The 56208-nt window shown below is 63.2% G+C and carries 54 protein-coding genes, 5 tRNA genes and 1 other RNA gene (1 of these 60 only partly in view); 36 read left to right on the plus strand and 24 right to left on the minus strand.

The features are described 5' to 3' along the window. Positions 1–468: 468 nt before the first annotated feature. The 7 genes from QRN51_RS17785 to QRN51_RS17815 all read left to right on the plus strand — a co-directional run bounded on the left by QRN51_RS17785 (position 469) and on the right by QRN51_RS17815 (position 5722). Positions 469–891, plus strand: coding sequence for a DUF3052 domain-containing protein (locus tag QRN51_RS17785; RefSeq protein ID WP_059387755.1), 423 nt, complete (start codon positions 469–471; stop codon positions 889–891). Continuing rightward, positions 888–1391 carry a peroxiredoxin gene (locus QRN51_RS17790; protein WP_370872095.1) on the plus strand — a complete coding sequence of 168 codons (504 nt, stop codon included), beginning with the start codon at positions 888–890 and terminating at the stop codon, positions 1389–1391. Before QRN51_RS17785 ends, QRN51_RS17790 begins: the two co-directional genes overlap by 4 nt. Positions 1392–1396: 5 nt before the next feature. Continuing rightward, complete coding sequence (locus QRN51_RS17795; RefSeq protein WP_284991162.1) at positions 1397–2329, plus strand: Sir2 family NAD-dependent protein deacetylase; 933 nt, start codon at positions 1397–1399, stop codon at positions 2327–2329. Positions 2330–2410: 81 nt separating this feature from the next. Continuing rightward, positions 2411–2486, plus strand: a tRNA-Val gene (locus QRN51_RS17800). 114 nt (positions 2487–2600) lie between these two features. Beyond that, the gene (locus QRN51_RS17805; protein ID WP_284991163.1) at positions 2601–3128 is read left to right on the plus strand and encodes a methyltransferase family protein; all 528 of its coding nucleotides are present in this window, start codon (positions 2601–2603) and stop codon (positions 3126–3128) included. A 289-nt stretch (positions 3129–3417) separates the two neighbouring features. Next, complete coding sequence (locus QRN51_RS17810; RefSeq protein WP_284991164.1) at positions 3418–4215, plus strand: IclR family transcriptional regulator; 798 nt, start codon at positions 3418–3420, stop codon at positions 4213–4215. A 190-nt stretch (positions 4216–4405) separates the two neighbouring features. Next, complete coding sequence (locus QRN51_RS17815) at positions 4406–5722, plus strand: MFS transporter (RefSeq protein WP_172465496.1); 1317 nt, start codon at positions 4406–4408, stop codon at positions 5720–5722. A 175-nt stretch (positions 5723–5897) separates the two neighbouring features. Here QRN51_RS17815 and QRN51_RS17820 read toward each other — a convergent pair whose 3' ends face one another. Next, positions 5898–6965 (minus strand): D-2-hydroxyacid dehydrogenase, encoded by a 1068-nt coding sequence (locus QRN51_RS17820; protein ID WP_059387759.1) that lies wholly within the window; start codon positions 6963–6965, stop codon positions 5898–5900. 71 nt (positions 6966–7036) lie between these two features. Between QRN51_RS17820 and QRN51_RS17825 the strand changes: the two genes are divergently transcribed. Genes QRN51_RS17825 through QRN51_RS17835 form a run of 3 tightly spaced genes read left to right on the plus strand, consistent with a single transcriptional unit; the run spans position 7037 to position 9791 of the window. Further along, on the plus strand, positions 7037–7966 hold the full coding sequence (locus tag QRN51_RS17825; RefSeq protein WP_284991223.1) for an NAD(P)-dependent oxidoreductase: 930 nt from the start codon (positions 7037–7039) through the stop codon (positions 7964–7966). Then, positions 7963–8733, plus strand: coding sequence for an SDR family oxidoreductase (locus tag QRN51_RS17830; RefSeq protein WP_284751975.1), 771 nt, complete (start codon positions 7963–7965; stop codon positions 8731–8733). The genes QRN51_RS17825 and QRN51_RS17830 overlap by 4 nt, the downstream gene beginning before the upstream one ends. After that, positions 8733–9791, plus strand: a complete 1059-nt coding sequence (locus tag QRN51_RS17835; protein WP_284991165.1) for an L-idonate 5-dehydrogenase — start codon at positions 8733–8735, stop codon at positions 9789–9791. Before QRN51_RS17830 ends, QRN51_RS17835 begins: the two co-directional genes overlap by 1 nt. Before the next feature lie 40 nt (positions 9792–9831). On the opposite strand, the gene QRN51_RS17840 is transcribed toward QRN51_RS17835, so the two are convergent. After that, the gene (locus tag QRN51_RS17840) at positions 9832–10560 is read right to left on the minus strand and encodes a FadR/GntR family transcriptional regulator (RefSeq protein WP_284991166.1); all 729 of its coding nucleotides are present in this window, start codon (positions 10558–10560) and stop codon (positions 9832–9834) included. A 233-nt stretch (positions 10561–10793) separates the two neighbouring features. On the opposite strand from QRN51_RS17840, the gene gnd reads away from it, so the two are divergent. Continuing rightward, positions 10794–12230 carry an NADP-dependent phosphogluconate dehydrogenase gene (gnd, locus tag QRN51_RS17845; protein ID WP_284991168.1) on the plus strand — a complete coding sequence of 479 codons (1437 nt, stop codon included), beginning with the start codon at positions 10794–10796 and terminating at the stop codon, positions 12228–12230. Positions 12231–12400: 170 nt separating this feature from the next. Then, positions 12401–13234, plus strand: coding sequence for an oxidoreductase (locus QRN51_RS17850; RefSeq protein ID WP_284991170.1), 834 nt, complete (start codon positions 12401–12403; stop codon positions 13232–13234). Here QRN51_RS17850 and epsC read toward each other — a convergent pair. The 3 genes from epsC to msrA form a co-directional block, all read right to left on the minus strand. Next, positions 13231–13815 (minus strand): serine O-acetyltransferase EpsC, encoded by a 585-nt coding sequence (gene epsC / locus QRN51_RS17855; RefSeq protein ID WP_059387763.1) that lies wholly within the window; start codon positions 13813–13815, stop codon positions 13231–13233. The genes QRN51_RS17850 and epsC overlap by 4 nt on opposite strands. 50 nt (positions 13816–13865) lie before the next feature. Beyond that, positions 13866–14801, minus strand: coding sequence for a cysteine synthase A (gene cysK, locus QRN51_RS17860; RefSeq protein ID WP_059387764.1), 936 nt, complete (start codon positions 14799–14801; stop codon positions 13866–13868). A gap of 75 nt (positions 14802–14876) precedes the next feature. Then, on the minus strand, positions 14877–15401 hold the full coding sequence (msrA, locus tag QRN51_RS17865) for a peptide-methionine (S)-S-oxide reductase MsrA (protein ID WP_059387765.1): 525 nt from the start codon (positions 15399–15401) through the stop codon (positions 14877–14879). Between the two features lie 146 nt (positions 15402–15547). Between msrA and QRN51_RS17870 the strand changes: the two genes are divergently transcribed. Then, a complete protein-coding gene (locus tag QRN51_RS17870; protein WP_284991172.1) occupies positions 15548–16459 on the plus strand; it encodes a Nif3-like dinuclear metal center hexameric protein in 912 nt (303 codons plus the stop codon). Positions 16460–16569: 110 nt separating this feature from the next. Next, positions 16570–17307, plus strand: a complete 738-nt coding sequence (locus QRN51_RS17875; RefSeq protein ID WP_284991174.1) for a zinc ribbon domain-containing protein — start codon at positions 16570–16572, stop codon at positions 17305–17307. Positions 17308–17378: 71 nt separating this feature from the next. Here the strand turns inward: QRN51_RS17875 and QRN51_RS17880 are convergent, their stop codons facing one another. Then, entirely contained in the window at positions 17379–18143 is a 765-nt protein-coding gene (locus tag QRN51_RS17880) for a YaaA family protein (RefSeq protein WP_284991175.1), read from the minus strand. Positions 18144–18256: 113 nt separating this feature from the next. Here QRN51_RS17880 and rnpB point away from each other — a divergent pair. The 4 genes from rnpB (at position 18257) to QRN51_RS17900 (ending at position 21613) form a co-directional block, all read left to right on the plus strand. Then, positions 18257–18647, plus strand: an RNA gene (gene rnpB, locus QRN51_RS17885) — RNase P RNA component class A. Positions 18648–18891: 244 nt separating this feature from the next. Continuing rightward, the gene (locus tag QRN51_RS17890; protein WP_284991177.1) at positions 18892–20388 is read left to right on the plus strand and encodes a glyceraldehyde-3-phosphate dehydrogenase; all 1497 of its coding nucleotides are present in this window, start codon (positions 18892–18894) and stop codon (positions 20386–20388) included. 85 nt (positions 20389–20473) lie between these two features. Further along, positions 20474–20683: a hypothetical protein gene (locus QRN51_RS17895; RefSeq protein WP_284991178.1), complete on the plus strand. Its 210-nt coding sequence runs from the start codon at positions 20474–20476 to the stop codon at positions 20681–20683. Positions 20684–20815: 132 nt separating this feature from the next. Beyond that, entirely contained in the window at positions 20816–21613 is a 798-nt protein-coding gene (locus QRN51_RS17900; RefSeq protein ID WP_284991179.1) for an HNH endonuclease family protein, read from the plus strand. 26 nt (positions 21614–21639) lie between these two features. Here the strand turns inward: QRN51_RS17900 and QRN51_RS17905 are convergent, their stop codons facing one another. The 4 genes from QRN51_RS17905 to orn all read right to left on the minus strand — a co-directional run bounded on the left by QRN51_RS17905 (position 21640) and on the right by orn (position 24021). Beyond that, positions 21640–22491: an acyltransferase domain-containing protein gene (locus QRN51_RS17905; RefSeq protein WP_284991181.1), complete on the minus strand. Its 852-nt coding sequence runs from the start codon at positions 22489–22491 to the stop codon at positions 21640–21642. A 3-nt stretch (positions 22492–22494) separates the two neighbouring features. Then, the gene (def, locus tag QRN51_RS17910) at positions 22495–23067 is read right to left on the minus strand and encodes a peptide deformylase (protein ID WP_284991183.1); all 573 of its coding nucleotides are present in this window, start codon (positions 23065–23067) and stop codon (positions 22495–22497) included. A gap of 124 nt (positions 23068–23191) precedes the next feature. Further along, positions 23192–23264: transfer RNA gene (locus QRN51_RS17915), tRNA-His, on the minus strand. A 130-nt stretch (positions 23265–23394) separates the two neighbouring features. Beyond that, entirely contained in the window at positions 23395–24021 is a 627-nt protein-coding gene (orn, locus tag QRN51_RS17920) for an oligoribonuclease (protein WP_284991184.1), read from the minus strand. Between the two features lie 151 nt (positions 24022–24172). On the opposite strand from orn, the gene mptB (QRN51_RS17925) reads away from it, so the two are divergent. Next, a complete protein-coding gene (gene mptB / locus QRN51_RS17925; RefSeq protein ID WP_284991224.1) occupies positions 24173–25798 on the plus strand; it encodes a polyprenol phosphomannose-dependent alpha 1,6 mannosyltransferase MptB in 1626 nt (541 codons plus the stop codon). On the opposite strand, the gene QRN51_RS17930 is transcribed toward mptB (QRN51_RS17925), so the two are convergent. Together QRN51_RS17930 and QRN51_RS17935 are read right to left on the minus strand one after the other, a co-directional pair. After that, a complete protein-coding gene (locus tag QRN51_RS17930) occupies positions 25782–27035 on the minus strand; it encodes a glycosyltransferase 87 family protein (protein ID WP_284991185.1) in 1254 nt (417 codons plus the stop codon). The two genes, mptB (QRN51_RS17925) and QRN51_RS17930, sit on opposite strands and share 17 nt — an antisense overlap. Positions 27036–27069: 34 nt before the next feature. Next, entirely contained in the window at positions 27070–28383 is a 1314-nt protein-coding gene (locus QRN51_RS17935; RefSeq protein WP_284991225.1) for a glycosyltransferase family 87 protein, read from the minus strand. A 270-nt stretch (positions 28384–28653) separates the two neighbouring features. Here QRN51_RS17935 and mptB (QRN51_RS17940) point away from each other — a divergent pair, with 270 nt between their 5' ends. Continuing rightward, positions 28654–30225, plus strand: a complete 1572-nt coding sequence (gene mptB, locus QRN51_RS17940) for a polyprenol phosphomannose-dependent alpha 1,6 mannosyltransferase MptB (RefSeq protein WP_284991186.1) — start codon at positions 28654–28656, stop codon at positions 30223–30225. 7 nt (positions 30226–30232) lie between these two features. On the opposite strand, the gene QRN51_RS17945 is transcribed toward mptB (QRN51_RS17940), so the two are convergent. Then, entirely contained in the window at positions 30233–30910 is a 678-nt protein-coding gene (locus tag QRN51_RS17945) for a DNA alkylation repair protein (RefSeq protein WP_284991187.1), read from the minus strand. A 137-nt stretch (positions 30911–31047) separates the two neighbouring features. Between QRN51_RS17945 and map the strand changes: the two genes are divergently transcribed. After that, positions 31048–31815 (plus strand): type I methionyl aminopeptidase, encoded by a 768-nt coding sequence (map, locus tag QRN51_RS17950; protein ID WP_284991188.1) that lies wholly within the window; start codon positions 31048–31050, stop codon positions 31813–31815. Between the two features lie 31 nt (positions 31816–31846). On the opposite strand, the gene QRN51_RS17955 is transcribed toward map, so the two are convergent. The 3 genes from QRN51_RS17955 to QRN51_RS17965 all read right to left on the minus strand — a co-directional run bounded on the left by QRN51_RS17955 (position 31847) and on the right by QRN51_RS17965 (position 33952). Then, positions 31847–32431 carry a GNAT family N-acetyltransferase gene (locus QRN51_RS17955; protein WP_284991189.1) on the minus strand — a complete coding sequence of 195 codons (585 nt, stop codon included), beginning with the start codon at positions 32429–32431 and terminating at the stop codon, positions 31847–31849. Positions 32432–32565: 134 nt separating this feature from the next. Then, a tRNA-Arg gene (locus QRN51_RS17960) sits at positions 32566–32638 on the minus strand. 45 nt (positions 32639–32683) lie between these two features. Next, positions 32684–33952 carry a hypothetical protein gene (locus tag QRN51_RS17965; protein WP_284991190.1) on the minus strand — a complete coding sequence of 423 codons (1269 nt, stop codon included), beginning with the start codon at positions 33950–33952 and terminating at the stop codon, positions 32684–32686. A 278-nt stretch (positions 33953–34230) separates the two neighbouring features. On the opposite strand from QRN51_RS17965, the gene QRN51_RS17970 reads away from it, so the two are divergent. The 3 genes from QRN51_RS17970 to ettA all read left to right on the plus strand — a co-directional run bounded on the left by QRN51_RS17970 (position 34231) and on the right by ettA (position 37159). Next, positions 34231–34797 carry a single-stranded DNA-binding protein gene (locus tag QRN51_RS17970; RefSeq protein ID WP_284991191.1) on the plus strand — a complete coding sequence of 189 codons (567 nt, stop codon included), beginning with the start codon at positions 34231–34233 and terminating at the stop codon, positions 34795–34797. A 362-nt stretch (positions 34798–35159) separates the two neighbouring features. After that, positions 35160–35429, plus strand: a complete 270-nt coding sequence (locus QRN51_RS17975) for a DUF6993 domain-containing protein (protein ID WP_059387777.1) — start codon at positions 35160–35162, stop codon at positions 35427–35429. 47 nt (positions 35430–35476) lie between these two features. Then, the gene (gene ettA, locus QRN51_RS17980; protein WP_284991192.1) at positions 35477–37159 is read left to right on the plus strand and encodes an energy-dependent translational throttle protein EttA; all 1683 of its coding nucleotides are present in this window, start codon (positions 35477–35479) and stop codon (positions 37157–37159) included. A gap of 108 nt (positions 37160–37267) precedes the next feature. Here the strand turns inward: ettA and tesB are convergent, their stop codons facing one another. Continuing rightward, positions 37268–38173: an acyl-CoA thioesterase II gene (gene tesB, locus QRN51_RS17985; protein ID WP_059387778.1), complete on the minus strand. Its 906-nt coding sequence runs from the start codon at positions 38171–38173 to the stop codon at positions 37268–37270. A gap of 63 nt (positions 38174–38236) precedes the next feature. Between tesB and QRN51_RS17990 the strand changes: the two genes are divergently transcribed. Beyond that, positions 38237–38911: a DUF8185 domain-containing protein gene (locus tag QRN51_RS17990; RefSeq protein ID WP_284991193.1), complete on the plus strand. Its 675-nt coding sequence runs from the start codon at positions 38237–38239 to the stop codon at positions 38909–38911. A 45-nt stretch (positions 38912–38956) separates the two neighbouring features. On the opposite strand, the gene QRN51_RS17995 is transcribed toward QRN51_RS17990, so the two are convergent. From QRN51_RS17995 to pepN, 4 genes are all read right to left on the minus strand, one after another. After that, positions 38957–39430, minus strand: a complete 474-nt coding sequence (locus QRN51_RS17995) for a globin (RefSeq protein ID WP_284991194.1) — start codon at positions 39428–39430, stop codon at positions 38957–38959. 1 nt (position 39431) lies between these two features. Further along, a complete protein-coding gene (locus QRN51_RS18000) occupies positions 39432–40160 on the minus strand; it encodes a mechanosensitive ion channel family protein (RefSeq protein ID WP_059387781.1) in 729 nt (242 codons plus the stop codon). A gap of 147 nt (positions 40161–40307) precedes the next feature. After that, on the minus strand, positions 40308–40787 hold the full coding sequence (locus QRN51_RS18005) for an OsmC family protein (RefSeq protein ID WP_059387782.1): 480 nt from the start codon (positions 40785–40787) through the stop codon (positions 40308–40310). Between the two features lie 99 nt (positions 40788–40886). Continuing rightward, complete coding sequence (pepN, locus tag QRN51_RS18010; RefSeq protein ID WP_284991195.1) at positions 40887–43448, minus strand: aminopeptidase N; 2562 nt, start codon at positions 43446–43448, stop codon at positions 40887–40889. A gap of 137 nt (positions 43449–43585) precedes the next feature. On the opposite strand from pepN, the gene QRN51_RS18015 reads away from it, so the two are divergent. The 3 genes from QRN51_RS18015 to QRN51_RS18025 all read left to right on the plus strand — a co-directional run bounded on the left by QRN51_RS18015 (position 43586) and on the right by QRN51_RS18025 (position 46118). Beyond that, positions 43586–44587: a hypothetical protein gene (locus QRN51_RS18015; RefSeq protein WP_284991196.1), complete on the plus strand. Its 1002-nt coding sequence runs from the start codon at positions 43586–43588 to the stop codon at positions 44585–44587. Between the two features lie 137 nt (positions 44588–44724). Continuing rightward, positions 44725–45207 carry a ribose-5-phosphate isomerase gene (locus tag QRN51_RS18020; RefSeq protein ID WP_284991197.1) on the plus strand — a complete coding sequence of 161 codons (483 nt, stop codon included), beginning with the start codon at positions 44725–44727 and terminating at the stop codon, positions 45205–45207. Then, on the plus strand, positions 45207–46118 hold the full coding sequence (locus QRN51_RS18025) for an Fpg/Nei family DNA glycosylase (protein WP_284991198.1): 912 nt from the start codon (positions 45207–45209) through the stop codon (positions 46116–46118). Before QRN51_RS18020 ends, QRN51_RS18025 begins: the two co-directional genes overlap by 1 nt. Positions 46119–46203: 85 nt before the next feature. On the opposite strand, the gene QRN51_RS18030 is transcribed toward QRN51_RS18025, so the two are convergent. Continuing rightward, positions 46204–46277, minus strand: a tRNA-Gly gene (locus QRN51_RS18030). A 154-nt stretch (positions 46278–46431) separates the two neighbouring features. On the opposite strand from QRN51_RS18030, the gene QRN51_RS18035 reads away from it, so the two are divergent. The 6 genes from QRN51_RS18035 to QRN51_RS18060 all read left to right on the plus strand — a co-directional run bounded on the left by QRN51_RS18035 (position 46432) and on the right by QRN51_RS18060 (position 51659). Then, positions 46432–46506 (plus strand) — tRNA-Pro (locus QRN51_RS18035). A 68-nt stretch (positions 46507–46574) separates the two neighbouring features. Next, positions 46575–47942, plus strand: a complete 1368-nt coding sequence (gene tig, locus QRN51_RS18040; protein ID WP_284991200.1) for a trigger factor — start codon at positions 46575–46577, stop codon at positions 47940–47942. Between the two features lie 242 nt (positions 47943–48184). Continuing rightward, positions 48185–48796 carry an ATP-dependent Clp protease proteolytic subunit gene (locus QRN51_RS18045; RefSeq protein WP_284991226.1) on the plus strand — a complete coding sequence of 204 codons (612 nt, stop codon included), beginning with the start codon at positions 48185–48187 and terminating at the stop codon, positions 48794–48796. A gap of 37 nt (positions 48797–48833) precedes the next feature. Then, positions 48834–49493 carry an ATP-dependent Clp protease proteolytic subunit gene (locus QRN51_RS18050; RefSeq protein ID WP_234749864.1) on the plus strand — a complete coding sequence of 220 codons (660 nt, stop codon included), beginning with the start codon at positions 48834–48836 and terminating at the stop codon, positions 49491–49493. A gap of 184 nt (positions 49494–49677) precedes the next feature. Continuing rightward, positions 49678–50964, plus strand: a complete 1287-nt coding sequence (gene clpX / locus QRN51_RS18055; protein WP_284991201.1) for an ATP-dependent Clp protease ATP-binding subunit ClpX — start codon at positions 49678–49680, stop codon at positions 50962–50964. A gap of 80 nt (positions 50965–51044) precedes the next feature. Beyond that, positions 51045–51659 (plus strand): mycothiol-dependent nitroreductase Rv2466c family protein, encoded by a 615-nt coding sequence (locus tag QRN51_RS18060; protein WP_059389364.1) that lies wholly within the window; start codon positions 51045–51047, stop codon positions 51657–51659. 34 nt (positions 51660–51693) lie between these two features. Here QRN51_RS18060 and QRN51_RS18065 read toward each other — a convergent pair whose 3' ends face one another. Together QRN51_RS18065 and valS are read right to left on the minus strand one after the other, a co-directional pair. Next, positions 51694–52569 carry an Fpg/Nei family DNA glycosylase gene (locus tag QRN51_RS18065; protein ID WP_284991202.1) on the minus strand — a complete coding sequence of 292 codons (876 nt, stop codon included), beginning with the start codon at positions 52567–52569 and terminating at the stop codon, positions 51694–51696. 400 nt (positions 52570–52969) lie between these two features. Next, entirely contained in the window at positions 52970–55591 is a 2622-nt protein-coding gene (valS, locus tag QRN51_RS18070) for a valine--tRNA ligase (RefSeq protein WP_284991203.1), read from the minus strand. A gap of 63 nt (positions 55592–55654) precedes the next feature. Here valS and QRN51_RS18075 point away from each other — a divergent pair, with 63 nt between their 5' ends. Beyond that, positions 55655–56032 carry a DUF488 domain-containing protein gene (locus QRN51_RS18075; RefSeq protein ID WP_284991204.1) on the plus strand — a complete coding sequence of 126 codons (378 nt, stop codon included), beginning with the start codon at positions 55655–55657 and terminating at the stop codon, positions 56030–56032. Continuing rightward, positions 56029–56208, plus strand: the start of a protein-coding gene (locus tag QRN51_RS18080; protein ID WP_284991205.1) for a class I SAM-dependent methyltransferase. 294 nt of this gene lie beyond the right edge of the window; only the first 180 of its 474 coding nucleotides appear in the window; it begins with the start codon at positions 56029–56031; its stop codon lies beyond the right edge, outside the window. The genes QRN51_RS18075 and QRN51_RS18080 overlap by 4 nt, the downstream gene beginning before the upstream one ends.

A 56208-nucleotide genomic window follows, 5' to 3' on the forward strand; every position in this document is an offset into this window, starting at 1 on the left:
AACCCGCTAAGGATGTGTGAGGTCTCTTCTCCTGCAGCCACGTCCAACCTCTCTTTTGGCGCATTCATCGTCGCCTCAGGTCCGGCAGGGTAACTGCCCGTCATGAACGCGGCGTGTGCGACATATCGGTTACAACAGCCCGGTCATGTGCGCCGGGCAGGTTCTCTTGAGCTCAAGCTGCGCTATTCGCGGCGGGCGGTTGCCCTGCAGCCAAAGTCTTCAATGGCCACTGTAGCTTTGTACGAGCCGCGATGCGTAGCCGCGCGGTCGTGAAGGCGTTGTATGTCACACTCAAGCTGTTACATCGCAGGCAGTTGCAGCCGCAGTCATGGCTGTAGCCCCGATCCTGGCCATGGCTTAAGCCGCGGCTGGGGCGCGGATAATGGTGGAACGCGGGACAATGGCTTGAAGCACACGCCCAAAGGGTGTTGGCTTGTAGTAATCGAAATCACTTCAAGAGGAGGAAACGTGAGCGAGGCCGACGCCGCCACATCGGTAAATGTGGCGGAAAGATTGGGTTTCAAAGATGGGGATCTAATTCAGGAACTCGGTTACGACGATGATGTCGATTTCGATTTGCGTGATGACATTGAGGAACTCACGGGTTCCGAGCTGCTTGACGAAGACGATCACGAGGTAGTGGATGCGGTCATTTTCTGGTGGCGCGATGGTGATGGAGACCTTGTCGACGCACTAGTTGATTCATTGACCACCTTGGGTGAAGGCGGTGTTGTCTGGGTGCTGACCCCCAAGTCGGGTCGCGACAACTACGTCTCGCCCTCGGATATTCAGGACGCTGCTCCTACGGCCGGCTTGCACTGCACTACCTCCGCAGGCGTCTCCAAGGACTGGAGCGCAACACGGCTTGTAGCGCGCAAGAAGAACAAGTGACACACACGAAGTTGAACCCTTCCGGGCTGCGTCCGGGAGTTCCCGTTGTGGGCCAGGAAGCCCCGGACTTTGAGCTCGTGAACCAGTTCGGGGAGCCGGTCCGCTTGTCCGGGCTTCGCGGCCGGAACGTGGTGGTGGTGTTTTATCCCTTCGCCTTCTCTGGAATCTGCACCGGGGAGCTGTGCGAGATCCGCGACAATCTGGGTATTTTCCAACATGCGAACGCCACGGTCCTCGGGGTGTCGGTGGACAGCAAGTTCGCTTTGCGGGCTTATGCGGAAAAGGAAGGCTACGAGTTCGATCTCTTGGCAGACTTCTGGCCGCACGGGGAAGTAGCCGAGAAGTATGGCGTGTTTGATCCAGCTACCGGCATGTCGTTGAGGGGCACTTTCATCATCGATGCCGCGGGGATCATCCGTTACGTCGTCGTCAATCCGCGCGGGCAGGCACGCGACCTGGCGGAATACCGCGAGGCATTGTCCGCACTTGGCCAGGCCTAACGGCGATGAGCGCCCAACGGCCCGGCGTCGGAATGACTGGCTTCGCCATACTTCCGCCGGCCTCAACGGTTGAGTTGGATGCGGACGAGGTGGACGTTCTCCGCCGAGCCGCCGGGGTTCTCGGTGGCAAGCGGCTTGCTGTCTTGACCGGAGCCGGACTGAGCACGGACTCCGGAATCCCTGACTACCGCGGCCCTGGAGCCGCGCCGCGGAATCCCATGACCTACCAGGAATTCATCGGAAGCCCGGCCAACCGGCGCCGGTACTGGGCGAGGAACCACCTCGGATGGTCGCACCTCCGGCATGCGGACCCCAATGCCGGGCACGCCGCCGTCGCCCTCCTTGAGCGGCGCGGGCTGATGACGGGGCTCATCACGCAGAACGTGGACCGCCTGCACGAGGACGCCGGCAGCATCAACGTGGTGGACCTGCACGGCCGCTACGATCGCGTGATCTGCCTTGATGAGGGGCACGTGTTCACCCGGCGGCTCGTGGCATCGATTCTGGAGGAAATCAATCCCGGTTTCCTCGAAGCCGCCCAGGCTTCCGGCGTCGTGGAAATGGCACCGGACGCCGATGCCTCGGTGGAGGATCCCGAACTCATCCGTTCCTTCGTCGTTGCTGTTTGTCCCGTGTGCGGGGGGACGCTCAAGCCCGACTTCGTGTACTTCGGTGAAAATGTGCCCAAGGGCCGGGTCCAGCGTGCCTATTCCATGGTTGACGAAGCCGGGGCGTTGCTCGTGGCGGGTTCTTCGTTGACTGTCATGAGCGGGCTGAGGTTCGTGCGGCATGCAGCCAAACTCGGCAAGCCGGTAGTGATCATCAACCGTGGACCGACCCGCGGTGACGGTTTCGCGGACCTCAAAGTGGAAGTAGGAGTCAGTGGCGCGTTGGCCTGGCTTGCCGCTGAGCTTCCCGATCTGCTGCCATCCAAGTAGTCGATTAGTGTTCCGGGCGATTGATCCGGTAGAGTACATGTTCGTTGGTTGAAGCGCCGAGGGTGCCGAAATCAGTGTTTTGGGTCTTTAGCTCAGCTGGTAGAGCGCCACGTTTACACCGTGGATGTCATCGGTTCGATCCCGGTAGGACCCACCAAGAAGAAGAGCCCCTGAACTGCGGAAACGCAGCTCAGGGGCTCTTTTCTTTTTATTCCAGGGCCCTAGGTCCCCGATGGTTGTGGCCAGTCGTTTGCCGGTTCAGAATGGCAGCATGACAGCGTCCGGAGATGCAGCGCGCGACAAGAGGCTGGCGAAAATCGGTACGGCGGTGTTCGCCGTCGCTCCGGCTACCGCGGCCGGTCTGTTGCCATGGTTTGTGACCCGCTGGAGGGTGCAACAGCCTGTGCCGGGCGGACTGGCGGCCCAGTGCACAGGTGTTCTGCTGATCGGCGCCGGTGCGGCGGTGATCACGAATTCTTTCGCGCGGTTCGCCCTTGAAGGATTGGGAACGCCTGCGCCCTTTGCACCACCGAAGAACCTTGTGGTCAGTGGTTTCTACAGGTTCGTGCGGAATCCCATCTACGTGGGCATTGGCGCCGCGATCGTCGGGCAGGGCCTCGTGCTGGGACAGCCAAAGCTGTTCGGCCTCGCGGCCTTGGGCGCAGTTCCCGTGGTGGCTTTCGTCAGGTTGTATGAGGAGCCCACCCTGGCCCGCAAGTTCGGCGCCGAGTATGAGGACTACCGTGCCAACGTCCCCCGCTGGCTGCCACGGCTCACTCCTTGGCAGCAGCCAGGCTAGCGTCGGCTCGGATTCGGTGCCGGGAATTGGAAAAGCTCTCCACCGCGACTATTGGGGGATGCCGCGGTGGAGAGCTCATAGATGAATATACAGAGAATTTCTGGATATGGAAAGGAAGCCATCCCCCCGTCCGGCGCGTCTCATCCCAGCACCAAGCCACTATGATGGTGGTTGTTCAGTGGATTGAACAAGCGTTGTGCCTCGGACCGGAGTTCCGCTGCCCCAGGGTGGCGTTTCTACCTGGCACGCGCCCACTCTGCGCCAGACGCACGAACCGCGAAGGAGAATCATGGCCGATTCCCGCACCCCCCGTTCCGCCGAAGGCTTGGGGAGCTCCTCGCCGGCGCCTGCCGTGACCCGCGCTGCTGCGGTCCTTGATGCCTTGGCGGAGGCCCCTTCAGGCAGGCTGACACTCAGTGACCTTGCAAGGGAACTCGGGATTCCGAAGTCTTCCACGTCAAACCTGCTGCTCGCTCTTGAGGAAGCCCGGCTGATTACCCGCGAAGGTGCCGATTTTTCACTTGGCCGGAAACTGGTTGAACTTGGCGCCGCCTACCTTAGCCGGCTCGACGAAGTCCAGGAGTTCTACAAGTTCTGTGAACAGGCGCCGACGCTCTCCGGCGAAACCGTGCGGATCGCGATGATCGACGGCGATCACATCATCTACCTGGCCCGCTACGAAGGGCACCCCGCCGTCCGGCTCACGTCGAACATCGGCGACAAAATGCCGCTTTCCCTCAGCGCCGTCGGGAAGGTCCTCCTGGCCCAGCTTCACGACCATGACATCGAGGCGATGTTCCCGGACGACGTGGAACTGCCTGTCATGACCCCGAAGTCCCTCCGGAGTGCCGCCGAGCTCAAGGCCCAGGTTGTCGCGATCCGCAAGCAGGGCTACGCCCTGGAGGATGAGGAATCCACACTAGGCGTGGTTTGCCTCGCCGTGCCCGTCCCCACCCACGGGGCGCATGGCCCCAGCCTCGGTCTCTCGGTGACAGCCCTGAAGGCCACTTTTTCCGAGGAACAGGCTGCCCTCATGGTGAAGGAACTCAAGGAGCTCGCCCACTCGCTGGGCAACCCGATGGGATAGATCTGGCCGCCCCGACGGGGTCATAAATAAATCTGATTACACCACTTGAAACTTGTACAACGTGCTGTACTCTGTTCAATATAGTGATTCACGCCATGGCGGCTGACGCTATCTCGCCAGGCCAACGGGGGTCTGGAGTGTTCTTGAGGGAGTGCTTGTGACAACTCGTACTAAGACAAAGCTTGCTGATATGGACGGCGCAGTAGTTGAGCCGGAACAGCTGCGAAGGGCAACGCTTGCCAGCTCGGTAGGATCCGCCCTGGAGTACTACGACTTCTACATTTATGGTCTGGCTTCGGCCCTGATCTTCGGACCTCTGTTCTTCAAGCCCTTGGGTGAAAGCGGCGCATTGATCGCGTCTTTCGCTACCTATGGCGTTGGATTCGCTGCGCGGCCCTTCGGTGGCATTTTCTTCGGATTCATCGGAGACCGCTTTGGCCGCAAGGTGGTCCTCCTGATGACCATCGGCATGATGGGCCTTGCCAGCTTCGCGATCGGCTTGCTGCCGACGTTCGACCAGGCGGGCATGCTCGGAGCTGTCCTGCTGGTGACACTCCGTATTGTCCAGGGCCTGGGAGCAGGAGCCGAACAGGCTGGCGCAACCACGCTGATCTCCGAGGTTGCACCCCCTAAGCGCCGCGGCTACTTCGCTTCGCTGCCGTTCGTGGGCATCCAACTTGGAACCCTCCTCGGCGCCGGCACCTTTGCGCTCATTGGCATGGCCAATAAGGGCGTGCTCGAAGGTTGGTTGTGGCGCGTGCCCTTCCTCGCGAGCATCATCCTGATCGTCGTGGCAATCTTCATCCGTCTGAAGCTGAAGGAAACCCCGGTGTTCCAGGAGCTTGAGAAGCACAAGAACGTGGTGAAGAACCCCGTTGGTGAGCTCTGGAAGCACTCCAAAAAGAATGTGCTCGTAGGCATCGGCCTCCGCATGGGTGAGAACGGCAACTCCTCGATCTACTCTGCATTGCTCATCTCCTTCATGTCCGTCAAGGAAGGTGTCTTCCCTGGCGACAAGTTCATCGGCCCGGTCGGCTTGCTGATCGCCGCCGGATTCGCCGCCGTCATGGTGGTCACCTTCGGCGCCTTGTCTGACCGTATTGGTCGAGTCAAGGTCTACCGCTATGGGGCACTGTTCCAGGCGATCTTCGCTATTCCCGCGTTCTACTTGGTGACCCTCGGAAACGTGACCCTCGTGTGGGCCGTCATGGTTGTCGGGATCGCCCTTGGCGTGCAGTCAATGCTTGGCCCGCAGTGCCCGCTGCTGCCTGAGCTCTTCGGCTCGCAGTACCGTTTCACCGGTGTGGCATTGAGCCGCGAACTGTCTGCTGTCCTGGCCGGCGGACTCGTGCCCCTGGTTGGCGTCGCGCTCCTTGCTGCGACGGGCAACTCCTGGGTGGTCCTGGCGGTTTACTCGCTGGTCCTCGCGCTGATTTCATACATCACCACGTTCTTCACACCGGAAACAGCCGGCCGTGACCTTCTCTCCCTGGAGGATGCGAAGTAAGGAGTCCCGTACCACGAGGTACGCAAGCAGCGACGGTCCCCTCCTAAGTGCGGAGGGGACCGTCGCTTTTTCGTGCCCCACCCCCGGCAAACCCCCGGCAAACCCGCCCCATACAGCAAAGCGGCCCCTCCGGAAACCGGAGGGGCCGCCACGATGGCGCTGGGAAGCCGGCGGTTTAGTAGAAGTGCACCGTGTCCACAAGGTGGGGGAGTTCCCCGCCGTCGAGGAACGTACGCAGGTTGCTGGCGAAGCGTTCGGCGATGAGGCGGTTCTCCGCGGCACTGAGTGCCGAGGTGTGCGGCGAGACCATGACCTTCGGGTGGTTCCACAGCGGGCTGTCCTGGGGGAGGGGCTCGACCGCGAAAACGTCCAGGCAGGCGTAGGACACTTGGCCGGTGTCCAAGGCTTCGAGGAGCGCGTCTTCGTCAACCACGGTTCCGCGGCCAACGTTGACGAAGACCGCGCCAGGCTTCATCGCCGAGAAGACCTCGTGGTTGAAGAGTTTCTCAGTGTAGGGAGTGCCCGGGAGGGTGTTGACAACGGCGTCGGCCGTGGCAAGGAGTCCGGCCAGGCCATCGTTGTCCGCGACCTCGTCGATTCCGTCGATCGCTTCGACGTTCCGCTTGGTTCCGCTCACCTTCATTCCAAGGGCGCGGGCGATGCGGGCGGTCTCGAGGCCGATTTCGCCGAGACCCGTGATGACCAGCTTGGAGCCGTTCACAAGTTTGGTGGGGGTGCGCAACTCGGGCCAGACCTTGGCAGCCTGGTCCTGTGCAAGTTCCCCGCTGCGCTTGAAGCCGTTGAGGATGCCCAGGGCTGCGAACTCGGCCAGCGGAAGGGCATGGACGCCTGCCGACGTGGTGACCTTGAACTTCTGCAGGGTCTCGCTGTCAAGCCCCGAGGCCTTCACGGCGCCACCGGCACCTGCGGCCATGGCGTGGATCCACTGCAGGTGCGGGTTGCTCTGTGCGATGCGGGCCAGGCCGGCCGGATTCTCGTTGGGGAAGCCGTACAGGATCTGGGCCTTGTTCAACATGGACCAGTAGCGTTCCTCTTGTTCGGGAGTCCGCTTGAAGTCCGGATCGCCCGAGTGGTCGGCCGGGAAGCGTTCCGGAGGAAGAAGCTCGGGTTCGTAGAGCACCGTGATGCTCGGATCTACTGCGCGGATACGCTCCACATGCTCGGCTTCGAGCGGGACTGCGATCGCGATGGTGAGTTCATCAGTCGTCATGGTGTTCATCATACTGAATTGAGGCTAGGATATTGAACAGTTTTTGAAAGATGAACCACAAAGAAGTGAGGTGTATGCGAAAGATGACCGCCAAGACCGCAGGTTTTGTGGGACTCGGGCTGATGGGCTTCCCCATGGCAGCCAATCTGCTCGGCAACGGCTGGGAAGTGACTGCGTGGAACCGTTCCGCCGAAGCGCTCGCCGAGTTGGAGAAGCTCGGCGGAAATCGTTCGGAGTCGGTTGCCGGACTCCGGGACCAGCCCGTCATCATTTTCATGCTTCCGGATCTCTCCTACATCCTGGATGCCGCCGCGCCGTTGCTCGAGTCCTGGCGCTCGGACGCGCCGCTTCCGGGGACCACGATCATCATCATGAGCAGCGTGTCTCCGGCCGCCGTGCAGGAATTCGGCCGGACGGTCCATAGCGCAAGCGGCGGGAACGCCGTCGTCGTCGATGCACCGGTCAGCGGGGGCACCAAAGGTGCGCAGGACGGCACGCTGGCCATCATGGTGGGAGCCGGCGAAGAAGACTTCCAGCGATCGCTTCCCGTGCTCCAATCCATGGGCGCCACGGTCCGCCGCATGGGCAACTTGGGTGCCGGATCGCTGGCAAAGGCATGCAACCAACTGATTGTCGGGACTACGACGGCGGCCCTCGCGGAAGCCGCTGAACTCGCCGAGCGCTCGGGCATGGACGTCGAAACCCTGTTCGAGGTGCTTTCCGGAGGACTCGCCGGAAGCCGGGTCCTGGAGATTGTCGGACCCCGGCTGGCGGCCAAGGATTACGCGCCCACCGGTCCCGCGAAGTTCATGCACAAGGACCTCAAGTTCGTGCTCGAAAGCGCCGAAGCGGCCGGTGCCGCTGTCCCCATGGCGGCTGCCGGCGTCGAACTCTACCGCGAACTGATTGATCAGGGCCTTGGCGACCAGGACCTCGCCGTCGTCCGCCAGGCCATCGCGAACCTTAGTGACTCTTCCGTTAGCCCTTTGAACTACGTAAGGAAACAACCATGAGTGGACTCTTTGATCTCACCGGGCGCGTTGCGCTCGTGACCGGATCCAGCCGCGGCATCGGCAACGCGCTGGCCCGCGGATTGGCCGACGCCGGTGCCACCGTTGTCCTCAACGGCATCAACACGGAACGGCTCAAGGACGCGGAAGCCGCCATGGCGGCGGATTTCGGGCCCGGCCGGATCCACAGTTGTGCGTTCGACGTCACCAGCGATACTGAAGCGGCCCGGGGCATCGCCTGGGTCGAGGAGAACGTCGGCCCCCTCGATATCCTCGTCAACAACGCCGGTATCCAGCACCGGGTTCCGATGCTGGACCTGGATGTGAAGGACTGGGAGCGGGTCATCACCACCGACCTCACGAGCGCCTTCCTCGTAGGGCGCGAAGCCGCCCGTCACATGATCCCTAGGGGCCACGGCAAGATCATCAACATCTGCTCCGTGCAGACTGACCTGGCACGCCCCACGATCGCCCCCTATGTCGCCGCGAAGGGCGGGCTGCGCAATCTGACGCGCGCCATGACCGCGGAATGGGCGGCCTCCGGCCTTCAGATCAACGGCATCGCCCCCGGTTACATCCACACCGAGATGACCCAGAACCTCGTGGACGATCCCGACTTCAACTCCTGGATCCTCGGCCGGACGCCGGCCCACCGGTGGGGCACCGTGGCGGATCTCGCCGGTCCGGCAGTCTGGCTTGCCTCCGAGGCGTCGAACTTCGTCAACGGCCAGACGATCTTCGTTGACGGCGGAATGACGGTGGTCGTCTAATGAGCGCTTTCCAGCTTCCGCAGTCTTCACCCGCGGTCGTGGCCCACGCGGCCGGCGACCTTCGCATCGAGGACATAGCCCTCGTTGTTCCCGCCCCGGACCAGGCCGTTGTCGAGATCGCCTATGGGGGCATCTGTGGCTCGGACCTGCACTACTGGCTCCATGGCGCGGCGGGGGAATCGATCCTCAAGGCTCCGATGGTGCTCGGTCACGAAATCGTCGGGACCGTTGTCCAGCAGGCCGCGGACGGCAGCGGCCCGGCAGCCGGAACGCCCGTCGCCGTCCACCCCGCGACGCCGGCCCCGGGTGCCGCCAAGTATCCGGAAGACCGGCCCAACCTCTCCCCGGGCTGCACCTACCTTGGGAGCGCGGCGCGGTACCCGCACACGGACGGCGCCTTCAGCCGTTACGCCACGCTGCCGTCCCGCATGCTCCGGGCCCTCCCGGCCACGCTGGACTTGCGCACGGCGGCGCTGGTGGAACCGGCCAGTGTCGCCTGGCACGCCGTCGCCCGCGCAGGGGACGTTGCCGGGAAGACGGCGCTGGTGATCGGAAGCGGTCCGATCGGCGCGCTGGCAGTTGCCGTCCTCAAGCGCGCGGGGGCAGCCCGGATCGTGGCCGTCGACATGCACGACAAGCCTCTTGAGATCGCGCGCGCAGTGGGCGCCGACGAGGTCCTCAAGGGTGACGACGCCGAGGCGATCGCCGCGGTGGAAGCCGACGTCGTCATCGAGTCTTCCGGCAGCCACTTCGGACTGGCATCGGCCATCAAGGGCGCAGTACGCGGCGGGAAAGTGGTTATGGTCGGGCTGCTGCCCTCGGGGCCGCAGCCGGTCTTCATTTCGCTGGCCATCACCCGCGAGCTCGAACTGCTGGGCTCCTTCCGTTTCAACAACGAGATCGACGAGGTCATTGCCGCCCTCGCGGACGGTTCGCTCTACGTGGACCCGGTGGTGACGCACGAATTCACGCTGGACCGTGGATTGGAGGCCTTCGAGGTGGCCAAGAACTCGGCCGAATCGGGGAAGGTCCTGCTGAACTTCCAGCCTATGGCATAGGCTCTCAGCCGATGAGTCGGGCGGCGCGGGCGTTCAGCCGTCAGCGCCGCTCGACTGGAACAAATACCCGTGGCTGGCGTTCCCAGTCTGGTGACAGGTCCGCGATGGTCTCCCGCATGATGTTGGAGGCGGCCTCGCGGGCCTTGTCGCCGTCTCGGTCCCGGATGCCTTGGGCTACATCCAGATGCCATTGCAGGGCCGCTTCCTTCGGATGTTCCGGCATGAGGCCGTGAACGGTCCGGCCGGTGAGTGTCTCTGTGACCTGCCCGATCAGGTTCGCGAACATTTCATTGCCGGAGCCGGAGAGCACCAGGGCATGAAAGCGGATGTCGAGGTCCAGGAACGTGGGCATGTCGCCCGCGCGGCCTGCTTCGCGCATCGCCAGGGAAATGTCCACCAGTTCGCTGCGCAGGGACTCCGGTGCGTTTTCCGCGGCCAGTTCCGCCGCTACGGGCTCGACGGCGGAGCGGAGTTCGGCGAGGGAGCGCAACTGGGCGCCGCGGCCTTCTCCGGCCAGCCGCCAACGGATGACCAGCGGATCGAAGGGATTCCAGCGGTGCGCGGGGAGGACACGGATGCCAACACGCTTGATGGTTTCCACCAGTCCCAAAGACTGCAGCACCCTGACAGCCTCACGCACCACCGACCGCGACACTTTGAGCTCGTCCTCAAGGTGTTCAGCCAACATGACGTGACCGGTAGGGAGCTTACCGCCGACGATCCGGGTACCCAGATGCTCGACAGCGCGGTAGTGGAGACTGGTTGACATAGTCGTAAGCATAGTGGCGTTGATGGTTCCGCCACTGGAAGCCCGAGCGACGGTGAACTCCCCACAGCACGAGCTCGCAACATAGACTCTTTTGTGACGCGGACGTTTCCAAAACGTGGGCGCAACTTTCCCAGACGTGGTCCGAATACGTATGGTTTATTCCAGCTACTGCTCTAGAAAGCGTTTCCTCGCTCCTAGCAGGACTCGATGCACAAGAATGAATTGGAGTTTTGATGTCAGCACACATCGGTGTCACCGGCCTCGCGGTGATGGGCGCCAATCTGGCCCGCAACCTGGCCCGCAACGGCTTCACCGTTGCCCTCCACAACCGCTCCGTCGAAAAGACCGACGCCCTGCTGGCCAAGCATGGCACGGACGGCGACTTCATCCGCACGGAAACCCTCCAGGAACTCGTGGACTCCCTCGAGAAGCCCCGCCGCGTCCTGATCATGGTGAAGGCCGGCAAGCCGGTTGACGCCGTCATCGACCAGCTCGTTCCCTTGCTCGAGCCCGGCGATATCGTGATCGACGCCGGCAACTCGCACTACGAGGACACCCGCCGCCGCGAATCCGCGCTGGCCGAGAAGGACCTGCACTTCGTGGGCGTCGGTGTTTCCGGCGGCGAAGAGGGCGCCCTGAACGGCCCCTCCATCATGCCCGGTGGTTCGAAGGAGTCCTACGACGCTTTGGGCCCGCTGCTCGAAAAGATCTCCGCCAAGGTTGACGGCCAGCCCTGCTGCGCCTGGATCGGCACCGACGGCGCCGGCCACTTCGTCAAGATGGTCCACAACGGCATCGAATACGCCGACATGCAGGTTATCGGCGAAGCCTTCGATCTCCTGCGCTCCGGCGCCGGCATCGAGCCGGCCGAGCAGTCCAAGATCTTCGCCGAATGGAACAAGGGCGAACTTGCTTCCTTCCTGATCGAGATCTCCGCAGAGGTCCTCGGGCACGTCGACGCCAAGACGGGCAAGCCGTTCGTCGACGTCGTCGTGGACGCTGCCGGCCAGAAGGGCACCGGCCGCTGGACGGTCATCTCCGCCCTCGAGCTCGGCTCCCCGGTTTCGGGCATCGCCGAGTCCGTCTTCGCGCGTGCCCTCTCTTCCCAGGCAGAACAGCGCAAGCTTGGCCAGGAGCTGCTCGCCGGCGAGGAAATCGCCGTCGAGGTCCCCGAGAACTTCGTCGAGGACGTGCGCCAGGCGCTGTACGCCTCCAAGCTGGTTTCCTACGCCCAGGGCCTGGACATGCTGACCTCCGCCGCAAAGGAATACGGCTGGGACCTCAAGCTCGATGAAATCGCCTCCCTGTGGCGCGGCGGCTGCATCATCCGGGCCGAGCTGCTCAAGGAGATCACCAACGCCTACGCTGCCGTGGAGAAGCCGGCCAACCTGCTGTTCGCTCCGGCCTTCACCAAGGCGATCGCCGGCGCGCTGCCGGCATGGCGCCGCGTGGTGGCAACGGCTGTCCAGCTGGGCATCCCGGTTCCGGTGTTCTCCTCCTCGCTGGCCTACTACGACGGACTTCGCCGCAAGCGCCTCGCTGCAGCAGTCATTCAGGGACAGCGCGACCTCTTCGGAGCGCACACCTACGGCCGCGTTGACGCCGAGGGTACCTTCCACACCCTGTGGGGCGAAGACAAGTCCGAGATCTCGGCAGTCGACACCCACTAGCGATTGGGGCAGGCCCTTTCGTGTCGACTCCAAGCCACGTAGGTAAAGACTGACCCTGCTGCCCCACTCGGTTCATGACAAAGGCCGGCACTTCCGCGTTACTGTGGAGGCGCCGGCCTTTGCCGTAGGCGGGTCGTGCGCATTCAACCCCGTCACACGAGGAGCAGTCCATGCCGCAACGCGTCGCATTTGTCACAGGTGCGTCAACCGGAATCGGTTTTGAAGCCGCCGTCGAGCTCAGCAAGGCGGGAATGGTCGTGTACGCGGGCGCTCGGCGGGTCGAAAAGATGGAACCGCTCAAAGCCCACGGAATCAAGGTGTTGTCCCTGGATGTCACCGAGGATGACTCGATGAAGGCCGCCGTGGATCTTGTCCTGGCAGAGCAGGGACGGATCGACGTACTGGTCAACAACGCCGGATACGGGTCCTATGGTTCCTTGGAAGAGGTGCCGCTGGATGAGGGCCGGCGCCAGTTCGAGGTCAACGTCTTCGGCCTCGCCCGGATGTCCCAGCTGGTGATTCCCGTGATGCGTGCTGCGGCTTCCGGCAGGATCATCAATGTGTCCTCGATCGGCGGCAAAATGTATGAACCCCTTGGCGCCTGGTACCACGCAACAAAATTCGCCGTCGAGGGCCTCAGCGACTCCCTGCGCCTTGAACTAAAGCCCCATGGCATCGACGTGGCAATCATTGAGCCCGCGGGCACGGACACGGAATGGGGAACCATCGCGGGGGAGAGCCTGCTGACTGTCTCGGGACACGGACCGTATCGCGGGCAGGCCGGGATCGTTGCGGCTGCTTTGGCGTCGACGTCGGGAACTGCGCTTTCGACGCGCCCGCGTATCGTGGCCCGCGCTATCGTGCACGCGGCAACGTCGGGAAGGCCCAGGACCCGATACCCGGTGGGCAGGGGAGCCTGGACCATTCTGGCCTTGCGGAGGGTGCTTCCCGACCGGGCCTTCGACACCGTTTTCTGGAACGCCTACAAACGTTTTTCCGGCTAGATCCGGTATTCGATGTAGTACTCGGCGGGGTCGACGGCGGGTTTCGTTTCGCTCTTGGCATCACGGTGCCGCCACGTTGCGGGCACACCGGTGATGATCGACTCAGGCGGTGCGTCCTTGACCACGACGGCGTTGGCGCCGATGGCACTGTCCGCGCCGATGGTGATGGGACCAAGGACCTTGGCCCCGGCTCCGATGGTGACGCGGTCTCCGATGGTGGGGTGGCGCTTGACCTTGGCCAAGGAACGGCCACCCAGCGTCACGCCGTGGTAGATCATGACGTCTTCGCCGATCTCGGCCGTCTCACCGATCACCACACCCATGCCATGGTCAATGAAGAACCTGCGGCCGATGGTAGCGCCGGGGTGGATCTCGATCCCGGTCAGGAACCGGGCAAGCTGGGAAATGAGCCGCGCCGGGAAGCGTAGCTCGGGGTTTTGCCACAATTTGTGCGTCAGGCGATGCGCCCAGATGGCATGCAGGCCGGAGTAGGCAAAAAAGTTCTCAAAGGAGCCTCGGGCCGCCGGGTCATGTGACCGGGCGGCCTCGAGGTCCTCCATAAGTCTTGCGAAGAAGCTCACAAAGACCTTTCTACAGGAAATGAAAGAAAGCGGTTGCGCGGGGTCCGCAATCAGCCGCGAATATCGTCAAAAAGCACGGTGGAGATGTAACGTTCGCCGAAGTCGGGAACGATTGCCACGATGAGCTTGTCCTTGTTCTCCGGACGCTTCGCGAGCTCCAGCGCACCCCAGACAGCCGCGCCGGCCGAGATGCCGCCCAGGATGCCTTCCTTGGTGCCGAGGGCGCGTGCGGTGGCCACGGAGTCCTCAAGGGTTGCGTCGAGGACCTCGTCGTAGACGTTGGTGTCAAGGATTTCCGGAATGAAGTTCGCGCCGAGACCCTGGATCTTGTGCGGGCCCGGGGCGCCGCCGTTCAGGATGGGGGAGTCTTTGGGCTCAACGGCCACGATCTGGATTTCGGGCTTGCGCTCCTTCAGGACCTGTCCGACGCCGGTGATGGTGCCGCCGGTGCCGACGCCGCCGACGAAGATGTCCACTCCGCCTTCGGTGTCCGCCCAGATTTCCTCGGCCGTGGTGGCGCGGTGGATTGCCGGGTTTGCCTCGTTGGCGAACTGCTGGGCCCAGATGGAGTTCTCCGTGTTAGCGACGATCTCCTGTGCCTTCTCGACGGCGCCGCGCATGCCTTCAGAGCCGGGGGTCAGCACAATCTCCGCACCGTAGGCGCGCAGCATGACGCGGCGCTCGGTGGACATGGTTTCCGGCATCGTCAGGATGACCTTGTAACCGCGTGCCGCACCGACCAGGGCCAGCGCGATGCCGGTGTTGCCCGACGTTCCTTCGACGATGGTGCCGCCCGGCTTCAGCGCACCGGACTTCTCGGCGGCGTCGACAATCGCCACGCCGATACGGTCTTTGACGCTGTTGGCGGGGTTGTAGAACTCCAGCTTCACGGCAACCGTGGCGTCCAAGCCTTCGGTGAGCCTGTTCAAGCGGACCAGGGGGGTTCCGCCGATCAGCTGGGTGACGTCGTCGTAGATCCGTGCCATGTAATCATGCCTATTCTCTGAATTCGCTGAAATAGCTACTGCTGAGGTCAGCCTAACGAGCGGTGCTACACGCTGCTACGCGCGGAGCCACGAAGAGTAATATTTCCGGGCCTTGGCGAGCTTCGGGTTGATGATGACCTGGCAATAACCTTGCTCGGGGAACTTGGCGTAGTAGTCCTGGTGGATGGACTCGGCTTCGTAGAATTCCGGCAGCCTGCTCACCTCGGTCACAATCGGCTTGGACCACAGTTCCTGGTTCCGGAGGATGGCTTCCTCGAAGAGGATCTTTTCTTCAGTGGTGGTGTAGAACATCGAGGAACGGTACTGGGTTCCGACGTCGTAGCCCTGGCGGTTGAGCGTGGTGGGATCGTGCAAGGCGAAGAACATGTCGAGGATGATGTCCGCCGGAATGATGTCCTCGTCGAAAGTCACTGCGACGACCTCTGCGTGACCCGTCATGCCGGAGCAGACGTCGTAATAGTCAGGGTTGCGGATGTGCCCGCCCGTGTAGCCGGAAACCACGGAACTGACGCCCTTGGTCTTCTGATAGACAGCGTCGAGGCACCAGAAGCAGCCTCCGCCAAGTACAAAAGTTTTCATGATCTCTTCAATGGCCGGGAGTCCTGGATGATTCCCGCACAACCTTACGGGAGTGTGACGGAGCAGATCCCGCCGGTGACAACAATCTCAAACAGTCCGATGGCCGCAAGCGCGACTTGGCCGCCGGATGCGCAAGAATGTAATGCATGGAAGCTGTGAACACCGCGGTTGCAGATACGGGATCCGGGGAAGAATCGGAGAACGGTGCAGCCGGGACGCCAGGTACCCCCACGCTCGGTCAGGTCCTCTTGGCAGTGGAGGAGCTCTGGCCGGAATCGCTTGCCGAGGAATGGGACGAGGTAGGACTGGTTGTCGGACGGCCAACCGCTACCGTCACGAAGGTCATGTTCGCCGTGGATCCGACCCTCGCCGCCATTGAAGAGGCCATTGAATGGGGCGCCGAGCTCCTCGTTACGCACCATCCGTTGCTGCTCAAGGGCGTCACCTCCGTTGCTGCCACGAGCGCCAAGGGCCTCGCCGTCCATCGGCTCATTGAGTCCGGTACCGGGCTGCTGACCGTGCACACCAACGGGGACTCCGCCGTCGGTGGCGTTTCCGATGTCCTCGCCGACGCGTTCGGGCTGGACAACGTTGTCCCGCTGGCGCCTGCGGCCCACGGCCTGCCGGAAGAGGGGATCGGCCGGGTCGGCGACTTGCCCGAACTCATGACCCTGGGAGACTTTGCCGCGCGGGTGTTCGAGATCCTGCCTTCGGTGGCCGGCGGCGTGCGGGTCGCCGGGGACAAGGACGGGCTGGTGCGCCGTGTGGCCGTTTGCGGCGGCGCCGGAGACAGCCTCTTCGACGCCGTCCGGGCCAGCCAGGCGGACATCTACGTCACCGCGGATATGCGGCACCACCCGGCGTCCGAGGCGCGCGAAGCTGCCGTTGACGGGAGGCCGTACCTTGTTGACGTATCGCATTTCGCGAGCGAGTGGCTCTGGTTGCCCGCCGCGGCCGAAGCGCTCGGCAACGTGCTCGCGGACCAGGGCCACGACGTCGAGATCCGTGTGGCAACCACCAACAGCGATCCGTGGGACTTCATTCTGACTCCCGGCTAGGCCTGGCGGGCGAGGCAGGGGAGCGCCCTAGGCGATAGAGTCGAGACAAACAGGCCCAAGGCCTGGCTGGGGCTGAATACCAACCCCGGCACGATCAAGCGGAGGTAAGCGTGGCCAAGGCAGCACCGGCGGAACAGTTGAAATTGCTCGAACTGCAGGGGTTGGATGCGAAGCTCAAATCCTTGGCGAACCGCCGCCGCACGTTGGAGACAGACCCCCGCATCACTGATCTTCAGGACGCCCTCAGTGTGGCCAACGGCGCGCTTGGAACCGCGAAACTTGCCGTCCACGACGCCGAAACAGAGCTGCGCAGGTCAGAGGCCGACGTCGAGCAAGTGGCGAGCCGCATTGCACGGGACGAAGCCAGGTTGAACAGCGGCACCGGACTTTCCAAGGACCTCGTCGCGCTGCAAAGCGACATCGCATCACTGAACAAGCGCCGTTCGGACCTTGAGGATGTCGAGCTGGAAATCCTCGAACGCCTGGACGGACTCAGGGAGCGCCAAGCGGCGCAACAGCAGATCGTCGATGATATCCAGGGGTCCTTCTCCGGGATCCGTGCCGAGCTGGACGCCGCGATCGCCGAGATTGTTTCCGAAGAGACGGATGTACGCGCCCAGAGGACCGGCTTCGCCGAAGGGCTCGACGCCGGGATGCTGGCCATCTACGAAAAGACCCTTGCCAAGCGCGGTGTGGGGGCCGCCCGGCTTTTCCACGGCAAGTCCGAAGGCTCGGGAATGACGCTCAGCCCCGGCGACCTCGCCGAGGTCAAGGCCGCGGCCGAGGACGAGATCGTGTTCTGCCCCGACTCCGGCTGCATCCTGGTGCGCTCCGCCGAGTGGAACTAACCGCCTGTTCCCCACCCAACTAGCTCGCAGTTAATGTCGTTATGAGGCGTCAAAACGACATCTAGTGCTAGTTAGTTGGGGAGGATGATGCTGAGGGTGTGCGGCTTGCGGGCGGTGCCTTCCGTCAACTCCGCCGTCCAGATTTCCGAGGCTGCCTTGAGGAGTTGTTCGGGCGTCCCCGGCGCCTTTCCTCGGCGGCTCAGCAAGTGCCGGGCCAGTTCGCCGCGTGTGTGCTTGGCGAAGTGGCTGACGACGGTGCGTTTGCCATTGGACTCGGAAAAGACGTTGACGGAGACCGTCTGCGCCGCGGGCGGAGCCCAAGCCGCCGCGTAGGTGCTGGAGCGGCAGTCCACCAGCAGCTCGCCCTCCACCAGCGAGGCGAGGGCCTCGGTGAGCTGCGGCTTCCAGAACGACGCGAGGCGCCCGACGTCGGGCAGTGCCGTTCCCATGGACAAGCGGTAGGCGGGCACGCGGTCGCCGAAACCGATGGCGCCCCACAGGGCGGACACCACAAGGATCGACTCCACCGCCTTGCGGCGCTGTGCCGGCGTCAGGGTCTTGTAGCCAAGCGCGTCGTAGAGGACACCGGAATACACCTGATGGGCAGGGGCGGCGGGTTCGGCGTGGAGCCGGGTATTGCGTTCGACGTCGTCCCTCAAGGACGCGCCCACCCCCAGCAAGGCGAGGGCGTCCTCGTGCGCGCTGACCAGGCCCAGCGCGTCGAGCACTTTGGCCCGGTAGCTGTTGAGTTCCGGAAAGCTCAGGGACTCCCATTCGACGGCGGAGCCCTTCTCAGCGGGGGTCTTGCCTTCGGAGGGCGGCAGCAGAATCAGCACCAGTCGATATTAGCTGTATTGCCAGTAATACGGGCGCCAGCTGCCTAGCGGTACCTTCCGGCAGTGCCGTCCGGAAATGCGCAGGGCCCGACGCCGGTAGACTGTAGGGCGGATGGGTTGACTAGGCGGCCGCGCGCCACGTGAGTGGCTCGAGGAACGTCCGGGCTCCACAGGGCAGGGTGGTGGGTAACGCCCACTCGGGGTAACCCGCAGGCCAGTGCCACAGAGAACAGACCGCCCGCGTCTGCTTGTGCCAGCACAGGCAGGCAGCAGGTAAGGGTGAAACGGTGGTGTAAGAGACCACCAGCTCCCTGGGTGACCAGGGAGGCTAGGTAAACCCCACCCGGAGCAAGGCCAGACAGGGCACGATCGAGGGCTGCTCGCCCGAGTGTCCGGGTAGGCCGCTGGAGGGCGTCGGCAACGGCGTTCGTAGATGGATGGTCGCCACTCCTTCGCCGGCAACGGCAGGGAGGACAGAACCCGGCGTATCGGTCAACCCATCCCTTCGCCTATGTGAGTGATTTCACGCGTTCCGGCGGCCAAGTCGTCCCGTGCCAGACCTTAGAATGGACAGTGAACGTAGAAGTTCCACCGCCGGTTCTGCGTTCGCAGCCGGCGGTTTTTCTTTGCAGCGTTCAAGGTGTCCGGGCAGACCGAAGTCCCGCCGATGCCAGTGCCGCAGGATTACTCCGGGCGGCCGCCATCTACGTACGAGGACGTATGTAGCTGACCCTAGGAAGGTAGTTCTGTGAGCCAGTCATCAGATTCTTGTCTTGATACGTGGATGGGCCGCGAAGCGCTGGCCGAGGCCATGATTCCGGTGATCGGCCGGCTGTACCGTGAGAACAACGTGGTGACGAGCATCCACGGGCGCAGCTTGATCAACAAGTCGTCGATGAACATCCTGAAAGCCCACCGTTTCGCGCGCCGGATGAGCAAGGACGAACTCCGTCTCGAAGAGACCGCGCCGCTGCTGAACATCCTGGCCGAACTTGACCTCGGGGCCGCTGCGATCGATATCGCCCGCCTGAACGAGAAGTACAAGGCCGAGGCCGCGGGCACGCCCCTGGAAGACTTCCTCCGCGCCGAGCTTGCCGAGGTTGTCGGGCGCCGCGGCGCGGACGACCGGACCAGCACCGACGTCGTGCTTTACGGTTTCGGCCGCATCGGCCGCCTGCTGGCCCGCCTCCTGATCGAAAAGGCCGGCGGCGGCCACGGCCTGCGCCTGCGTGCGATTGTGGTCCGCAAGGGCGCCGAGAACGACCTCGTCAAGCGCGCCAGCCTGCTGCGTCGCGACTCGGTGCACGGTTCCTTTGAGGGCACTATCCGCGTGGACGAGGCCGCCAACACGATCACGGCCAACGGCGTCCAGATCCAGGTCATCTACTCGGACAACCCCTCCACCGTCGACTACACGGCCTACGGCATCAAGGATGCCCTGGTGGTGGACAACACGGGCCGCTGGCGCGACGCCGAAGGCCTCTCCCAGCACCTGCAGAGCAAGGGTGTCGCACGCGTGCTGCTCACGGCTCCGGGCAAGGGCGAGCTGAAGAACATCGTCCACGGCATCAACCACTCCTCCATCGAGGACTCGGACACGATCGTCACCGCGGCTTCCTGCACCACGAACGCCATCACCCCGGTGCTCAAGGCCCTCAACGACAAGTTCGGCGTCATCCACGGCCACGTGGAAACCGTGCACTCGTTCACGAACGACCAGAACCTGATCGACAACTTCCACAAGGGTGACCGCCGCGGCCGCTCGGCCGCCCTGAACATGGTCATCACCGAAACGGGTGCGGCCAAGGCTGTGGCGAAGGCCCTTCCGGAACTGCAGGGCAAGCTGACCGGCAACGCGATCCGCGTTCCCACCCCGGACGTGTCCATGGCCATCCTGAACCTGAACCTTGAAAAGGGAACCACGAAGGACGAGGTCAACAACTACCTTCGTGAAATGTCCCTGCACTCGGAGCTGCGCAAGCAGATCGACTTCATCGACTCACCCGAGGTCGTCTCCACGGACTTCGTGGGCTCCCGCCGTGCAGGCATCGTGGACGGCCTCGCCACGATCGCCACCGACAAGCACCTCGTGGTCTATGTCTGGTACGACAACGAATTCGGCTACTCCTGCCAGGTCGTCCGCGTCATGGAAGAAATGGCCGGCGTGAACCCGCCGTCGTTCCCGGCACGCGGCGTCGCGGTGAACCTTGAACCCAAGGCAACGTTGGAGCCCGCCGGCGTCTAGCGGCCTAGGCCGAGGCCAGGAAAGACACAGGGTATTCCCGGCTGATGCGCTGGTATCAGCCGGGAAACCTGACCAGAATGGACGCATGGAAAGCGAAAAGATTCTGGAACACGAAACAACCCTTGAACACGCACTGGACGTAGCGCGCGCCAATCTCAAGGAAGCCCAGCGGCTTCTCGACGAAGCCAAGGCCGCACATGCAGCGGGTGACATCTCCGAGGAGCGGGTCATCCAATTGGGGTCGCTTCTCGAGCTGGCCGCCGAAGACCTGAAGCGTGTCACCAGGGAGCAGTAAGCCGCCCCTGCAGCTTGCGCTGTGATTGTTCCGACACTGTGACTTGTCCTCCACACTGTGGATATCAGCGTCGGCGAACAGCGCCTGAACTAGTCTCAAGGGACGTATTCCTGCCCGAAAGGACGCAATCCCTTGAGCACCACTTGGGCCGCCTATCGACGTGCCCGCCGCCACTCCCGGCAGGCCTGGGTACTGGTGATTCTCATCATCGCGGGTGGGCTTGCCGGCGTCGGGTGGTTCTTCACCGACGGCCAGTTCTCAGTGGGACAGGGCCCGGTCAACGGGCCAACGGAAGCTCCGGTCTTCGACCCGGAGTGGATGAAGCCGGTGGAAGCTGTTCAGTCGGTGCCCCTCGGTTCGGCGGTTGATGCCCTGGAGGGACTTCCCGTGAAGGGGCGCGCCGCCAAGGACAACTACGACCGCAATGAATTCGGCCAGGCGTGGCTCGACGTCGACCGGAACGGCTGCGATACCAGGAACGACATCCTGAGGCGGGATCTTACGGCAGCGGAGTTCACGGCAGGCTCGAAATGCAGGATCGCGTCCGGGGAACTGCGTGAGCCGTACATCGGCGAAGACATCCATTTCCGCAGGGGCTCCGAAAGCAGCTCAGCCGTACAGATCGACCATGTGGTGGCTCTCGGGGACGCCTGGCAGAAGGGGGCCCAGCAGCTCACCGCCAAACAGCGCCAAAGCCTCGCCAATGACCCCCTCAACCTGATTGCCGTCGACGGGCCCGCCAACGTGAAGAAAGGCGCGAGCGACGTCGCGAGCTGGCTCCCTGCCAACAAGGGCTTTCGCTGCCATTACGTCGCGCGGCAGGTTTCCGTCAAAGCCGCGTACCGGCTCTGGGTCACCCAGGCGGAGAAGGACGCCATGAAGCGCGTCCTGGACTCGTGCCCCGGCCAGCGGACCATCAGGGCGACGTAGCCAACTGAGGCCGCGAGGTGGCCGCTTCAGGCCGGGGTGCTCCGTGCTGCGGGAAGCACCAGGTGGCCGTGTCCAAGTTGCCAGACCCCGCCGTCGTCGATCCTCTCCAGCACCACCCGCTGAAGCGAGGTCTCGCGGGGGAGCCGATCGAGGTTTTCCATGCCGCGCTGCCGGAAAGTGAAATAGACAGCGTCGCCCGGAGCGTCTGAGCAGCGGTCCAGGGTGAATCGGCGGGCAAAAGCGGCGATGTTGCTGTGCGGGAGTTTCCGGGCCAGGTAGGGGTCCAGCATCCAGGAGTCGCAGCTCGCCACGGAGACCGCTTTGTGCGGGAAGTGACGGTCGAAGAACTCCCTGGCCTGGCTGAAGCTCGTGTCCACGAGGGCAGGGGACAGGCCGCCATCCTCGGGGATGTGCACACCCAGCACCCAGGAGTCACTTGCGGCGGCGGAGCCTTCCTCGTCGCTGCGGACAAGGTGGAATTGCAGGCGGCCGATACGGAAGATGTTTCCGGCCATGTGGAGGGTCAGCCATGCCCACGTGTCCAAGCCGAAGCGACCATGGACCCTTCGGTTGATTCGAAGGTTCAGTCCCACATCGGCCAGGATCGCGGCGGACGATTCCGGCGGAATGCCAAGGGAAAGATGATGGCCGTGGACTACGGGCGCAAAGCGCAGGAGCGCCTCGATCCAGTCCGTTTCCGTGCAGCCATCGGCGGAGGCGGACGTGCTCGGAAAGACGCCCAGACGGGCGTCAAGGCTGGCAAGGGCCCGTCGAGTGCCGTCTCCAGGAGGTGACGCCAGCAGCGAGGCACACTCAAGAGCGTCCTCGCCCTGGATGTCGAGAAGCGTGAACAATTCGTCCTGCGCGACGCCCGTCATCGCTCAGTGACCGAAGGGGTCCGGGTCGACACCTGGCATCCAGCTCAGCCCGGGCACTCCCCAGCCGTTCTTCTTGACCTGCTTCATCGCCTTCTTGGCGTATCGGTCAACCAGGCGGTTCACATAGAGCTTGCCGTCGAGGTGGTCGAATTCGTGCTGCATGACCCTCGCGAACCAACCGGTCGCGACGAAATCCACCGGTTGGCCGTGGCCGTCGAAGCCCTGGACGCGGGCCCAATCGGCCCTCTGCAGGGGGTAGTGCTCCCCTGGGAAGGACAAACAGCCTTCGACGTCTTCCTCGGGATCGGGAAGGGCGCCAGGGATCTTGGAGAGGGTGAGGACCGGGTTCACCAGGACGCCTTCGTCCGGAGCGTCGTCGTCGTTTGCGTATTTGAAGATGAAGATCCGCTTGCCTACCCCCACCTGGGGTGCCGCCAGACCGACGCCGTTGGCCGCCTCGTTCGTTTCGAACATGTCGGCAATCAAGGTGCGCAGCTCGTCGTCGAACACTTCCACCTCGCTCGCCCGGCGGTGAAGCACGGGTTCGCCCCAGATGGTGACTGGCAGGACGGTCATGTCAGGTGTTCCTCTGGTTCTCGGGTCTGGAATGGCCGGAATCGGCCGGAACAAAGCAAAGGCCGCACTGGATAACCAGTACGGCCTTTGGCTGCGATCGATAAACTGCTACCGACCTCATGAGGGTGAGCGACGGGGGTTGAACCCGCGACCTCCTGGACCACAACCAGGCGCTCTGCCAACTGAGCTACGCCCACCATGAGCCTTTTGCGCTTTCGGAATGACCCGTTAGCTGCGAAGGCAACGACAAAAACTATACCCCGTCTTGAGGGGTGGTTTTGCCACTTTTGACCGTTTGGCTGAAATTTCCCGAAAAGGTGCCCCAGATCACGTGTCCTCCGGAGTCTCCGGGCCGGCTGCGATCTGCTTGGAAATCTTCTGCGCTGTGGCCGTATCGGGACCCGGAGCCGGGACGAACACTGCCTCCCGGTAATAGCGCAGTTCGTCGATGGAGTCCCTGATGTCGCCAAGCGCGCGGTGGCCGCCGTGTTTAGCGGGGGACTGGAAATAGGCGCGGGGGAACCATCGGCGCGAGAGTTCCTTGATGGTGCTCACATCGATGACCCGGTAGTGGAGGTGTTCAACGATGTTGGGCATGTCCCGTGCGAGGAACATCCGGTCGGTTCCGACTGAGTTGCCACCCAGCGGGGCCTTCTTCGGATCCGGTACCCACTTCTCGATGTACTCCAGGACGATCGCTTCGGCTTCGGCCATGGTCTTGCCGTGCGGGAGTTCATCCAGGAGTTTCGAGCGGGTGTGCATGTCGCGGACGAAGTCGTTCATCTGTTCAAGTGCGGCGTCTTCGGGTTTGATGACGACGTCGACGCCGTCACCCAGGATGTCCAGCTCCGAATCGGTGACCAAGGCCGCAACCTCGATCAGGGCGTCGTTCACCAGGTCGAGACCGGTCATCTCACAGTCGATCCAGACGATGCGTTCATTAGTAATAGGCACCCGACCAGCCTACAGTTCAGGCGCATGGGAAGGGTGGCGGGGCGCTCCATTCCGCCCCTGCGACGTACCGCGGCTGGTAAACTGGGCCGTTGTCGAGCGGTTGTTGCCTGCATCGATGAGCTGGACCAATGTACGTAGGGACTGGAATATCATGACGGCAGGCGGAACGGGCGTGGGCACCTCAAATAGCCGGGATGAGGCAAAGGAACCTGCGGTGCCGTCAGAGAAGGCCGCCGCCGGGCTCTACTCCCCGGATGCCGCGCACATCGGAGCCGGCAGCCCCGGACAGATCAAGGCCTACGTGGCTGTCTGGCAAGGATTTTTTGGATCCCTGATGATCTTCGTCGGCTCAATCGGAGCCGGCTGGATCGCCAACGGCTCGCCCATGTTCAGGCACCCCCTTGTCATCGCCCTGCGCACGGAAGGTTGGGGCGTGACGACCTCCACGATCCTGCTGACGGCGGGGGCCATGCTTTTGGTCAGGTCATGGTTGAGGCTCGGGCAAAGGCTCAAGGACTGGGGGCCGGGCTCGCTCAGGTCCGTGGTTGTCGCCGTTGCGGCGTGGGCGGCTCCCCTCATGTTTGCCGTGCCCATCTATTCGCGCGACGTATACGCCTACACCGGCCAGGGCAGGCTGGTGCTGGAAGGCCAGAACCCTTACACGGCCGGCATTTCCACGCTCAGCAACTGGTTTTCCCTGGGCGCCGATCCTGCCTGGGCTGAAGCCAAGACGCCGTACGGACCCTACTTCCTGTGGCTTGCCAGATGGGTTGTGGGCATCACCGACGCCCAGCCCGACTTTTCCGTTCTGCTCTTTCGGGTGCTTGCGACCGTGGGGGTGGTGCTCTGTGTGGCGTATGTTCCCAGGCTCGCCGAACTCCACGGGATCAACCCCGGCCGTGCGCTGTGGATCGCCGTGGCCAACCCGCTCTTTCTCATCAGCTTCGTTGCCAGTGCCCACAACGATGCCCTCATGGTGGGCCTGGCGGTGGCCGGAATGTACTTTGCAGCCACCGGTCGCCATATCACCGGGCTTCTGCTGGTGACCGCTTCCATCGGCATCAAGCCGATCACCGTTCTCCTCTTGCCTTTCATAGGCCTCATGTGGGCTGGTCCTGCCGCGAGTTGGGCCCGCAAGTTCCTGTTCTGGGGCGCGACGGCGGGTATCAGCTTCGCCGTCCTGGCAGTGAGCGGAATTCCTTACAACCTTGGCTTTGGATGGGTCTGGGCCATCCTCGATCCCACACCGGGCTATACGGGATATTCGCCTTCGGGCTTCCTCGGCCAGCAGGTCGAGGTGATCGCCAATCTCCTGGGCCTGCCGGGCTCCACCGTGGCCACCGGGCTCCGGACCCTCATGAAGTGGGCCGGAATCGGGTTGGTGGTTGTCCTGATGTTCCGCGGCGACTATTCACGGCTGGTGCGGCGCGCCGCCCTCGCGTTTGCCGCCGTCGTCATGCTTTCGCCGATTATCCAGCCGTGGTACATCCTGTGGTTCATCCCGCTGCTCGCGGTCACGGGCATCAGGGACGACTGGCAGATCAAGTCCCTCTATGTCGCCGTCACGTTTTTCGTTGCCTTTGGCGCGCAGGACCAGATTTCGGTGTTGTCTTTCGTGGAATTGAACGTCAAAGTGTCCTCCCTGGCCTTCCTGGTGGCCGTGGGATTCACCGTCTACCTGATGGTGTTGGACGTTCACACACGCCGACTCTTGATCCGCTCCAGCCCAACGCAACTGCTTCGCAGGCTTGAACGGCGGCTCAGGCGCTCCGAATAGCGCTTCGTGCGCCGGACTTGCGGCCCAGCTCCACGGTCCGCTGCACGGACCACCAGAGCAGGACCACCAAAAGCACATTCCGTGTGGTGAGCACTGTCGCCATCACGGGGTTGGCATGGATCAGCGGCGTGTAGAACAGCGGGTAGATGACGAAAGTTGTCATGGCGATCCCCATCAGGAGGGCGGCAGGAACCCTCCAACGGTTCCAATCGTGGGTCAGCCCGGCTACAACCACCGGCGCAAGCCAGATGATGAATTGCGGCGAACCCACCTTGTTGAACACGATGAACGCGGTGGTCATCATGAGGGCGCCCTCGAGAAACAACTCTTCCGGCTCGGCACCCCGCCGAAGCGCCCAAAGCAAAAGGGCAGAGCCCGCGACGGCGGCAAGCACCAAGAGCGGCTGCATCAGGAACGCTGCCACGTTGGCTCCCGGCCCATACACCTCCGTGGAATTGATGGCGACGTTGTCGGCGATTTTGGAACCGCCGATATTGAGCACGCTCAACCAGACCCAGGGGGTTGAGAACGTGGCTTCAAGTTGCATGCCGCGTTCGCCCTGGTTGGTCAAGAAGTCGAGGATATGCGGCAGGCCGCCCGAAAGGTAGGTGCCCAGTGCGACGGCGGCAGTGACGGCGGCGCCGCAGGCGATGATCCGCAGTCTGCGGTGGCTTGCGATGACGATGGGTACCAGAACGGCGGCTGGCCAGACTTTGATCCATGTGGCGATGCTGAGGAGGATCCCGGCTGCCACAGGTCGCGTGGCCGCATACAGCAGGGCGACCAACACGATGGGTGCCGTGATGCCCTCCACCCGGGCGAAGCTGAGATAGCCCATGAAGGCGGTGAAGAACAGCCACCACCAAGCAGGGGCAATTCCCGTTGTCCTGCGCGGGCCGCGGGTCAGGATGAACAAGCCGGCGGCGTTGAGCGCCGTGATGATTAACGTCCACACCAGCAGGTAAGGACCCGGGCCCGCGATGTTGGCCAGGAAGATCGGAATCTGGGCAAGCACCGGGTAAACCCAAGGGCTGATCGCTCCGTGGAGATCCGCGGGGTTGTAGCCGGCCATCGCCCATTGGCGGTACTGCTCAGTATCGCTGAACGTGTTTCCGGCCAGGAAGAAGCTTGCCATCCAGCCGAGGAAATACACATGGATCGCGGCGAAACCCCACCAAACGCTGGATGGACGGCCGAACCAGGCGACGGCGGCAGGCGGCAGGGCGGCGTCGCGCACGCGGGCCAGCCCGTCGAAGAATCGAACGGAAATCTCAGGACTCCTTGGCAGCGGCGGCCGGTTCGTTGGCCGGGATCTTCTTGCCCAAAAGGTACAGGCGGCGAACGGACCAGCAGAACAGGACCACCAGCAGGACATTTCGCACCGTCAAAACCAGCGCCATGAAGGGGTTGTTGTGGCTGAGCGCGTCGTAGAAGAGGGGATAGATGAAGTATGTGGCCACACCGATGGCGATGAGCATCGCCGCGGGAACCCGCCATTCTTTCCAGCTGTGGGCAAGCCCGACCGCGACTGCAGGTGCGAGCCACACCATGAACTGGGGTGACCCGACCTTATTGAACACGACGAAAGCCGTGGCCATCGTCAGGGATCCAGCCAACAACAGTTCGGTGCGGTCCGCCCCGCCGGTTCGCTTGCCGTTGTGGAGTGCCCAGAAGGTCAGGGCCGCCACCAGGATCGCGGCAAGGGCGAGAAGCGGCTGCATGAGGAAGGACATGAAGGCGGTGCCGGGGCCATCCACTTGCATCGAGTTGATGTCCGTGTTCATGTACATCCTCGAGTCACCCACGTGGAGGACTGACAGCCACAACCAAGGAGTGGTGAAGGTGGCTTCCAATTGCATGCCACGATCGCCTTGCTGGGTCAGGAAGTTGAGGAGCCGCGGCAGTTGACCCACTGCCGCCGTGAGGGCGATGACGAAAACGCTGGTCAGAATTCCGGCAGCGACCACTTTGGTTCGCTGCTTGACCACGGTGAACAACGAAAGCATGACGGCGGCCGGCCAAACCTTCATCCACGTGGCAATGCTCAGGAGGGTCGAGGCAATGAAAGGGTGTGATACGCCGTATGCCAAGGCGATCAGCACGATCGGGGCAGTCAATCCGTCCACCCGGGCGAATCCAAGCCAACCCATGATGAAGACGAAGACCAGCCACCACCATCCCGCCGGGATGGCCTCGTGACGGCGGCCCCGTCCGGTGAGCTTGGCTAGAGCGACGCCGTTGAGCACGGTGATCATGAGCACCCAGAGAAAGAAGAACGGACCGGGTCCGGCCAAGCCTGCGATCGCCATAGGCACCAAGGCGAGAACGGGGTAGACCCACGGGCTGGGGCCGCCGCTGAGGTTCTCATCCCGGAACCCGGCGGAGGTCCAGTCCCGGTAGATGAAAGTGTCGCTAAAGGCCTCGCCGCGCAGGGAAAGGATCAGCGCGAACACCAGGAAGACCAAGTGCACGACGCAGAAGCCTACAAGCAGGCCTTTGGGGGAATTGAGCCTTACCTCCAGCGAAGGGGGAAGAACCCGATGACGGAACCGTGTGAGCGCGCTGAAGAATGAGTCCGTGGAAATGGGAGGATCCTTGTCAGGTAGTAATCGTCACAGGGTGCCGTAAGGCGCAGCGGCCCGGAGCCGCCAGAGCCCCATCCATTCTATCTCAGGCCACTTTCGCAGGCCGACCGATGGTCCGGTTGGCCCCGGGAAGCCAAGGGTGGCGATGCTACAGTTGCAATAATCCATGGCATCCGGAAGTGCCACTTTGGCCTGGATGCGGCAGGGAACCGGACAGGATTTTGTTTGATGGTGACGTCGAAGTTTCGTGAGCGTGAGGTGGGGAGTTCGTTGGCTCATCCAGAGGCGCTTGGCGATTCCAACGCCCCGGTACACGGCACCGTGATAGCCAAAGCGGCGAGGACGGCGATCCTCCAAGGGTTCGTCGGGTCGTTGCTCATGGTGGCAGGCTCGATCGGCGTCGGCTGGCTGGCCAGCAGCAGCGCCTTGATCCGTACTCCTATTTTCATCATGGCCAGGACATCTCCGGTTGGCGTGATCCTTTGCACCGTGATGCTCTGCCTCGGTGCACTCCTGCTCCTACGCTCTTGGCTGCGCATTGCCCAGCGGATCGGCGGATGGAACCCGTCCTCGCGTCCGGTGCTGCGGCGAGCACTGTGGATGTGGGCACTCCCGATGATGTTCAGTTTGCCGTTGTTCAGCAGGGACGCTTATGCCTACATCGGCCAAGGCCGGCTCATGGAGCAGGGCCTGAACCCATACACCAACGGCATCTCGGCCCTGAGCAACTACTTTTCACTCGGGCCCGACAAATTATGGACGGAAGCACCTACGCCTTACGGTCCGCTATGGCTCTGGATCGAACAAGGTGCCGTGTGGGTGAGCGCAAGCGTCCCCGAGCTTGCTTTGATTCCCTTCCGCCTGTCTGCCCTAGCCGGTGTCATCCTGCTCGCTGTCTACGTTCCCCGTCTGGCCGCGCTCCACGGCGTGAACCCGGACCGTGCGCTCTGGCTTGGCGTCCTCAACCCGGTCCTCCTGATCAACTTCATCGCCAGCGCGCACAATGACTCCTTGATGCTGGGACTGGTTGTTGCCGGACTGTACTTCGCCTCGGTAAAACGGCCTGTGTTGGGAATCGTGCTGATCACGGCCTCGATCGCCATCAAGCCGATTACCTTGATTGCCTTGCCTTTTGCGGGGCTGCTGTGGGCCGGTGCCCGTGCCGGTTGGGGCCGCAGAATGCTCTGTTGGACGGCCACCTTGGGTTTGTCCTTAGGCTTGCTGGCCGCCGCAGGACTGGTGAATGGCCTGGGCTTTGGCTGGCTTGGCGCCCTGCAGACTCCGGGCGCCGTCTGGATCTGGTACGCGCCGGTGGGTTTGCTGGCACACACGGTGGGATTCGTCGTCGGACTTTTCGGCGGTCCAGGCGTTCCGGTGACGGATGTTATCCAGACTGCCGGAACGGCGGTCTCGGCGCTTGCCATCGTCTGGCTCGCCGTTCGGACCCCCGGCCGCGGAATCGGCATGCCCGCGCCGCTCGACGACGAACCCGAGTTCAACAAGACTGTGCTTCGCCGGATGGCCTGGGCATTCGCCGCTGTCGTCGTCCTGGCGCCTGTGATTCAGCCTTGGTACATGGTGTGGCTGCTGGTGTTCTTCACCGTGACGGGAGTCGCGGACGGCGCCCAGCTCCGGACGGTCTTCTATTTGACGGCGTTCTTCACCCTTATTGCCCTGACAGACCAATTGAGTGTCTTCCAGTGGATCCCCATCGAGGTGGTACGCGGAGTGGCCATTGCCATTGCGGTTTCTTTCATCGCCTACTTGGTGTTCTTTGACAAGAAGACCCACGTGCTGTTCCGCCCGCGTCGCGGGATTTTGAAGCTCAAGCCGAAGTCCTGAACCGGATTCAGCCGAGGTGTTTCATGGCTTCACGCAGGGATAGCGGGCTGAGCCTGGTCCTCCGGCTTTCAACGTAGCTCCGCACCCATTGAGGATCGGTCTTGGCGTACTCCCGCAGGGTCCAGCCGATTGCCTTCCTGATGAAGAACTCCTGGTCGGCAAGGTTGGCGTCAAGTGCCGCGGCCAGAAGTTCTTGGTCAGTGGCCGACTTTGCCTTGAGCTGGGAGGTGATGGCCGCCCGACGGATCCAGAAGTCCTCGTCGCTTGCCCATGTCCGCAAGAGCGGGGTCAGCGTGCTTCGGTGGTGTTGCAGAAGGGCGCAAATACGGTCGGAGACACCGTCAACGAAGTCCCACCATGCGCCGGTCCGGATGATTTCTTCGTACAGCGGCAGCATCTCCAGATCCTTGGCCACGGACTTGAGCGAGGTCAGATCGATGGCCGCGTAGCGTTCTTCCCGCCATGTGGCTTCCCGCCACAGCAGCCGGACATCGTCACGAAGTTCGGAAGGGGACCCGAAAGGGATTTCCTTCGCGGTCGCGAGGACAATGCGACGGACTACGGGGACCCTGACACCGAGGACAGGCATGGACGATTTCATGTAGGCCTGTGCCGCCTTCGCGCGGTCCGGGTCTGCCTCTGCCTGCAGGCGTTCACGGATGATGGCGATTCTTCGGTGTTCCATACGGCGACTTTAGGACACCCGTGGGCCGGCGCGGACGCGCAACCCTGTTGACCGGGCTGATGGTGCCCATAGAGTGGGTGGAAGGGTTTGTCCGGTGGCCGGTCCGGCCCCCTCTTCTTGATGCTTGGAGGCCTCTGATGTCCATGGTGAAGACGCCGGAAGAGATTGCGCTCATGCGCGAAGCCGGAAGGGTGGTTGCCAACACGCTTTCGGCGGTTCGTTCGCACGCCGGGGTTGGCGTGTCGCTCAAGGAACTGGACAAGGTTGCAGCCGCTTTCATGGAGGCCGCCGGAGCTAAGCCGGCGTTCCTGAACTACCGCCCGCGGTGGGCGTCCACGCCCTTTTCAGGGGTCATCTGCACGAGCGTCAACGACGCCGTGGTGCACGGCATCCCGGACGGGTATGTGTTGCAGGATGGCGATCTGTTGAGCGTCGATTGCGGGGCCTTCGTGGAGGGCTGGTGCGGGGACGCGGCAGTCAGTTTCATTGTGGGCACCTCGGATCCGGTGGACCAGGAATTGATCGATGCCACCGACGCCGCCCTCGCCCGCGGTATCGACGCTGCCCGGATTGGAAACAAGATGGGTGACCTTGCGTACGCCATTGGCGGAGAAGCCAAGCGCAGCGGCTACGGGATCCTCGCCGATCACGGCGGGCACGGCATTGGCCGGACCATGCACGCCGAGCCGAGCGTGCCGAACATGGGGCGGCCCGGCCGCGGCGTGAAGCTCGTGGACGGCTTGGTGATCGCCATCGAGCCGATGTTGATCCTGGGCGGCAGCGACGACTACTACCACGACGACGACCAGTGGACCTTGCGCTCGGCCAACGGCCGCCGTGCTGCGCACAGCGAACATACCGTGGCGATCACCGCGGATGGACCGCTTGTCTTGACCTTGCCCTAGCTGGGTAGTTTCGGCATACGGGACCGGAAAGTCAGCGCCGCAGGCGCATGACCGCCCTTCCGGGCACCGCCGTGGAAACCGTGGAGAAGCCGGCCGCCCCAAACAACTTCACAGTTCCCTGGTAGAGATCGGCCGGACCGGCCTTGGGCCGAAGCGACGGATCCACGGGGTAGCCTTCCACGATGTCGGCGCCATGCGCGAAGGCATGCCCGACGGCGGCCTCCAGCAATGCGCCGGCCACCCCGCTCCGGCGGTGGCCGGGAGAAACCACGAAACAGCTCACCGACCAAACTTCCGCGCCTTCCAGGCCGCCCGTTCCTGCGGCCTTGAGGACTTGGGATCGTTCGATGCGCGGATAGCACTGGCGCGGCTCCACCGCGCACCAGCCCACTGCTTCGCCGCCCCGGAAAGCGAGGACGCCAGGTTCGGGGCCGTCGTCGAATTTGGCTTTGAGCTGTTCCTTCCGTGCCTTGGGGGGAGTGTTCTTCCAATCCTGACCGGCGAGAGCGAACCACCGGCACCAACAGCGCGAAGGCTCGCCGCGGACGCCGAATAGCCTTTCGACATCCGGCCAGCTTGCGGGGCCCGTGATGATGGCTTCGGAAGTGTTTCTCATCCGACCAGCCTAGATACCGGACGCCCTGCCCGCCTCAGTTGGACGCAGAGAATGAAAAACACCCCGGTCCGAAGACCGGGGTGTAACCGATGGCCCGACTCATCCATGAAGGATGTCTCGACTCATCACACAAGTGCCCCAGGAGGGAATCGAACCCCCGACCGTCGGATTAGAAGGCCGCTGCTCTATCCTCTGAGCTACTGGGGCTGGAACCGCACCCAAGTGTATCGCTGGGTTTGGCTAGCCAACAATTCAGGAGGATTGCCGGGCCTTCAGGACCGGGCAGGGGATTCGTACTATGCCTTTGAAAAATACAGGAGAGGTCGGAATATCGTAGAAGTCCGTATCGGACGCGGGTGCACAGAGATTGCGCGCGGTGCGGACGTGCTCGGCCCAGACAGGACCATTGTTTCTGGACGTCGAGGGCGGGAAGTACATCGACGCCAAGAGAAGCGAGAAAGCCATGAGTGCCGCAATGGGTGCAGCACGCCCAAACCTTGCCAACGCGGAAGCAAGCAACGGAACCGTGGCGAGGACGAACATCGTAGGCACTACCGAGTACCTCCCAAACACGAACCTGGCGGGCCAATCCGCGGCCGAGAAGGTTGCGTAGTCCAGGTACGGTGCCGGGTTCGAAGCGACGCAGGCAACCCAAATAACCATCGAGGCCGTGATGAAGAACGCGGCCAGCCATTTCTCCCGTGCAGAGCCCAAGATCAGGACAGCCACCGGGACGGCGAGGACGAGGAGGGAGGCCACGATCATCGGAGCAGCTCCGAAGTTCACGATTTGTTGCATGACACCGGACGCGGTGCCGTAGACGATGGGTCCTGCGGTGTTGATAAACCACCCGTAAACCGGGGACCAGGGGTCAAGCTGGTAGCTCGCGCCGCCGCTTGTTCGAGGATGCGTCACCGTCGCAATAACCTGGCAGGCAAGACCCAGGCTGAGACCCGCGCGGGCGGCCCACATGTTTTTGTCCCTCAGCCGGTGAAGGAAGAGCGGAACAAAGACAATCGAGATGATCTCGGTCAAGGAGGCGAGGGCCGCGACGACAAAAAGCATGCCTCCCTCGAGTTTGGACTTTGCCGGTTTCATCAATAGCCAGGGAGTGAGCCAGAGCAGGTACCAGTGCAGGTTCGCGAAGTTTCCAAGAGCCTCAAAAGCGCCGACGTTCACGAAAATGGGAACCGCGGCCCAAGCTACGCGGATCCAGGTGTTGCTGGTCAAGGCTTGGGCGCAGTGGTACGTCATGAGGGCGACGCCGGCCACAGCCGCGCAAGCCAATACAGTAAGCGCAATAGCGTAGTCCTCAAGTGCGAAGAACCGGACAACCACCTCGGCTGCGAGGCGGGGGACGACGTGGAGATAGCCTGCGTACGGTCGGATCGGCGTGAAAGTCCGGGTCGGGTTCAAAGCGTCCGTGAGAAACACCGCGCCGTCTTCCGCCCAGACGACGCCTTGGGCCGTTGCTGGGATCCGCCAGAACGACACCAGCGTCAGCAAAATAAGGGCGCCCACGTAGGACGCACTTCTAGCCAGAGTAATTTTCACGATCTGTCCCCCAAAGAGCAGGCCCGAGACTGGGCGATCGTACCCAATTTAGATGGCGGTTCCGTATTTTCAAAAACCCCGCCGGTCTTTGTGGGCGGCGCCCCATTCTGCGTCTAACTTGTCCTCCACAATCCGCGTAAGAACAGGGCTATCCACATACGTGGATTTGGTACTCCCGCGGGCGTTCGCGCCACGTGAAGCTGGGAGAGCCAGACAGGCAGCTCAACTTACGTTAGGACAAGACCATGAATGACATCATCACTGTCCGGGGATTCGTTGCCACGGAACCCAAAAGTTCGACGACCCCGGGCGGAACCCGGACGGCATCGTTCCGGCTCGGTTCAACGGAGCGCAGGTTCGACCGTGCCAATGATGTCTGGGTGGATGGCAACACAAATTGGTTCAGCGTCCAGGCGTTCAGGCATCTAGCGGGAAACATTGGCTGCAGCGTCAAGAAGGGCCAGCGGGTCATCGTCGTCGGGAAACTGAAGCTGAGGCAATGGGAACACGACGGCAAGATCTACCACGTCGCCGAAATCGTCGCCGAGTCGGTGGGTCACGACCTCATGTGGGGCTCGGCGAACTTCATCCGGACCACCGGCAGCAACAGCCCGCAGACCATGCCCGCCGCCCCCGAGGTGGAGCCAGAGAACCCATGGCCTTCGGCGGAGGAAGATGCGGAAGGCGACCCGCATGACGACGAGGATGGCAGTGCCGCAGCCGAGCGGGAAGTTATCCTTCCGGCAGGAGAAGGCGATGAGTCGGTTCTCGTTGATACTGAGACGGGAGAACTTGTGGACGCCAAGGTTTGAAATGGAACTGGCCTTGAAATGGAGCCGGTCTTGAAACAGGGGCCGCCGCGGATGCCATGCGGCGCGGCGCGTGGTGTACCGCATGGCAGAATAGCCGGGTGATGAGCAGGGGAAAGCCGCAAAAACCATCTGGACGCCGCCACGCTGCCGGAAGCCCGGGTTTGCTGCTTGCGGTGCCGTTACTTCTGGCCGGACTGGTGGCCGGCTGCACGGCGCCTGCAACAACGGTGTCAAGAAGCATTGGGGTTTCATCGCCCACCCCCTCGACTACAGCCAGCTCCACTTCCGCCGTCACACCCAGTGCTGGCAACCCCTCGGCATCGACTTCGCTCAGCGCGGGCACTGCCGCGCTGAAGCAGACCATGGAGTCCGTACTCAAGACCATTGCCGCGGCAACCCCCAAACCGGCACAAGACGCACTGCGATCACAGCTCGTTTCGGCCGGCATCGCCGACTCTGCCGTAGAGGTGTCCGCGAGCAAGACGCCGACGGGACTGGATGTCGACGCCATCGAGGCCGCGGCCAGGCTGGACAAGGACTGCGTCATGGGTGAGATCAGGGACGGGCAGGTTTCAGTGTCGGTCCTGCCCGTGTTGGCCAGCGGCAAATGCTTCGTCGGGGATTCCCGCTAGCAGGGCCGAATGTGAGTTATGCCTTGCCACCCATTAGATTTAACGGCATGGCGGAATTCATTTACACGATGACCAAGGCTCGCAAGGCCGTTGGCGAAAAACTAATCCTGGACGATGTCAGCATGTCGTTCTTCCCTGGCGCGAAGATCGGTGTCGTTGGCCCGAACGGAGCCGGTAAATCCACGATCCTGAAGATCATGGCTGGTATCGACACACCGTCGAACGGCGAAGCCCGCCTCAGCCCCGGCTACTCCGTGGGCATCCTCCTGCAGGAGCCGCCCCTGAACGAGGAAAAGACCGTCCTGGGCAACGTCCAGGAAGGCGTGGGCGAGATCTACTCGAAGATCCAGCGCTTTAACGCGATCTCCGAGGAAATGGCCAACCCGGATGCAGACTACGACACCCTGCTGGAGGAAATGGGCCACCTTCAGGAAGCCATCGACGCTGCGGATGCGTGGGACATCGATTCCCAGCTCGAGCAGGCCATGGACGCACTCCGCTGCCCGCCGGGCGACTCCGACGTGACGGTCCTGTCAGGTGGTGAGCGCCGCCGCGTGGCGCTCTGCAAGCTCCTGCTGCAGAAGCCTGACCTCCTGCTCCTTGACGAGCCCACCAACCACTTGGACGCCGAAAGTGTTCTGTGGCTCGAGCAGCACCTCTCTTCCTACCCCGGTGCCGTCCTCGCCATCACCCACGACCGCTACTTCCTCGACCACGTCGCCGAGTGGATCTGTGAAGTGGACCGCGGCCGTCTTTACCCCTACGAAGGCAACTACTCCACGTACTTGGAGAAGAAGCGCGCCCGCCTCGAAATCCAGGGCAAGAAGGACGCCAAGCAAGCCAAGCGCCTCAGCGAGGAACTTGAGTGGGTCCGCTCCAACGCCAAGGGTCGCCAGACCAAGTCGAAGGCCCGTCTGGCCCGGTACGAGGAAATGGCAGCCGAGGCTGACCGCACCAGGAAACTCGACTTCGAGGAAATCCAGATTCCGCCGGGACCGCGTCTGGGTGGCCTGGTCCTGGAAGCGAAGAACCTGCAGAAGGGCTTCGAGGACCGGACCCTGATCGACGGGCTTTCGTTCACACTGCCCAGGAACGGCATCGTCGGCGTCATCGGTCCTAACGGCGTGGGCAAGACCACCTTGTTCAAGACCATCGTCGGGCTGGAAGCGCTGGACGGTGGCGACCTCAAGATCGGTGACTCGGTCAAGATCTCCTACGCCGACCAGAGCCGTGGCGGTATCGACCCCAACAAGACCCTGTGGGAGGTCGTCTCAGACGGCCTGGACTTCATTCAGGTCGGCCATGTTGAAATGCCGTCCCGCGCCTACGTCGCGGCCTTCGGCTTCAAGGGGCCGGACCAGCAGAAGAAGGCTGGTGTGCTCTCCGGTGGTGAGCGTAACCGCCTGAACCTGGCGCTGACCCTTAAGCAGGGTGGAAACCTCCTGCTTCTTGACGAGCCCACCAACGACCTCGACGTCGAAACCCTCAGCAGCCTTGAGAACGCGCTGCTCGAGTTCCCTGGCTGCGCCGTCGTGGTCTCGCACGACCGGTGGTTCCTTGACCGCGTTGCAACCCACATCCTGGCCTACGAAGGCGACGAGGAAAACCCCTCGAAGTGGTACTGGTTCGAGGGCAACTTCGAGTCCTACGAGGAGAACAAGGTGGAGCGACTCGGCCCGGACGCTGCCAAGCCACACCGTGTCACGCACCGCAAGCTGACCCGCGACTAAATCGGATCGCTCCGCAGAAGGCCGGCGCACTGGATATATCTTCCGGGGCGCCGGCCTTCTTTGCTGTACGGAATCTCGGCCGTGTTGCGGCAGCTACCTGAGCAGCGATTACGGGATCCGGAGCATGCCCTCTTGCGCCACCGTGGCGACATGCTGGCCATCGCGGCTGAAGATCTTGCCCGTGGCAAGTCCGCGGGCGCCTTGGGCGCTGGGGGACTCCTGCACGTAAAGCAGCCACTCGTCGACGCGGACGGGCCGGTGCCACCACATGGCGTGGTCAAGGCTAGCGACGCTCATGCCTGGCGTCATCCAGCTCAATCCGTTCTTGCGAAGCACCGATTCCAGGATGGTGTAGTCGCTCGCGTAGGCCAGGGCGGCCAAATGAAGGTTGGGGTCGTCCGGCATCGGGCCAAAGGTCTTCATCCAGACGGCATTGCTGGCTATCCGGTCTTTGGGCGCTTCGACATAGATTGCGGGATCGACGTGGCGGACATCGAAGGGCCGTTCGAAGGACATGTGGCGGGCGAGCGGGTGGTCGTACTTCTGCAGGAGTTCGGCGGTACTCGGCAGCGTTTCGGGGTCCGGGATTCCGGCCGGCATCAAGGACTGGTGTTCCACGCCCTCCGCCTCGGTCTGGAAGGACGCGATCATTGACAGGATCGGTTGGCCTTCCTGGTAGGCGTGCACCCGCCGGGCCGAGAACGAGCGTCCGTCGCGAAGCCGCTCCACACTGAAAGTGATCGGCTGGTTGGCGTCGCCCGGACGAAGAAAATAGCCGTGCATGGAATGGACCGTCCGATCCTCGTCCACCGTGCGCATTCCGGCCACGAGTGACTGGGCGAGCACCTGCCCGCCAAATACCCGGTGGCGCGGCTGTTTCTGGGAGGGTCCAAGGAAGATGTCCTCGGCTGTCCTCGCGCCGTCGAAGTCGGCCAGGGACAACAGTTCGATGAGGGTGGATGTGGGGTCCTCAAGGGCAACCTGATGTTCCAGGCCGGCGTGCGCGTCAGTCATGGTTCGACTCTAGACGCCACCCTGACCCCTCTCAACCGCGGACATGCCGGTAGAGTCGATGATGTGTCCGATGTATTGACCCAGTCCTTCCATTTCGTCGATCCCCGTGATCTGGCGGATCTCCGCACCTATGTCACGCGTGCCAAGAGCATCGATGATGGCGCCATCCGGCTGCAGGCCTCCGGCCGCGTCCTGGCTGCATATGTGTGCGTCTTGAGGCCGCGCCTCCTGGGCGAAGCGACCCCCACCATTCTCGGGCTACGGACTATCGCCCTTGCCGAAGACGCGCATGCGGACGTCACCGTGGCTCTTTCCTCGGTCCTCGACCGCCTGGCGCGTTCCGGTGCCGACGACGTCGAGCTTCCCATCCCGCCGTCGACCGTTTCCGAATCGTGGGCGGGAGTCGGGGCGCCCCGCAGCGGCTGGGAGCCGCTGCGTTCAGTGCCCGACGCCGAACTCAAGTCTGTCGCGAATGCCGGCATTGCCGAGGTGGCCGGGATCGTTCCGGATCAGCCCGGCGCATTGATCGTCAACAACGCGAGGGCCGCGGTGTGGGGACGGGAGATCCCGGGACTCGACGGCGTGCCCGCAGGCGCTGCGTTCGCCGCCTTGGCGCTCGGTTTCCTGGGCGACGGCGAACACCGGCTCTTCCGCAACGGCCGTTGGTTCCGGCTCAGTGGGAGCCGGGGCCACATCCTGGCTCGATCCGGATCAGGCCTGGGCTTCCAGGCCCGCTGAACCCGAGCCTAGGCCCGGCCCGACACACAGCACCGTCCTCCAAGCTCAGGGCTGCTGGACCGACGGGCTATTGACCATCGTGAGCGCAGCCCGCTCCATGTAATCCCACAACGTCCCTTCGTGAAGCGGCGACAAGTTGAGCGAATCGACTGCCGCGCGCATGTGGAAGAGCCAACGGTCCTTGGCTTCGGGCGTCACTTGGAACGGCATGTGCCGCATCCTCAAGCGGGGGTGCCCGCGTTCCTCGCTGTACGTGCCCGGACCGCCCCAATACTGCTCAAGAAACATGAGGAACCGCCGCTTTGCGGGGTCGAGGTCTTGTTCCGGGTACATCGGCCGGAGCAACGGGTCTCCCGCTACACCGTCGTAAAAGACATCGATCAGTTTCACGAAAGTCTCGTGGCCACCGATGGCCTCATAGAAACTGTCGGTGTACGCAGGCTGGCTGAACGGATCGTTTTGCATCAACTGACGCCGCTCTGCCGGCTGGGGTGCTGCGGATTCCGGCTGGCTGCCCATGTCACTCACCTGCTTTCTGCTCTCGAATCTTGAGGGCTTCCTTTGAAGTCGGAGGCGCACCGGAGGCGGCGGTTTCGGCAGGCGCCGTCCCTGGAGGTGCAGGCGGAACGTCGTCCGGGACGGTTGAGTCTTCAGGCACGTAATCGCCTTGCGAGCGGTTGCCCACCCGCAGGATTTCTCCGTTGCGCAGATACCAGATGGCCCCGTCTTCAGCCTTGAGCCGGGTGATCCGGAGTCCTACCGATTCAACGGTGCCGATCACTTCAGTGGTTACGATCACATCGCCGATCCCGAACTGGTCCTCGATGGTGATGAAGATGCCGGACAGGAAATCGCGAATGAGCTGTTGGGCGCCGAAGCCAATGGCCACACCCAAAATACCGACGCTCGTGAGCAGCGGGGCAATATCCACATTCAGGTATTTGAGGACGTAGATGATGACAATGACCACCACCACCACGCTGAGCACGCTTGTCAGCAGTGAGCCGATGGTGTGGGCGCGCTGGGCGCGGCGTTCATGGTCGAGCGCCCGGAAAGCCGGCTGGACCCACCTGAAATGCGGTTTCTTGAAGAAGCTGGTGCCCTCTGCCACCCGGCGGGTTATGCGCAGAATGATGAACCGGGCCACAACCCAGACCACCAACCCGATGCCTAGCGTCACGAAGATGGACGCGTAATCGATCTTGGCTGCATCGGCCACGATGTTGTCGGTCGACGAGGCGACGTTCATATGCGGGAATGCTCCTCACGGGATCCAATTGTTCGCCTGGCCCCTGATTGCCGGGCGCTGAACACTCTGTCCACGGTCAACCCTATCGCCGTAGCGTGGCCGGATCCGCATCGTGGTTCTTGGCCGGACGGCCTTCTTGACACCTGATTAGCTGGCGGCCGCCGTCGTGCTCGGCTCATGCAGAACGGGAAAATTGACGCTCCGGGCAATAAAGCACACCTGGTTGGCCTCATGGTGCAGTTTGTCCACGAGGGAAAGATGCGCCGGGTCGGCAACCGTGACGTGCGGCTTCAAGGTGACGTTCTCGAACTGGCCGCTGCCATCGCGATTGAGCCTCATCATGCCCTCGGCGTGATCCACGTAATCGGTCACTACCACCCCGTGCTTGACGGCGACATGCAGGAAAGACAGCATGTGGCACTGCGAGAGGGCGGTGAGGAGCAGTTGTTCGGGGTTGTATCGGCTGCGGTCGCCATGGAAGGTGGGGTCCGAGGAGCCCTTCAGGACGGGCAGGCCGGGGATCTCGACGTCGTGGTCCCGGGTGTAGCCACGGTAGGTGGATGTCCCGGTGCCCAGGTTTCCGGTCCAGCGCACGGTCAGCGAGTAGTGGTGTTCGTCCAGGCTCATGCGGAAAGTCTATCGGCGGTGCACTCGCGGGCGGCACACGGAAAGGCCCCGGTTCCAGTGAAGCGGAACCGGGGCCTTTCGGTGGGCTATCCGACCGTTTTAGATGTCTGCCGCGCGGGCCTTCAAAGCACGGGCTACGCCGTCGCGGTTTTCTAGCATCATGCGGCGCAGGGCACTGCTATCCGCCGGCAGTTCGGCGAGGAACTTGTCCGTGCGGTCAACCGTGGCCTGCGTTGTCAGTTGCGCAGGGTAGAGCCCGACGACGATTTGCTGGGCCAGCGCATGGGTGCGGTTGGCAACAATCTCCGGAACCGCCTCGAAATACTGTTCCGCGTACGGCTCCAACAGGGAGGTGTCCAGCACCCGGGTGAAGCCCGTGACGGCGGAGCTTTGAATGGCGTTGGAGAGCTCGCCCGTGACCACGATCTTCTTCCACGCGGCGGCCTTGGCCTCGGGTGTGGGAAGGGCCGCCGTCGCCAAGGCGGCGGCGTTCTGGCCATTGGCCGTGTGGTCGCGCTCGAGTTCCGCGTCGATCCGGTCCTGGCCCTGGCGCCCGCCAACCACCAATGCGGTGAGAAGTTCCCAGCGCAAGTCCTGGTCGACCGTCAGGCCATCCAGGACCATGCTGCCGTCCAGGACAGACTGGACTGCGTCGAATTGGGAGCTGCTTGCGGCGAGCAGCGCGAAGGACTTGACGAATTGGAGTTGCGCGTCCGATCCCGCAGCCGCCGTGCTCGAAAGCTCCCAGAGAGCGTCCGCCGCGGCCACCGTAGCGGCATCCTTGTGCTCGGCTGCGACGTAGTACGTCAGGGTGGTGGCCAGCTGTCGGAGCTGGGTCTGGATCACTGAGGAATCGGTCTCGGACGCGATGTTCGCCAGGATCAACTCGGCGTAGCCGCGGGCCGGGGTTTCGCCGTCGCGCGCCGCATCCCAGGCCGAGCCCCACACGAGGGTGCGTGGCAGGCTGCCGGCGAAGTCCTTCAGGTGGGCTTTCGCAGTGGCCAAGGATGCGGTGTCGAGGCGCACCTTCGCGTAGGCGAGATCGTCGTCGTTGAGCAGGACCAGGTCCGGACGCGCCTTTCCGGCAAGGGCAGGGACGTCGGTCCGGGCGCCGTCGACGTCGAGCTCCTCCCTGTGGGTCCTCTCAAGCTTGCCTTCGGCTGAGAGGTCGTAGAAGCCGACCGCGAGGCGGTGCGGGCGCAGCGTGGGCTGCTCGTCGATAGCGGTCTGCACGATCGCAAAGGACGTGATGGTGCCGTCGGCGTCGACCTCGATCTCGGGGGAGAGGGTATTGACGCCGGCAGTCTCGAGCCAGAGCTTGCCCCACTGGTCCAGGTCGCGGCCGCTGGCAGCTTCGAGTTCCTTCATGAGGTCCACAAGCTCGGTGTTCTGCCAGGCATGCTTCTGGAAGTATTCGCGGACGCCGGCCATGAACTGTTCCGGCCCAACCCAGGCGACCAACTGCCGCAGCACGGAAGCTCCCTTGGCGTATGTGATGCCGTCGAAGTTGACCTCGACGTCCTGGAGATCTTTGATCTCGGCAAAAATCGGGTGTGTCGTGGGCAATTGGTCCTGCCGGTACGCCCAGGATTTCTCCACCGAGGCAAAGGTGGTCCAGGCCCGGTCGAATTCGGTGTTTTCGACCGCGGCCAGGTGGGACATGTACTCGGCAAAGGACTCGTTGAGCCAAAGGTCGTTCCACCAGCGCATCGTGACGAGGTCCCCGAACCACATGTGGGCCAGTTCGTGCAGCACGGTGATGGCGCGGCGTTCGATCTGGGCGTCGGTGACCTTTCCGCGGAAGACGTAGCCCTCGAGGATGGTCACCGCGCCGGCGTTTTCCATGGCGCCGGCATTGAACTCGGGAACGAAGAGCTGATCGTACTTCTCGAAGGGGTACGGGAATCCGAACTGGGCCTCGAAGAACTCAAAACCCTGGCGGGTCAGTTCGAAGATGTTGTCGGCGTCCAGGTACTGCATGAGGGACTTGCGGGCGAACACCCCAAGCGGAATGACCCGGCCATCGGAGCTCGTGACCTTGCTGCGGACCGATTGGTACGGTCCCGCGATCAAGGCGGTGACGTAGGAAGAGATGCGGGAAGTGGGGGCGAAATGCCAAACCGAGCGCGCCCCGCCGTCGTCCCCGGGAGTGGTTTCCAGCGGTACGGGAGTGGGCGAGTTGGAGATGAGGTCCCAATGCGACGGTGCGGTGACCGTGAAGGTGAATGCGGCCTTCAGGTCCGGCTGCTCGAACACAGCGAACATGCGGCGCGAATCCGGCACCTCGAATTGCGTGTACAGGTAGGCCTCGTTGTCCACCGGGTCCACGAATCGGTGCAGGCCCTCACCGGTGTTCATGTACGGGGCATCGGCGACTACCTTCAGCTCGTTTTCGGCGGCGAGCCCGGGCAGTTGGATGCGCACGCCGTCGGACACCACCGCCGGATCGAGTTCGGTGCCGTTCAGCGTCACGCTGTGCACGGTTTCCGTGATCGCGTCGATGAAGCTCGAGGAACCCTCGACGGCGGAGAACTTCACCACGGTCGTGGAGCCGAAGACCGTGGCGCCCTTGGTCAAGTCGAGGGTGACGTCGTACGAGGTCACGGTGAGCAATTCTGCGCGCTGTCCGGCTTCGGCGCGCGTCAGGTTCAGGCCTGGCAAGGTTTGCCTCCAAGAATGGTTTCGAGAAGCCGGTTGGTTTCAGCCAGCGCCGGCGCTGTGAAGTCATTCTTTCACTTGATTCGGCCTTGGCAAGGAAGCTCGATCACAGTGTCGCCGGCGCGGGGTAGCGTTGGAATATGGGAAAGATGCGCGACTCGCTGGACCTCCGGGCACTCCGCTTTGCAGTGGCATTTCCGCTGCTGCTGGCCGCCGCATTTGCCGTGTGCGCCCTCATGTTGCGCAACAACCTCCCGGATCCCGTGGCCATCGCTTGGAATGCCGACGGCGGAATCAGCTTTGCGCCGTTCCTCGCCTACGTACTCGGCGGAGGAGGGTTTCTGGTCGTCGCGGGCTGGCTGGTGTTCATCCAGGCTGTTCCCCTTGCCCGGCCGGTGATTATGCGCAGGGTCATGATGGGCATGGGCCTCATGGTGACCCTCTTCATTACCTCCGTGCTGGCCGCTGGCCTTGTGGGGCAAACAGGCCTCGCCGACGCCCGCAGCTCGCACGTTGATGCCACGGTCCTTGCCCTCGGCGCGGGTGCGGCTTTGCCCTTGGGCGTGGTCATGATGATGGCTTTCAAGCCGGACCCGCATTGGACTCCGGAAGACGACGCCGCCCTCGAGGCCGAGCGGATCCGGACGGAAGACCCTGGCCTGGCGGAAGATTCCATGTTGCTGTGGGTCCATGCGCGGAGTTCGGTGTTCGTCATGATCTGCGTCGCCACCTTGTTCCCGGCCATGCTGATCGCGATTGCGCTCCCGTGGTTGGGCGCATTGTTGGCAGTGGTCGCGGTCATCGGAGCGTGTTTCCTGTTTGTCCGGGTGAGGGCGGACAGGAGAGGGGTGCAGGTCTTTGTTGCGGGGGTCCTGCGGGTCCTCACGGTGCCGGCCGTTGACATCGCAGGCGCAGCCGCTCAGGAAGTCAGGGCCGCGGACTTTGGCGGCTGGGGACTCCGGCACCACGGAGGTGCGACGGCCATGCTCGTGAGCAGCGGTCCCGCCGTCGTCGTCCGCCAGGTCAGCGGCCGCAGGGTGGCGTTCAGCGCCGGGACCTCGGCCACTGCGGACCGGCTCGCCGGGATCCTGAACCGCGTCGCGGCACGTGCCCAGCGCGGCGAGCAGCCTCCGGCCCCGTGAGCGCCGGAAGGTCTCCCGGTCTGCCGGCTTCGTCTTAAGAGGTGGGCCGGGGCACGATCCTAGTAACCTAGGAACCGCATCCCTCAACGCCGCGCCCGGCTTTGCCGCGTTCGCGCGCCAGACTGAATGGACTTCCTGTGACCACACCCCGCGTCCACATTGCCACGGACCACGCCGGCATGGAACTCAGCGCCCACCTCGTAAGCCACTTGACCGCCAAAGGCTACGACGTCGTTGACCACGGCCCCAAGGTGTACGACGCCCTCGATGACTACCCTTCGTTCTGCATCAACGCTGCCACCGCGGTGGTCGCCGACCAAGAGGCCGGCGTTCACGCATTGGGCATCGTCCTGGGCGGATCCGGCAACGGCGAACAAATCGCCGCGAACAAGGTCAAGGGTGTCCGGGCCGCGCTCGCCTGGAACCTTTCGACCGCAAAGCTTGCCCGGGAGCACAACGACGCCAACGTGGTTGCCGTCGGCGGCCGCCAGCACACCGTCGAGGAAGCCACCGAACTGATCGAGGCCTTCCTGGAAGAACCGTTCAGCAACGACGAACGCCACGTGCGCCGCATCGGAAAAATCGCTACCTATGAGAACACCGGCGAAATCGTTGCCTAATGCCTGAAGGGCATTCCATCCATCGCCTGGCGCGCCAGTTCCAGGATGTTTTCGCCGGCCACGTGCTGGAAGTCTCCAGCCCCCAGGGCCGTTTCACCGCGGGTGCGGCGCTTTTGGACCGCCACGAACTGCTCGAAGCGACGGCGCACGGCAAGCAGCTCTTCCTCCGTTTTGACCACGGGGTGCTCCTGCATGTCCATCTGGGTCTCTACGGTGCGTGGAGCTTCGGTGGCGATGAATCCTTCACCGGGGCCTCGAGCATCGGGGCTCCGCGGCGGATCGGCGAACGGGAGAGTTTCTCGCAGGAAGCAGAGCAAGGTGCCGGCGAAGGGGGCGCCAGAAGCTACGCGGGTCCGCCTGAGCCCGTGGGTGCCGTCCGCGTTCGCCTCATTTCAGCGAACGGCTGGGCGGATCTCAGGGGCGCTACGACATGCGCTGCGATCACCGATGCGGAGGCCGCTGCCGTCCTGGCGCGCCTGGGTCCCGATCCTCTCCACAACCGGCCCGACGATCGCGACGAGTTCGTCCGCCGCTTGCTGCGCCGCAAGACCGCCGTCGGGCTCCTCCTGATGGACCAGTCGGTCGTAGCCGGGATCGGGAACATCTATCGCGCGGAAGTGCTGTTCCGCCAGCGCGTTGATCCCTGGACCCCGGGCAGCTCTCTGGGCGCCGAAACCGCCGGACGACTGTGGGATGACACCGTGGCGGCGATGTCCGACGGCGTCCGTGACGGGCGGATTGTTACGACCCCATCGGCTTTGTGGAGCGGCGGGAACGCCGGAGCGCTCGACGGCGAGGCGCACTTTGTCTACAAGCGGCACGGACAGCCGTGCCGGCGATGCGGCGAAACAGTGGGACTGGCCGAGATCGGTGCGCGCAAACTCTATTGGTGCCCCGGCTGCCAGAACTGAAGTGCCCCTTTGGCGGGCGCAAACAGGCGGAAACACGAACAGGCGGAAACACGAAGGGCCCCTCATGGAGGGGCCCTTCGTTCTGTGGAGGGGACGACGGGAATCGAACCCGCGTAATCAGTTTGGAAGACTGAGGCTTTACCATTAAGCTACGTCCCCGGGCAAGGCTGCATGGGTCTCTACGAATCCATCAGAGGGTTCCGTGCATCTTTCCGGTGGCTGTTGAAGCCGGATACAACTAAACCTAATTCAGGGGCCAAGTGTCAAATGTGCATTCTCCGGCGAGATGCCCGTAGACTGTCCTGTGCATTCACGGGGTGTAGCTCAGCTTGGCTAGAGCGCCTGCTTTGGGAGCAGGAAGTCGCAGGTTCAAATCCTGTCACCCCGACTCTGTGTGCCTGTTCCGATCCGGAACGCGGCAGAACCCCATCCCACAAAACCAGGAGTACTTAGACTGTGAAGAGCGCTGTCGAGAACCTCACCGCCACGCGGGTCAAGCTCAACGTTGAGGTTCCCTTTGAGGAACTGAAGCCGAGCATCGATGCCGCTTACAAGACCGTTGCTTCGCAGATCCAGGTTCCCGGGTTCCGCAAGGGCAAAGTTCCCTCCAAGCTGGTTGACCAGCGCGTTGGCCGCGGCTACGTCCTGGAGACCGCCATCAACGATGGCCTCAACGGCTGGTACCAGGCTGCCGTCCAGGAAACCGGCCTCCGTCCGCTGAGCCGTCCCGAGGTTGAGATCACCGAGGTTCCGGACCCGTCCTCGACCGACGGTGAACTGAAGTTCCAGGTTGAGATCGACGTCCGTCCCGAGGTTGAGCTCCCCGACTACGCCGGCATCAAGGTAGAGGTTGCCGCAGCCGATTCCTCCGACGCCGACGTCGACAAGGCCCTCGACGAGCTCCGCGGCCGCTTCGGCACGCTGAAGTCCGTTGACCGCCCGGCCGCCGATGGTGACTTCCTGACCATCGACATCACCGCCACGATCGACGGCGCTGAGATCGACTCCGCCACCGGCCTGTCCTACCAGGTTGGCGCAGGCACCATGCTTGAAGGCCTCGATGAGGCCGTCACCGGCCTTTCTGCCGAAGAAGAAGCAATCTTCGACACCACCCTGGTTGGCGGCGAGCACGCCGGCGAAGCAGCCCAGGTCAAGGTTGTTGTCAAGACCGTCAAGGAGCGCGAGCTTCCTGAGGCCAACGACGACTTCGCCCAGTTGGCATCCGAGTTCGACACCCTCGCCGAACTGCGTGAAGACCTTGCCAAGCAGGCCGCTGAGTCCAAGGTCGTCGGCCAGGGCGTCGAAGCCCGTGACAAGGTCCTGGACAAGCTCGTGGAGCTCATCGAGGTTCCGGTTCCGGACTCTGTAGTCGAAGAGCAGCTCGAAGCGCACTTCAACCCGGAGAACGCCCACGGTGAAGGCGATCACGACACCGAGGAACACCGCGCCGAGGTCAAGGCCAACACCGCCCGTGCCTTCCAGAACGAGATCATCCTTGACGCCATTGCCGACAAGGAAGAAGTGAGCGTCAGCCAGAACGAGCTGATCGACTACATCGTCACCACGGCAAGCCAGTACGGCATGGACCCGAACCAGTTCGCCCAGATCATCGATCAGAGCGGCCAGGTTCCCATGATGGTTTCCGAGGTCCGCCGCCGTAAGGCTCTCGCAGTTGTCCTCGGCCAGGCCGAGGTTGTCGACTCCGAGGGCAACAAGGTCGACCTCAGCGACTTCGTGCGCCCCGCGGGCGAAGAGGCCTCCGTCGAGGAAGCCGAAGAGGCAGCTGTTGTTCCGAGCGACGACCCCGCCGCAGTGAAGTTCTAGTTTCAACTCAAGCCGCCCCCGGATCATGGATCCGGGGGCGGCTTGGTTTAAGCCCCGGAACCGTGCAAAGTACGCCCTTCCGCAATCGTGCGCCGTCAGCGAACAGCGCGATTTGGGAGAACAAATCGCCATGGAAAACGGTTAGTGTCCAAGTAGTGAAGATCAGGGATGGCAAGTTCAGCAATGGCCCTGTCACCAGCGAGAGGTAAGTACTTATGTCACAGCACGCAGAGGCCCCCAGGATGGCAACCGTCGATCCAGCGGCCCAGGACAACTACATCTACAACCGCCTGCTGAAAGAGCGCATCATCTGGCTCGGATCCGAAGTCCGTGACGAAAACGCCAACGCGATCTGCTCCCAGCTCCTCCTCCTCTCGGCTGAAGACCCTGAGAAGGACATCTACCTCTACATCAACTCGCCTGGCGGCTCCGTGACCGCCGGCATGGCTATCTACGACACCATGCAGTTCATCCCGAACGACGTCGTGACGGTTGCCACCGGCCTCGCGGCCTCCATGGGCCAGTTCCTCCTTTCCTCGGGCACCAAGGGCAAGCGCTACGCCACGCCCAACGCTCGCATCCTGATGCACCAGCCTTCCGGCGGCATCGGTGGCACGGCGTCGGACATCAAGATCCAGGCGGAGCTGATCCTTCACATGAAGAAGGTCATGGCCGAGCTGACAGCCGAACAGACCGGACAGACCGTGGAGACCATCCTCAAGGACAACGACCGCGACAAGTGGTTCACGGCCACCGAAGCGCTCGAGTACGGCTTCTTCGACAAGATCTCCGCCCACGCAGGCTCTGTGGCCGGTGGCGGCGGAACGGCCAACTCGTCGAATTCCGAGAAGTAACCGGCACCAAGAAACATTCAGATCAGGAGCAATGAAAATGAACTACAACTTTGGATGGTCTGCCGGTAATCTCCCGTCCAGCCGCTACGTCCTCCCGCAGTTCGAGGAGCGCACGCCCTACGGCTTCAAGCGCCAGGACCCGTACACGAAACTCTTCGAGGACCGCATCATCTTTCTCGGTGTGCAGGTTGACGACGCTTCTGCCGACGACATCATGGCCCAGCTGCTGGTGCTCGAGTCCACGGACCCGGACCGCGACATCACGTTGTACATCAACTCCCCGGGTGGCTCGTTCACGGCCATGACGGCGATCTACGACACGATGACGTACATTCGTCCGGAGATCCAGACCGTGTGCCTCGGCCAGGCGGCCAGCGCGGCGGCTGTGCTGCTCGCGGCAGGTACGGCGGGCAAACGCCTCGCCCTGCCCAACGCCCGGGTCCTGATCCACCAGCCGTCGCTGTCCGGCGGCCAAGGGGGCCAGGCTTCCGACCTCGAGATCCAGGCCGCAGAAGTCATGCGCATGCGCTCATGGCTTGAGGACACGCTGGCCAAGCACTCCGGTCGGACGCCGGAACAGGTCAACAACGATATCGAGCGCGACAAGATCCTCACCGCTGCCGAGGCAATGAACTACGGATTGATCGACCAGGTGCTCGATTCCCGCAAGATCAAGCCCCAGGCTATCGCCAGGTAACTGGCCAAAACTCGACGCCGGTGCGGTTCAGGAAATATGGACCGCATCGGCGTTCTGTTTCAACCCAAGCAGCCCATTGTGTCCTACAGTGGAAGTTGTCATGGTGGCGCCCCCGCTGCGATCGGCGCGAAATCGCGGATAGGTACGGGGCTGCACCACCCGCATGAAACGAAGGGATTCCCACATGGCTCGGATTGGCGAGAGCACGGATCTGCTGAAGTGTTCTTTCTGCGGAAAGAGCCAAAAGCAGGTTCGGAAGCTGATTGCCGGGCCCGGCGTGTACATCTGCGACGAGTGCATCGAACTCTGCAACGAGATCATCGAAGAGGAGCTCGCCGAAGTATCGGATCTCGGTAGCTTCGAGTTGCCCAAGCCGCGGGAGATCTTCGACTTCCTCCAGGAATACGTCATTGGGCAGGAGCCCGCGAAACGCTCCCTCGCCGTCGCGGTCTACAACCACTACAAGCGCATCCAAGCGGGCCACGCACCGAAGACCGGCCTCGGTGAAGGTGGACACCATGAGGACGTGGAGATCGCCAAGTCCAACATCCTGCTGATCGGTCCCACCGGCTGCGGCAAGACCTACTTGGCACAAACCCTTGCCCGCCGCCTGAACGTACCGTTCGCTGTTGCCGACGCCACGGCCCTGACGGAGGCCGGTTACGTTGGCGAAGACGTCGAAAACATCCTCCTGAAGCTCATCCAGGCCGCCGACTACGACGTCAAGAAGGCCGAACAAGGCATCATCTACATCGACGAGATCGACAAGATTTCGCGCAAGAGCGAGAATCCGTCCATCACGCGCGATGTGTCCGGCGAGGGTGTGCAGCAGGCGCTTCTTAAGATCCTCGAAGGCACAGTGGCCTCGGTTCCGCCCCAGGGCGGACGCAAACACCCGCACCAGGAATTCATCCAGATCGACACCACCAACGTGCTGTTCATTGTGGCCGGTGCGTTCGCCGGGCTCGAGGACATCATTGGATCGCGGTCCGGCCGCAAAGGCATAGGCTTCGGGGCCCCGCTCAACGAGGTCAAGGACAACGTGGACAGCTATGGCGAGGTGATGCCGGAGGATCTGCTCAAGTTCGGGCTGATTCCCGAATTCATCGGGCGCCTGCCCGTGATCACCACTGTGTCCAACCTTGACCGTTCCGCGCTCATCCAGATTCTCTCCAAGCCCAAGAACGCCCTGATCAAGCAGTACCAGAAGATGTTTCAGCTGGACGGCGTGGAGCTTTTGTTCGACGACGACGCCCTGGACTCGATCGCGGACCAAGCCCTTGAACGTGGCACCGGAGCCCGCGGCCTGCGTGCCATCATGGAGGAAGTGCTGCTACCGGTCATGTTCGACCTGCCAAGCAGGGACGACATCGCCAGCGTCGTCATCACTGCCGATGCCGTGAACAAGAAGGGCCAGCCCACCATGATCGCGCACGAGGTCATTGCGAAGCGTCGGAATAAGTCCGCCTAGCCAGAGGTTGGCATGATTGGTGCCGGACACCGTTTTCGTCCGCCTACCCGCGCCCCTTACGCCTATCGAAGGAGTTCCCTGTGCCCGAGCAGACCGCCAACAAGGTCGATTTCTGGTTCGATCCCATGTGCCCATTTGCCTGGGTGACATCCCGCTGGATCGGTGAAGTGGAAGACGTCCGCGGCATCGAGACTAACTGGAACGTCATGAGTCTCTCGGTCCTCAACGAAGGCCGCGAACTGCCTGCCGAATACACCGAGAAGATGAAGCAGGGCTGGGGACCTGTCCGGGTCATCATTGCCGCCCGCGAGCTGCACGGAGACGAATACGTCAAGCCGTTGTACGACGCGATGGGGTCCCTCATCCACCACGAAGGCATCAAGGATTTCGCCGAGGTCATCTCGAAGGCCCTGGCTGAAACCGGCCTTCCCGCCGAGTTGGCACGTTTCGCCGATTCCGAGGAATACGACGTCCAGCTGCGTGCAAGCCATGAATCGGGGATCTCCTTGGTGGGCCAGGATGTTGGCACCCCCGTGGTCGCCGTCAACGGCACGGCCTTCTTCGGTCCTGTCCTCACCCGTATTCCCCGTGGCGAGGAAGCCGGCCGGATCTGGGACGCCACCGTCACCTTGGCCGGGTACCCGCACTTCTTCGAACTCAAACGCAGCCGCACGGAAAGCCCGGAATTCAACTAGCCCGGAATTCAACCAGCTTGAGCCGTGGGCCAGGCTATTTCAGGAACCGCGACGTTCGACGGTCTGCGAGGATCTTTCCGTTTGTCTGGCAGCCAGGGCAATACTGCAATGACGTGTCGGCAAAGGACACCTCGCGGATCGTGGTTCCGCACACGGGGCAAGGCTGGCCCGCCCTGCCGTGGACCCGCATGGTGTTCCGCTTGGTGTCCTTGAGTTCGCTTGACGCTTTCCCGACGGCGGCGGCCACAGCCGCACCCAGGACGCTTTCGATGGACTCATAGAGGACACGGGTGGTGTCCTTGTCCAGCGACTTGGCGATCGCGAACGGTGAAATCCTGGCTGCGTGAAGGATCTCGTCGCTATAGGCGTTCCCGATGCCCGCGATGACGCCTTGGCTCCGAAGGACTCCCTTGATCTGGTGCGCGTTTGTGGAAAGGATTCCGGCCAAGGTCTCCTCCGTGAAGGCCGGGCTCAGCGGGTCCGGGCCAAGGGTCGCTATTCCCGGAACGTCCAGGGGCCTGCGCACCACGTATACGGCCAGGCTTTTCTTCGTCCCGGCCTCCGTCAGGTCCACTCCGACGTGGGTTGAACCGTCGCTCTTGGTGAAGCCAATCCTTGCCGCAATATTGCTGCCGCCCATCCGAAGCTGGGTTTGCGACGGCTGCTCCGTGTACCGGAGCCACCCGGCCTTGGCGAGGTGGAAGATGAAATGGATGCCTTCGGCGTCGAGGCTGACGAACTTTCCGAAGCGTTCCACACCGACGATCTTGCGACCCTCCAGCGCTGAGTAAGGGGGATCGGCTGTCTTCAGCACGGCAAAAGAGGTGATCTGGATCTTCGTCAGTTCGGCACCGAGAAGATTCCTGCCCAGAAAGGCAGTCAGCCCGGCCACCTCGGGAAGTTCTGGCATAGCAACACTGTGCCACAAAGCACCGGCACCCAGAACCCCGGAGGCCCGCAGCGAGGCGTCCGAATTACATGCCAGTAGTTCGTGAAGGGGGCTTGTGCTGGCCGGGGAGCGGGTCAAGAATAGAACTTACCCACTTCGAAAGAAGAGGGACACGGAAACCAGAGATTCAGTGATATGCATCTGACGCAGCCTTCGGCAAAGTTGGATGCAAGCTACCAGTGACGAGGTAGGAAGACCTGAAAGTCCGAGGATTCCGCCAGACTGCCAAGACGTCACCGGGCAGCCGAAAAGTCGAAGCCCCACCAACGGCTAAACGCTGATGGGGCTTCCCCTTTGCCCTGAAATCCCAAGTGCCTGGAACTTCCCGGGCGGCCCGGAAAAACTCCCGGGCTCTTCCAAACTACGCCTGGGCGGGTTCCTCGGCAGGCGCCAGGACTACGTCGCTCACCGTGAGTTCGCCGTCCCCGGCCACCAGTGAAATCTCCTGGGCGTTGGCCGCGGCCTTCAGGTCTCCCAGTCCGGCTTCCAGCTGTGCCACAAATGACTCGGTAGCGGTGATCGTGGCCGACAGGACCTCGGTGCGCTGCTTGACCTTGGCCTCGGACTTGGCCTTGCGGATGCCGCTCAGCGCGATGCCGACGGTGCCCAGCATGGTGGTGTCGCCGTCGACGATTTCCACTGCTGCCGGCCACGCCGCGCGGTGGACCGAACCCGTGCGCCACCAGCTCCAGACCTCTTCGGTGGCGAAGGGCAGGAACGGCGCGAACAGGCGCAACAGCGCATCCAGCGTGGTGGCAAGGGCAGCAAGCACGGATGCCTGCTCGGTCTCGCCGGCCGCACCGTAGGCGCGGTCCTTGATGAGCTCCACGTAGTCGTCCGTGAACTGCCAGAAGAACGATTCCGTGATCTGCAGGGCGCGGGCGTAGTCGTAGTTGTCGAACGCCTTGGTGGACTGTGCCACGACATCGGCCAGCTGCGCGAGCAATGCCCGGTCTAAGGGGTTGCTCAGGACGGAGAGGTCCGCGCCGACCACCGAGTTCTCCGTGGCGCCCAGGTTCAACACGAACTTGGAGGCATTGAGCAGCTTGATGGCCAGGCGGCGCCCGATCTTCATCTGGGCGATCTCGTAGGCGGTGTCGGCGCCGAGCTTGGCCGAGGCGGCCCAGTAACGGACGGCGTCGGAGCCGAATTCGTTCAGGACGTCGGTGGGAACAACCACGTTGCCCTTGGACTTGGACATCTTCTTGCGGTCCGGGTCCAGGATCCAGCCCGAGATGGCGGCGTGCTTCCACGGCGCGCTGTCCTGCAGGGCATCTGCCCGGACAGCCGAGGAGAAGAGCCAGGTGCGGATGATGTCGTGGCCCTGCGGCCGGAGGTCGAAGGGGTAGACCTTGCCGAACAGTTCCTCGTCACGGCTCCAGCCGCCCACGATCTGCGGGGTCAGCGAAGACGTGGCCCAGGTGTCCAGGACATCCGCGTCGCCGATGAAGCCACTGGGCTGCTCGCGCTGGGACTCGTCGAAGCCGGGGGCCGCGTCCGCCGCAGGGTCCACGGGAAGGGACTCGTCGGACGGCAGGATCGGGTTCTCGTAGTCCGGGTTGCCCTGGGCATCCAGCGGGTACCAGACGGGGATCGGCACACCGAAGAAGCGCTGGCGTGAAACGAGCCAGTCACCGTTCAGCCCGGAAATCCAGTTCTCGTAGCGGGAACGCATGAACGACGGGTGGAACTCGATCTCGTGTCCGCGCGCGATCAACCGCTCGCGGCGGTCCTCGTCCCGTCCGCCATTGCGGATGTACCACTGGCGCGAGGTGACAACTTCAAGGGGCTTGTCGCCCTTTTCGAAGAAGTTCACGGGGTGCGTGATCTTCTTGGGCTCGCCATCCAGCAAATCGGCGGCGGCGAGAAGCTCGACCACCGCCTCCTTGGCAGAGAACGCAGTCTTGCCGGCAATCGCCGCGTAGGCTTCCTTGCCGGCGTCGGTGGTGATCCACTCGGGTGTCTCGGCGATGATGCGGCCGTCGCGGCCCATGATGGCGCGGGTGGGCAACTGCAGCTCGCGCCACCAGGTGACGTCGGTCAGGTCGCCGAAGGTACAGACCATGGCGATGCCGGAACCCTTGTCCGCCTTGGCGAGCGGATGGGCTTTGACCTCGAGTTCGACGTCGAACAGGGGAGACGTGACGGTCTTGCCGAACAGCGGCTGGTAGCGCTCGTCGTCGGGGTTCGCCACCAACGCGGCGCACGCGGCGAGGAGTTCCGGACGTGTTGTCTCGATGTAGATCTTCTCGCCGTCAGCGGTGAAGAAAGGGTAGCGGTAGTACGCGCCGGCAACCTCGCGGTCCTCGAGTTCGGCCTGCGCGACGGCGGTACGGAACGTCACGTCCCACAGGGTGGGGGCCTCGGCCATGTAGGCGTCACCGGCGTTCAGGTTCGCGAGGAAGGCACGCTGGGACACCGCACGGGAGGTGTCGTCGATGGTGCGGTAGGTGAGGTCCCAGTCAACGGACAGGCCGAGTGTCTGGAACAGGTTCTCGAAGACCTTTTCGTCTTCGACGGCGAGTTCCTCGCAGAGTTCGATGAAGTTCTGGCGCGAGACGACGTCGAAATCGCGCTGGTTCTTGGCCGGCTGTGCCGGCGGGCGGTAGTCGGCGTTGTAGGGAATGGCGGGATCGCAGCGGACGCCGTAGTAGTTCTGGACGCGGCGCTCGGTAGGCAGCCCGTTGTCGTCCCAGCCCATCGGGTAGAAGACGTTCTTGCCGGTCATGCGCATGTAGCGGGCCTGGACATCCGTCTGCGTGAACGAGAACATGTGGCCCACGTGGAGCGAACCGGATGCGGTGGGCGGGGGAGTGTCGATCGAGTAGACCTGCTCCCGGGTGGTGTCCGGGTTGAACTTGTAGGTTCCTTCGTCCAGCCAGCGCTGCGTCAGGGCAGCCTCGAGGCCTTCAAGGGCCGGCTTGTCGGGAACGTTGATGGGGGCGGTGGCGGGCGTGTCTGTACCCTGCGTTGATTCAGCCATGGGCCAATTGTTTCATGGCGCCCTTTGTTCCGTGGCACGCAGGGGTGCAGTAGCATGCGGGCCATGACGGAACTCAAGGACGTTTTGGTTATCAAGCGCATCTATGACGAAGCAGCGGACGACGACGGCTACCGGGTTCTGGTCGACAGGCTGTGGCCGCGAGGGGTATCCAAGGAACGCGCCCACCTGGATCTCTGGCTCAAGGAGATCGCTCCCTCGCCGCCCCTCCGTACCGAGTTTGCCCATATGCAGGAGCGATTCGAGGACTTCCGCCGCTCGTACCAGGCTGAGCTGGAACAGAATCCCGCCGTGGAGCAGCTGCTGGAGCTGGCGGCCGCGGAAAAGCGCGTCACGCTGCTCTACGGCGCCAGGGACCCTGAAATCAATCACGCCCGCGTCCTGGTGGAGTTTCTGCTGGGCGCCGCCAAGACGGACACATGACCACGCCGCAGCATCCGCGCTTCGCGCGGGCCTACGCCCGGGCGGTTCCGGCGATAAACCTGCGCGGCGGCACCGAACACCGGCGCACCCTGCTGGCTGGCCTGCGAGGCCGCGTCATCGAGGTCGGCGCCGGCGAGGGCTCGTCGTTCGGCCTGTACCCGGCCACCGTGGAAAGT

Source organism: Arthrobacter sp. efr-133-TYG-120 (assembly GCF_030209785.1).
GTDB lineage: Bacteria > Actinomycetota > Actinomycetes > Actinomycetales > Micrococcaceae > Arthrobacter.

Excerpts from the sequence above, each read along its gene's own strand:
- mptB (WP_284991224.1), top strand. The coding sequence starts at position 24,173 with ATGACGGCAGGCGGAACGGGCGTGGGCACCTCAAATAGCCGGGATGAG.
- QRN51_RS17820 (WP_059387759.1), bottom strand. The coding sequence starts at position 6,965 with ATGATGAACACCATGACGACTGATGAACTCACCATCGCGATCGCAGTC.
- QRN51_RS17955 (WP_284991189.1), bottom strand. The coding sequence starts at position 32,431 with ATGAGAAACACTTCCGAAGCCATCATCACGGGCCCCGCAAGCTGGCCG.
- tesB (WP_059387778.1), bottom strand. The coding sequence starts at position 38,173 with ATGACTGACGCGCACGCCGGCCTGGAACATCAGGTTGCCCTTGAGGAC.
- ettA (WP_284991192.1), top strand. The coding sequence starts at position 35,477 with ATGGCGGAATTCATTTACACGATGACCAAGGCTCGCAAGGCCGTTGGC.
- QRN51_RS17870 (WP_284991172.1), top strand. The coding sequence starts at position 15,548 with ATGGAAGCTGTGAACACCGCGGTTGCAGATACGGGATCCGGGGAAGAA.
- QRN51_RS18015 (WP_284991196.1), top strand. The coding sequence starts at position 43,586 with ATGGGAAAGATGCGCGACTCGCTGGACCTCCGGGCACTCCGCTTTGCA.
- map (WP_284991188.1), top strand. The coding sequence starts at position 31,048 with ATGTCCATGGTGAAGACGCCGGAAGAGATTGCGCTCATGCGCGAAGCC.
- clpX (WP_284991201.1), top strand. The coding sequence starts at position 49,678 with ATGGCTCGGATTGGCGAGAGCACGGATCTGCTGAAGTGTTCTTTCTGC.
- valS (WP_284991203.1), bottom strand. The coding sequence starts at position 55,591 with ATGGCTGAATCAACGCAGGGTACAGACACGCCCGCCACCGCCCCCATC.
- QRN51_RS17895 (WP_284991178.1), top strand. The coding sequence starts at position 20,474 with ATGGAAAGCGAAAAGATTCTGGAACACGAAACAACCCTTGAACACGCA.
- QRN51_RS18050 (WP_234749864.1), top strand. The coding sequence starts at position 48,834 with ATGAACTACAACTTTGGATGGTCTGCCGGTAATCTCCCGTCCAGCCGC.
- QRN51_RS18065 (WP_284991202.1), bottom strand. The coding sequence starts at position 52,569 with ATGCCAGAACTTCCCGAGGTGGCCGGGCTGACTGCCTTTCTGGGCAGG.
- QRN51_RS17830 (WP_284751975.1), top strand. The coding sequence starts at position 7,963 with ATGAGTGGACTCTTTGATCTCACCGGGCGCGTTGCGCTCGTGACCGGA.
- QRN51_RS18025 (WP_284991198.1), top strand. The coding sequence starts at position 45,207 with ATGCCTGAAGGGCATTCCATCCATCGCCTGGCGCGCCAGTTCCAGGAT.
- QRN51_RS18045 (WP_284991226.1), top strand. The coding sequence starts at position 48,185 with ATGGCAACCGTCGATCCAGCGGCCCAGGACAACTACATCTACAACCGC.
- def (WP_284991183.1), bottom strand. The coding sequence starts at position 23,067 with ATGACCGTCCTGCCAGTCACCATCTGGGGCGAACCCGTGCTTCACCGC.
- QRN51_RS17995 (WP_284991194.1), bottom strand. The coding sequence starts at position 39,430 with ATGGGCAGCCAGCCGGAATCCGCAGCACCCCAGCCGGCAGAGCGGCGT.
- QRN51_RS17850 (WP_284991170.1), top strand. The coding sequence starts at position 12,401 with ATGCCGCAACGCGTCGCATTTGTCACAGGTGCGTCAACCGGAATCGGT.
- QRN51_RS17815 (WP_172465496.1), top strand. The coding sequence starts at position 4,406 with ATGGACGGCGCAGTAGTTGAGCCGGAACAGCTGCGAAGGGCAACGCTT.
- QRN51_RS17975 (WP_059387777.1), top strand. The coding sequence starts at position 35,160 with ATGGAGTCCGTACTCAAGACCATTGCCGCGGCAACCCCCAAACCGGCA.
- QRN51_RS17840 (WP_284991166.1), bottom strand. The coding sequence starts at position 10,560 with ATGTCAACCAGTCTCCACTACCGCGCTGTCGAGCATCTGGGTACCCGG.
- QRN51_RS18000 (WP_059387781.1), bottom strand. The coding sequence starts at position 40,160 with ATGAACGTCGCCTCGTCGACCGACAACATCGTGGCCGATGCAGCCAAG.
- QRN51_RS17825 (WP_284991223.1), top strand. The coding sequence starts at position 7,037 with ATGACCGCCAAGACCGCAGGTTTTGTGGGACTCGGGCTGATGGGCTTC.
- QRN51_RS17835 (WP_284991165.1), top strand. The coding sequence starts at position 8,733 with ATGAGCGCTTTCCAGCTTCCGCAGTCTTCACCCGCGGTCGTGGCCCAC.
- QRN51_RS17905 (WP_284991181.1), bottom strand. The coding sequence starts at position 22,491 with ATGACGGGCGTCGCGCAGGACGAATTGTTCACGCTTCTCGACATCCAG.
- QRN51_RS18005 (WP_059387782.1), bottom strand. The coding sequence starts at position 40,787 with ATGAGCCTGGACGAACACCACTACTCGCTGACCGTGCGCTGGACCGGA.
- QRN51_RS17805 (WP_284991163.1), top strand. The coding sequence starts at position 2,601 with ATGACAGCGTCCGGAGATGCAGCGCGCGACAAGAGGCTGGCGAAAATC.
- cysK (WP_059387764.1), bottom strand. The coding sequence starts at position 14,801 with ATGGCACGGATCTACGACGACGTCACCCAGCTGATCGGCGGAACCCCC.
- QRN51_RS17795 (WP_284991162.1), top strand. The coding sequence starts at position 1,397 with ATGAGCGCCCAACGGCCCGGCGTCGGAATGACTGGCTTCGCCATACTT.
- QRN51_RS17945 (WP_284991187.1), bottom strand. The coding sequence starts at position 30,910 with ATGGAACACCGAAGAATCGCCATCATCCGTGAACGCCTGCAGGCAGAG.
- QRN51_RS17810 (WP_284991164.1), top strand. The coding sequence starts at position 3,418 with ATGGCCGATTCCCGCACCCCCCGTTCCGCCGAAGGCTTGGGGAGCTCC.
- QRN51_RS18075 (WP_284991204.1), top strand. The coding sequence starts at position 55,655 with ATGACGGAACTCAAGGACGTTTTGGTTATCAAGCGCATCTATGACGAA.
- QRN51_RS17970 (WP_284991191.1), top strand. The coding sequence starts at position 34,231 with ATGAATGACATCATCACTGTCCGGGGATTCGTTGCCACGGAACCCAAA.
- msrA (WP_059387765.1), bottom strand. The coding sequence starts at position 15,401 with ATGAAAACTTTTGTACTTGGCGGAGGCTGCTTCTGGTGCCTCGACGCT.
- gnd (WP_284991168.1), top strand. The coding sequence starts at position 10,794 with ATGTCAGCACACATCGGTGTCACCGGCCTCGCGGTGATGGGCGCCAAT.